The sequence below is a fragment of the Streptomyces sp. NPDC127177 genome, assembly GCF_042672475.1.
In the GTDB taxonomy this organism is placed as follows: Bacteria; Actinomycetota; Actinomycetes; order Streptomycetales; family Streptomycetaceae; genus Streptomyces.
Genome location: NZ_JBHXUW010000008.1, coordinates 99,687 through 155,854 on the forward strand (window position 1 = coordinate 99,687; position 56,168 = coordinate 155,854).

At 70.7% G+C, this 56,168-nt stretch carries 47 protein-coding genes (1 of these 47 only partly in view); 25 read left to right on the forward strand and 22 right to left on the reverse strand.

Going from position 1 to position 56,168, the window contains the following annotated elements; all coding sequences use genetic code 11:
- From ACFVJX_RS08115 to ACFVJX_RS08135, 5 genes are all read right to left on the reverse strand, one after another.
- Positions 1 to 825 carry the 5' portion of a formylglycine-generating enzyme family protein gene (locus ACFVJX_RS08115; protein WP_384127469.1) on the reverse strand. Its footprint begins 138 nt before the window's first position, so the window shows 825 of its 963 coding nt (coding positions 1-825); it begins with the start codon at positions 823 to 825; its stop codon lies off the left edge, out of view.
- A 76-nt stretch (positions 826 to 901) separates the two neighbouring features.
- A complete protein-coding gene (locus ACFVJX_RS08120) occupies positions 902 to 1,885 on the reverse strand; it encodes an aliphatic sulfonate ABC transporter substrate-binding protein (protein WP_384127471.1) in 984 nt (327 codons plus the stop codon).
- Positions 1,886 to 1,960: 75 nt separating this feature from the next.
- Positions 1,961 to 2,740: an ABC transporter ATP-binding protein gene (locus ACFVJX_RS08125; RefSeq protein WP_384127472.1), complete on the reverse strand. Its 780-nt coding sequence runs from the start codon at positions 2,738 to 2,740 to the stop codon at positions 1,961 to 1,963.
- Positions 2,737 to 3,546, reverse strand: a complete 810-nt coding sequence (locus tag ACFVJX_RS08130; protein ID WP_384127473.1) for an ABC transporter permease — start codon at positions 3,544 to 3,546, stop codon at positions 2,737 to 2,739. Before ACFVJX_RS08130 ends, ACFVJX_RS08125 begins: the two co-directional genes overlap by 4 nt.
- Positions 3,547 to 3,565: 19 nt before the next feature.
- On the reverse strand, positions 3,566 to 4,759 hold the full coding sequence (locus ACFVJX_RS08135; RefSeq protein WP_384127475.1) for an ROK family protein: 1,194 nt from the start codon (positions 4,757 to 4,759) through the stop codon (positions 3,566 to 3,568).
- A gap of 406 nt (positions 4,760 to 5,165) precedes the next feature.
- Here ACFVJX_RS08135 and ACFVJX_RS08140 point away from each other — a divergent pair, with 406 nt between their 5' ends.
- The gene (locus tag ACFVJX_RS08140; protein WP_384127541.1) at positions 5,166 to 6,665 is read left to right on the forward strand and encodes a sulfatase-like hydrolase/transferase; all 1,500 of its coding nucleotides are present in this window, start codon (positions 5,166 to 5,168) and stop codon (positions 6,663 to 6,665) included.
- Between the two features lie 53 nt (positions 6,666 to 6,718).
- Positions 6,719 to 8,065, forward strand: a complete 1,347-nt coding sequence (locus ACFVJX_RS08145) for a family 43 glycosylhydrolase (protein WP_384127476.1) — start codon at positions 6,719 to 6,721, stop codon at positions 8,063 to 8,065.
- A 128-nt stretch (positions 8,066 to 8,193) separates the two neighbouring features.
- On the opposite strand, the gene ACFVJX_RS08150 is transcribed toward ACFVJX_RS08145, so the two are convergent.
- From ACFVJX_RS08150 to ACFVJX_RS08170, 5 genes are all read right to left on the reverse strand, one after another.
- Positions 8,194 to 8,634, reverse strand: coding sequence for an ATP-binding protein (locus tag ACFVJX_RS08150; protein WP_384127478.1), 441 nt, complete (start codon positions 8,632 to 8,634; stop codon positions 8,194 to 8,196).
- Positions 8,635 to 8,758: 124 nt separating this feature from the next.
- Positions 8,759 to 12,652: a hypothetical protein gene (locus ACFVJX_RS08155; RefSeq protein ID WP_384127480.1), complete on the reverse strand. Its 3,894-nt coding sequence runs from the start codon at positions 12,650 to 12,652 to the stop codon at positions 8,759 to 8,761.
- On the reverse strand, positions 12,649 to 13,080 hold the full coding sequence (locus tag ACFVJX_RS08160) for a hypothetical protein (RefSeq protein WP_384127482.1): 432 nt from the start codon (positions 13,078 to 13,080) through the stop codon (positions 12,649 to 12,651). The genes ACFVJX_RS08155 and ACFVJX_RS08160 overlap by 4 nt, the downstream gene beginning before the upstream one ends.
- Before the next feature lie 16 nt (positions 13,081 to 13,096).
- Positions 13,097 to 15,322 carry a PQQ-binding-like beta-propeller repeat protein gene (locus ACFVJX_RS08165; protein WP_384127484.1) on the reverse strand — a complete coding sequence of 742 codons (2,226 nt, stop codon included), beginning with the start codon at positions 15,320 to 15,322 and terminating at the stop codon, positions 13,097 to 13,099.
- Positions 15,323 to 15,331: 9 nt separating this feature from the next.
- On the reverse strand, positions 15,332 to 15,952 hold the full coding sequence (locus tag ACFVJX_RS08170) for a toll/interleukin-1 receptor domain-containing protein (RefSeq protein ID WP_384127486.1): 621 nt from the start codon (positions 15,950 to 15,952) through the stop codon (positions 15,332 to 15,334).
- Positions 15,953 to 16,076: 124 nt separating this feature from the next.
- Here ACFVJX_RS08170 and ACFVJX_RS08175 point away from each other — a divergent pair, with 124 nt between their 5' ends.
- From ACFVJX_RS08175 to ACFVJX_RS08190, 4 genes are all read left to right on the forward strand, one after another.
- Positions 16,077 to 17,270 (forward strand): helix-turn-helix domain-containing protein, encoded by a 1,194-nt coding sequence (locus ACFVJX_RS08175; RefSeq protein ID WP_384127487.1) that lies wholly within the window; start codon positions 16,077 to 16,079, stop codon positions 17,268 to 17,270.
- Between the two features lie 466 nt (positions 17,271 to 17,736).
- Complete coding sequence (locus ACFVJX_RS08180) at positions 17,737 to 21,111, forward strand: GH92 family glycosyl hydrolase (protein ID WP_384127488.1); 3,375 nt, start codon at positions 17,737 to 17,739, stop codon at positions 21,109 to 21,111.
- Positions 21,112 to 21,227: 116 nt separating this feature from the next.
- Entirely contained in the window at positions 21,228 to 21,404 is a 177-nt protein-coding gene (locus ACFVJX_RS08185) for a hypothetical protein (RefSeq protein WP_384127490.1), read from the forward strand.
- 56 nt (positions 21,405 to 21,460) lie between these two features.
- The gene (locus ACFVJX_RS08190; RefSeq protein WP_384127491.1) at positions 21,461 to 21,901 is read left to right on the forward strand and encodes a hypothetical protein; all 441 of its coding nucleotides are present in this window, start codon (positions 21,461 to 21,463) and stop codon (positions 21,899 to 21,901) included.
- Positions 21,902 to 22,346: 445 nt separating this feature from the next.
- On the opposite strand, the gene ACFVJX_RS08195 is transcribed toward ACFVJX_RS08190, so the two are convergent.
- Positions 22,347 to 22,958 carry a TetR/AcrR family transcriptional regulator gene (locus ACFVJX_RS08195; RefSeq protein ID WP_384127492.1) on the reverse strand — a complete coding sequence of 204 codons (612 nt, stop codon included), beginning with the start codon at positions 22,956 to 22,958 and terminating at the stop codon, positions 22,347 to 22,349.
- Positions 22,959 to 23,102: 144 nt separating this feature from the next.
- Here ACFVJX_RS08195 and ACFVJX_RS08200 point away from each other — a divergent pair, with 144 nt between their 5' ends.
- Together ACFVJX_RS08200 and ACFVJX_RS08205 are read left to right on the forward strand one after the other, a co-directional pair.
- Positions 23,103 to 23,750: a hypothetical protein gene (locus ACFVJX_RS08200; RefSeq protein WP_384127494.1), complete on the forward strand. Its 648-nt coding sequence runs from the start codon at positions 23,103 to 23,105 to the stop codon at positions 23,748 to 23,750.
- 172 nt (positions 23,751 to 23,922) lie between these two features.
- The gene (locus ACFVJX_RS08205; protein WP_384127495.1) at positions 23,923 to 25,473 is read left to right on the forward strand and encodes an alpha/beta hydrolase; all 1,551 of its coding nucleotides are present in this window, start codon (positions 23,923 to 23,925) and stop codon (positions 25,471 to 25,473) included.
- Between the two features lie 302 nt (positions 25,474 to 25,775).
- On the opposite strand, the gene ACFVJX_RS08210 is transcribed toward ACFVJX_RS08205, so the two are convergent.
- Positions 25,776 to 26,198: a secondary thiamine-phosphate synthase enzyme YjbQ gene (locus ACFVJX_RS08210; RefSeq protein WP_384127497.1), complete on the reverse strand. Its 423-nt coding sequence runs from the start codon at positions 26,196 to 26,198 to the stop codon at positions 25,776 to 25,778.
- A gap of 93 nt (positions 26,199 to 26,291) precedes the next feature.
- Here ACFVJX_RS08210 and ACFVJX_RS08215 point away from each other — a divergent pair, with 93 nt between their 5' ends.
- The 6 genes from ACFVJX_RS08215 to ACFVJX_RS08240 all read left to right on the forward strand — a co-directional run bounded on the left by ACFVJX_RS08215 (position 26,292) and on the right by ACFVJX_RS08240 (position 31,725).
- Positions 26,292 to 26,375, forward strand: a complete 84-nt coding sequence (locus ACFVJX_RS08215; protein WP_311307964.1) for a putative leader peptide — start codon at positions 26,292 to 26,294, stop codon at positions 26,373 to 26,375.
- Between the two features lie 210 nt (positions 26,376 to 26,585).
- Positions 26,586 to 27,488, forward strand: coding sequence for an ABC transporter permease (locus ACFVJX_RS08220; RefSeq protein WP_384127498.1), 903 nt, complete (start codon positions 26,586 to 26,588; stop codon positions 27,486 to 27,488).
- Positions 27,461 to 28,255 (forward strand): ABC transporter ATP-binding protein, encoded by a 795-nt coding sequence (locus ACFVJX_RS08225; protein ID WP_384127500.1) that lies wholly within the window; start codon positions 27,461 to 27,463, stop codon positions 28,253 to 28,255. Before ACFVJX_RS08220 ends, ACFVJX_RS08225 begins: the two co-directional genes overlap by 28 nt.
- Before the next feature lie 33 nt (positions 28,256 to 28,288).
- Complete coding sequence (locus ACFVJX_RS08230; RefSeq protein ID WP_384127501.1) at positions 28,289 to 29,317, forward strand: ABC transporter substrate-binding protein; 1,029 nt, start codon at positions 28,289 to 28,291, stop codon at positions 29,315 to 29,317.
- On the forward strand, positions 29,314 to 30,522 hold the full coding sequence (locus ACFVJX_RS08235) for an LLM class flavin-dependent oxidoreductase (RefSeq protein WP_384127502.1): 1,209 nt from the start codon (positions 29,314 to 29,316) through the stop codon (positions 30,520 to 30,522). Before ACFVJX_RS08230 ends, ACFVJX_RS08235 begins: the two co-directional genes overlap by 4 nt.
- A gap of 114 nt (positions 30,523 to 30,636) precedes the next feature.
- Entirely contained in the window at positions 30,637 to 31,725 is a 1,089-nt protein-coding gene (locus tag ACFVJX_RS08240; protein ID WP_384127504.1) for an NAD(P)-binding domain-containing protein, read from the forward strand.
- 37 nt (positions 31,726 to 31,762) lie between these two features.
- Here ACFVJX_RS08240 and mltG read toward each other — a convergent pair whose 3' ends face one another.
- The 5 genes from mltG to ACFVJX_RS08265 form a co-directional block, all read right to left on the reverse strand.
- Complete coding sequence (gene mltG, locus ACFVJX_RS08245) at positions 31,763 to 32,602, reverse strand: endolytic transglycosylase MltG (RefSeq protein ID WP_384127505.1); 840 nt, start codon at positions 32,600 to 32,602, stop codon at positions 31,763 to 31,765.
- Between the two features lie 180 nt (positions 32,603 to 32,782).
- A complete protein-coding gene (locus tag ACFVJX_RS08250) occupies positions 32,783 to 33,535 on the reverse strand; it encodes an alpha/beta fold hydrolase (RefSeq protein WP_384127507.1) in 753 nt (250 codons plus the stop codon).
- 44 nt (positions 33,536 to 33,579) lie between these two features.
- A complete protein-coding gene (locus ACFVJX_RS08255) occupies positions 33,580 to 34,722 on the reverse strand; it encodes an FAD-dependent oxidoreductase (protein ID WP_384127509.1) in 1,143 nt (380 codons plus the stop codon).
- A gap of 65 nt (positions 34,723 to 34,787) precedes the next feature.
- Entirely contained in the window at positions 34,788 to 35,516 is a 729-nt protein-coding gene (locus ACFVJX_RS08260) for a TetR/AcrR family transcriptional regulator (RefSeq protein ID WP_384127510.1), read from the reverse strand.
- 71 nt (positions 35,517 to 35,587) lie between these two features.
- A complete protein-coding gene (locus tag ACFVJX_RS08265; protein WP_384127512.1) occupies positions 35,588 to 37,393 on the reverse strand; it encodes an ABC transporter ATP-binding protein in 1,806 nt (601 codons plus the stop codon).
- Positions 37,394 to 37,627: 234 nt separating this feature from the next.
- Between ACFVJX_RS08265 and ACFVJX_RS08270 the strand changes: the two genes are divergently transcribed.
- Both ACFVJX_RS08270 and ACFVJX_RS08275 read left to right on the forward strand, forming a co-directional pair.
- Positions 37,628 to 38,074, forward strand: a complete 447-nt coding sequence (locus ACFVJX_RS08270) for a MarR family winged helix-turn-helix transcriptional regulator (protein WP_384127514.1) — start codon at positions 37,628 to 37,630, stop codon at positions 38,072 to 38,074.
- A gap of 43 nt (positions 38,075 to 38,117) precedes the next feature.
- On the forward strand, positions 38,118 to 41,057 hold the full coding sequence (locus tag ACFVJX_RS08275; RefSeq protein WP_384127516.1) for an FAD-binding and (Fe-S)-binding domain-containing protein: 2,940 nt from the start codon (positions 38,118 to 38,120) through the stop codon (positions 41,055 to 41,057).
- Between the two features lie 7 nt (positions 41,058 to 41,064).
- Here ACFVJX_RS08275 and ACFVJX_RS08280 read toward each other — a convergent pair whose 3' ends face one another.
- The gene (locus tag ACFVJX_RS08280; RefSeq protein WP_384127543.1) at positions 41,065 to 41,781 is read right to left on the reverse strand and encodes a hypothetical protein; all 717 of its coding nucleotides are present in this window, start codon (positions 41,779 to 41,781) and stop codon (positions 41,065 to 41,067) included.
- Between the two features lie 269 nt (positions 41,782 to 42,050).
- Between ACFVJX_RS08280 and ACFVJX_RS08285 the strand changes: the two genes are divergently transcribed.
- Positions 42,051 to 43,916: an ABC transporter transmembrane domain-containing protein gene (locus tag ACFVJX_RS08285; RefSeq protein ID WP_384127518.1), complete on the forward strand. Its 1,866-nt coding sequence runs from the start codon at positions 42,051 to 42,053 to the stop codon at positions 43,914 to 43,916.
- Complete coding sequence (locus ACFVJX_RS08290; protein ID WP_384127519.1) at positions 43,913 to 45,694, forward strand: ABC transporter ATP-binding protein; 1,782 nt, start codon at positions 43,913 to 43,915, stop codon at positions 45,692 to 45,694. The genes ACFVJX_RS08285 and ACFVJX_RS08290 overlap by 4 nt, the downstream gene beginning before the upstream one ends.
- Before the next feature lie 52 nt (positions 45,695 to 45,746).
- On the opposite strand, the gene ACFVJX_RS08295 is transcribed toward ACFVJX_RS08290, so the two are convergent.
- Both ACFVJX_RS08295 and ACFVJX_RS08300 read right to left on the reverse strand, forming a co-directional pair.
- Positions 45,747 to 46,619 (reverse strand): methylenetetrahydrofolate reductase, encoded by an 873-nt coding sequence (locus tag ACFVJX_RS08295; protein WP_384127520.1) that lies wholly within the window; start codon positions 46,617 to 46,619, stop codon positions 45,747 to 45,749.
- A 72-nt stretch (positions 46,620 to 46,691) separates the two neighbouring features.
- A complete protein-coding gene (locus ACFVJX_RS08300; protein ID WP_384127522.1) occupies positions 46,692 to 47,483 on the reverse strand; it encodes a metal-dependent hydrolase in 792 nt (263 codons plus the stop codon).
- Positions 47,484 to 47,664: 181 nt separating this feature from the next.
- On the opposite strand from ACFVJX_RS08300, the gene ACFVJX_RS08305 reads away from it, so the two are divergent.
- Together ACFVJX_RS08305 and ACFVJX_RS08310 are read left to right on the forward strand one after the other, a co-directional pair.
- Entirely contained in the window at positions 47,665 to 50,178 is a 2,514-nt protein-coding gene (locus tag ACFVJX_RS08305) for a DEAD/DEAH box helicase (RefSeq protein ID WP_384127524.1), read from the forward strand.
- Between the two features lie 46 nt (positions 50,179 to 50,224).
- On the forward strand, positions 50,225 to 51,106 hold the full coding sequence (locus ACFVJX_RS08310; RefSeq protein WP_384127525.1) for an acyl-CoA thioesterase: 882 nt from the start codon (positions 50,225 to 50,227) through the stop codon (positions 51,104 to 51,106).
- Between the two features lie 4 nt (positions 51,107 to 51,110).
- Here the strand turns inward: ACFVJX_RS08310 and ACFVJX_RS08315 are convergent, their stop codons facing one another.
- Positions 51,111 to 51,341 (reverse strand): DUF6011 domain-containing protein, encoded by a 231-nt coding sequence (locus ACFVJX_RS08315; RefSeq protein WP_384127527.1) that lies wholly within the window; start codon positions 51,339 to 51,341, stop codon positions 51,111 to 51,113.
- Positions 51,342 to 51,522: 181 nt separating this feature from the next.
- On the opposite strand from ACFVJX_RS08315, the gene ACFVJX_RS08320 reads away from it, so the two are divergent.
- From ACFVJX_RS08320 to ACFVJX_RS08340, 5 genes are all read left to right on the forward strand, one after another.
- On the forward strand, positions 51,523 to 53,301 hold the full coding sequence (locus tag ACFVJX_RS08320; protein ID WP_384127529.1) for a cation:proton antiporter: 1,779 nt from the start codon (positions 51,523 to 51,525) through the stop codon (positions 53,299 to 53,301).
- Between the two features lie 78 nt (positions 53,302 to 53,379).
- Positions 53,380 to 53,961: a helix-turn-helix domain-containing protein gene (locus ACFVJX_RS08325; RefSeq protein WP_384127531.1), complete on the forward strand. Its 582-nt coding sequence runs from the start codon at positions 53,380 to 53,382 to the stop codon at positions 53,959 to 53,961.
- A 13-nt stretch (positions 53,962 to 53,974) separates the two neighbouring features.
- Positions 53,975 to 54,541, forward strand: a complete 567-nt coding sequence (locus ACFVJX_RS08330; protein ID WP_384127533.1) for a GNAT family N-acetyltransferase — start codon at positions 53,975 to 53,977, stop codon at positions 54,539 to 54,541.
- 355 nt (positions 54,542 to 54,896) lie between these two features.
- Positions 54,897 to 55,022: a hypothetical protein gene (locus tag ACFVJX_RS08335; protein ID WP_384127535.1), complete on the forward strand. Its 126-nt coding sequence runs from the start codon at positions 54,897 to 54,899 to the stop codon at positions 55,020 to 55,022.
- Between the two features lie 55 nt (positions 55,023 to 55,077).
- Positions 55,078 to 55,566, forward strand: a complete 489-nt coding sequence (locus ACFVJX_RS08340; protein WP_384127544.1) for a glutathione peroxidase — start codon at positions 55,078 to 55,080, stop codon at positions 55,564 to 55,566.
- Positions 55,567 to 55,605: 39 nt separating this feature from the next.
- Here the strand turns inward: ACFVJX_RS08340 and ACFVJX_RS08345 are convergent, their stop codons facing one another.
- Positions 55,606 to 56,004: a hypothetical protein gene (locus tag ACFVJX_RS08345; protein ID WP_384127537.1), complete on the reverse strand. Its 399-nt coding sequence runs from the start codon at positions 56,002 to 56,004 to the stop codon at positions 55,606 to 55,608.
- Positions 56,005 to 56,168: the final 164 nt, after the last annotated feature.

The window sequence follows — 56,168 nt, forward strand, 5'->3', positions numbered from 1 at the left end:
GTCGGGATCCTCGTCCTGCCAAGGGTCGGCGGACCACTCCCAGACGTTTCCGGCGACGTTGTGGAGGCCGAATCCGTTGGGGAGGAAGGCGTGTACGGGAGCGGTGCCGGCGAAGCCATCGGCCTCGGTGTTGCGGAAGGGGAAGGTGCCCTGCCAGATGTTGCAGCGGTGCTCCCCGCCCGGGGTGAGTTCGTCGCCCCATGGGTACCGGGCCTGGTCCAGGCCCCCGCGTGCGGCGTACTCCCATTCCGCCTCGGTGGGCAGCCGCCCCCCTGCCCACCGGCAGAAGGCGGACGCGTCCCGCCATGACACATGGACCACGGGGTGGTCCCAGCGGCCGTCCAGACGGCTGTCCGGCCCCTCCGGCCTGTTCCAGGCGGCTCCTCGGACACCGCACCACCACGGGGTCGCCGGCGGGCGGGGTGACGTCTTGCGCAGGGAGCCCGGCAGGAACTTCGCGAAGACGTAGCTCCAGCCGAACCCCTCCGCCTCCGTGAGGTAGCCGGTCTCCTCTACGAAGGCCGCGAAGCGGGCGTTCGTGACCGCGTAGGCGTCCATGGCGAAGGGCCGGACGGTCACCCCGCGGACGGGCCCCTCACCGTCACCGGGGTTCACGTCCGCGTCCTCGCTGCCCATACGGAAGGTGCCCCCGGGAAGGGTCACCCGGTCGGCGTGCCCGGCGGGAGGGCACGCGGGCGTGGCTGAGCGGTCTCCCTCTCCGGGTGGGTCCGGGATGTCACGGGCCCGCGGCTTCGGGCCCGAGGGGGCGCAGCAGCTCTTGCTCGGCTGCGTGCCACGCCCCGCGGTGTCGGCGGTGCTGCTCATGGCTGTCCTGCGGATGTCGTCGGTCGCCGGGGGGAAGGCCCGGCGTCGGGCGAGGGGATCGTTCCCCGGTCAGGGACTACTTGGCGTAGGCCTGCTCGTAGAGGTCGCCGTCGTAGTAGTCGCCCGGGTCCGGGTTGTCGTCCAGCAGCTTGTTGCGGACGGAGAACTCGCCGAGCTTCTCCAGCCACTTGTTCACCTCTCCCCCCTTGGTCTTCGCGACCAGGTCCGCCGTGGAGAGCGTCTCGACGTGCGAGGCGTCGGCCTTGGCCTGGGCCTCGGTGACCTGGAGCATCTTCGCGGTGAGCGCGAGGGTCTCCTCGGGGTGTTGCTTGCGCCAGTCGTTGGCCTGCTGCAGCACCTTGATCACTTTCTTGTTCTTCGCCTCGGGGACCTTGGTTCCGGCGACGAAGGCGGTGGGGAAGGCGTCTCCGGTGTCCTTGGTACTGGCTATCTCCTCAAGGCCCGGAACCTTCTTCTTGATGGTGTCGATGGCGGGGTAGAAGAAGCCGGCGCCGTCGATCTTCCCCGAGGAGAAGGCGGAGACGATGGTGGAGGGGTCCATGTTGACCTTCTCGATGTCCTTCGCGGTCATCCCGGCCTTCTCCAGGGCGATGTTGAGGACCATGTCACCGGATGTGCCCTCGGGGACGCCGACCCGCTTGCCCTTGAGATCCTTCATGGACTTCGTGCCGGGCTGACCGATGACCCGGTCCGCGTACGTGAGGGTGTCGATGGCGATGACCTTGGCCTTGCCGGAGGCGGGCAGCCACATCGCACCGGGGCCGATGTAGCCGTAGTCGAGGTCACCGGCGCTGAGCGCCTGGACCTGCACGGGACCGTTGTTGAACGACTTGACCTGTGCGCTCAGGCCCGCCTTCTTCCACAGCCCCTGCTTGTCGGCGATCGCCAGCAGGCTGGCCCCGTTGTAGTCGCCGATGTAGCCGAACCGGACCGTGCCGTCGTCCTCGGAAGCGCTGTCGGAGCAGGCGCTGAGGGACAGCGAGAGCATGAACGCGAGGGGCAGCGCCGTGACGGCGTGCCTGATCGACTTTCTGGGCATGCTGGATTTTCCTCTCGCGGTGGTACGCGGGTTGGTTCTGCGAAGTTCCTGGTACGAGGTCCCCGGAGGGACGGGTCAGGCGGCCCGGGGCGGGGCTTCCTGGTGGTACACGGAGTTCCACACCTTGTTGCGGATGTGCAGGAACTCGGGCGAGAGCCGGATCTCCTCGGTGCGGGGGTAGGGCAGGTCCACGTCGATGACACGGTGGACGCGACCGGGCCTGGCGGCCATGACGACGACCCGGCTGGCGAGGTAGACGGCCTCGTCCACGTCATGCGTGATGAACAGCACCGTGCGCTTCTCCTGGCTCCAGGTCCGCAGCAGCTGGTCCTGCAACTGCACCCGGGTCAGGGCGTCGAGCGCCCCGAACGGCTCGTCCATCAGCAGCACCTGGGGATCGACCGCGTACGCACGGGCGATGGCGCAGCGCTGCTTCATTCCTCCGGACAGGGTCTTGGGCAGCGCCTCGGAGAACTCCTCCAGGCCGACGAGGCCGATGGCCAGGTCGGTGCGCCGGCGTCGCTCGGCGGCGGGTACAGAGGCGATCCTGAGTCCGAACTCCACGTTCTGCCGCACGGTCAGCCAGGGGAAGAGCGCGTACTGCTGGAAGATCACCCCCCGGTCGGGGGCGGGTCCCGACACCGGCGTTCCGTCGACGAGGACGCTGCCCGAGTCGGGCTCCTGCAGTCCCGCGGCCATGCTCATGAGGGTGGACTTGCCGCAGCCGGACGGGCCCACGACGGTGACGAACTCCTGGTCCGCGATGTCCAGGCTCACCCCGCCGAGCGCGGTGAAGGAGGCGTCCTTCACGGGGAAGGTCTTCACCACGTCACGGAAACTGATCTTGCTGTTCATCGTCGCTCCTGCCAGCCGGTGAGGCGCCGTTCGGCCAGCAGCAACAGCCGGTCCATGAGGAGCCCGAGCACGCCGATCGTGATCAGGGACACGAAGATCGCGTCCATGTCGAACCAGGTGGACGCCTTCTGCATCCGATAGCCCAGCCCCTCCTGCGCGCCGATGAGTTCGGCGGCGACCACGGTGGCCCAGGACGCGCCGAGGCCGATCCGCATGCCGACCAGGATGAACGGGGTGGATGCCGGTACGACCACCTTGGCGAAGATGGTGCGGTCCGATGCGCCGAGCACCCGGGCCGCGTTGATGAGTGTTCTGTCGACGTCGATGACTCCCTGGAAGGAGGACAGGACGCAGGACATGAACGAGGCCAGGAAGATCACGGCGATCTTCGGCACCTCACCGATCCCCAGCAGTACGACCGCCAGCGGGATGAGCGCCAGCGGAGGAATGGTGCGGAAGAACTGGATGTACGGCTCGATCAGGGCCCGCGCGGTGGGGTACCAGCCCATGAGGAAGCCGACCGGGATGGCCACGGCGACGCCGATGGCGTAGCCGAGGAAGACCCGGCGCAGGCTGGCGGCGGTGTCGGAGGCCAGGGTCCCGTCCGAGATCATGGTGCCGGCCTTCGTCGCCACCGCCGCCGGCGCGGGCAGGTTCTCGACCAGCCCCAGGGCGGCCACGACGCCCCAGACGGCGATGCCTGCCGCCACTGCGACGACGTTGAGGAGCAGGGGCCGGCGCCGGGAGCGGCGCGGTTGCCGCCGTCCCTCGGCGGCTGTTTTCTCCGGAGGAGCGATCACAGCCATGGGTTCCTCGCTGGGGGCTTCACGCGTTCTCCTCGGGGACGGGCTGCGGGTAGTGGGAGAGCAGGGGGGATTCGTGGAGAACGAGGGTGATGCCGCCCAGCGCGCTGCCCGCTTCACCGAGCGTCGCGCGCCGTACGTCCACATGTGGGCGGGCGATCGGCATCAGGTGCTGCCGCAGGGCCCGTTCGACCGGGTCGAGCAGGGCGGGGCCGGCTTCCGCCAGCTCGCCGCCGACGACGACGACGCCCGGACCGACGGCCTGGCAGACCGCGGCCAGCACCCCGCCGATATCGGCGCCCACGTGCTCCAGCACCTTCAGGGCCGGCGGTTCGCCGGCACCGGCGGCGTCGAGGAACCCGGCGATGTCGTCGGCCCGGCCACCGGCTTCGCGGTAGCGGTGCATGACAGCGTCGAGCGAGGCCCGGGTCTCCAGACAGCCGGTCTTGCCGCAGTCGCACGGCCGGCCGGCCGGGTCCACGGTGATGTGCCCGAGCTCCCCGGACAGACCGTTGCGGCCGCGGTGCAGCGCGCCGCCCACGACCATGCCGCCGCCGACGCCGTGCGACAACCGCAGGTAGAGCACGTCGCTGCTGTCCGCCGCCGCACCCCACACCGCCTCGGCCAGCGCGGCGAGCCGGGTGTTGTTGTCCAGGAGCACCGGCACACCGAACTGCTTGCGCAGCAGGTCAGGCAGGCCGTCGATGCCCTGCGCACGGGCGTTCTCACTGCCGGGGTCGGTGATCGGCCCGACCACACCGACACCGATCGCGCTGAGTGCGTCGAGCTGGACGGTGGCCGATTCGGCGAGGAGACGTCCCGCGATATCGATCCGCTCCGGCCAGGACAGGTCCGCGGCGTGCGCCTCGCTCGCCGAACCGATCACCTCGTGGGCGAAGTTGACGGCCGCGACATGCACGGCGCGGCGTGCGAAGTCGATGCCGACCGCCTCGCCGGCGGCCGGGTTGAGACTGAGCTTCTCCACCGGCCGGCCCCGCTTGCGTACTTCGACATGCGGTGTGCCGGTGACCACCGAGCCATTGCCCACCAGCCCGGCGACGATGTCGTGGAGCGTGGTGCGCGAGAGCCCGCTGCGGTCGCCCAACTCGGCGCGGCTCAGCGGGCCGTGCCTGCGCAGCAGTTCGAGGACCACTTGCTCATGGCTGCGGCGGAGGCGAGTCAGCGGACCGTCGTGTTCGTGCATGCAGGACAGCATGTGAGCGCCGCGTATTTTCGTCAATGACCCGAAACAAATTGTTCATATGAACGCCATGTGTCAACAGCTCCCGCATCGACACCGCCCCGATCGGCTTCCGTGTACGGTGCAGATGTGTCGGGTGCCCCGTCCCGCGGCTTTTCGGCGGCGCGCGGCGGCGACCGGACAGCTCGTCGGGGCACCTGCGCAGGATTTGAGTCCATGCTCTTGACTTAAATAATCGCCAGGCCGGAGCATGCGTCGCACGACACCGCCGAGCACGCACCGAAGCCGCACCGGCCGTCCCGGACCGGCTTCCGCCGGGGCGTCATGCCGACGTGCCCGAAACGCCGACGTCCGACGCGTCCGCCCGCCCCGGCCGACGTGCGAGCCGGACCGACCCGAAAGGCCCTCCGTGCGCCGCAACATGCTCTTCCTGATGACCGACCAACACCGGGTGGACACCCTGGGCGCGTACGGCAATCCGCACACGCACACCCCGAACCTCGACCGGCTCGCGGACGAGGGGACCCGGTTCGACAGCTTCTACACCCCTACCGCGATCTGCACCCCGGCGCGCGCCAGCCTGCTCACCGGCGCGGCCCCGTTCCGGCACAGACTGCTCGCCAACTACGAGCGCAACGTCGGCTATCTCGAGGATCTCTCCGACGGCCAGTTCACCTTCTCCGAGCAACTGCGCTCCGAGGGCTACAACCTGGGCTTGCTCGGCAAGTGGCACGGCGGTGTGCGGCGCAACGCCGCCGACTACGGGTTCGAGGGCCCCGACCTGACCGGCTGGCACAACCCCGTGGACCATCCCGACTACCTCGCCTACCTGGCGGAGAACGGGCTGCCCCCGTACCGCATCACCGATCCGGTGCGGGGCACCACGCCCAACGGCAGCCCCGGAAACCTCCTTGCCGCCCGTCTCCACCAGCCGGTCGAAGCCACCTTCGAGTACTACCTCGCCACACGCACCATCGAGATGCTCCGCCGCTTCGCCACGCGGGAGGACCACGGCGACGGTGAGCCGTTCTTCCTGGCCACCCACTTCTTCGGCCCGCACCTGCCGTACATCCTGCCGGACGCCTACTACGACATGTACGACCCCGGGCTGGTGGAACTGCCCGCCTCCGTGAGCGAGACCTTCGCCGCGAAACCGCCCGTCCAGGAGAACTACAGCAAGCTGTGGGCCTTCGACACCATGGCACTGGAGGAGTCGCGGAAGCTGATCGCCGTCTACTGGGGCTATGTCACCCTCATCGACGAACAGATCGGCCGCATCCTCGACGCCATGCGCGAACTGGGGCTCGACGACCGGACCGCGGTCTTCTTCACCGCCGACCACGGTGAGTTCACCGGCTCCCACCGGCTGCACGACAAGGGCCCGGCGATGTACGAGGACATCTACCGCATACCTGGGCTGCTGAAGGTCCCGGGCGCCCCGCAGGGCCAGGTCCGCGAGGAGTTCGTCTCCCTCACCGACTGCACCGCCACCATCCTCGACCTGGCGGGCAGCGCGACGGAGCCGGCCGTGGACAGCCGCAGCCTGCTGCCTCTCGTACGCGGGGAGCACCCACGGTGGGACGAGCACCACCTCGCCGAGTTCCACGGCCACCACTTCCCCTACCCACAGCGGATGTTGCGCACCAGATCCCACAAGCTGGTGATCAATCCCGAGTCGCGCAACGAGCTGTACGACCTCGACGCCGACCCCGACGAGTTGCACAACCGCTACGACCACCCGGAGCTGCTCGGCGTACGCACCGCGCTGACCCGGCAGTTGTACGACCTGCTCCGTGCACGCGGCGACAACTTCTACCACTGGATGACGCCGATGTACGACGTGGAGACGGACTACGACACCACGCTCTCCGCCTTCGAGTCCGAGGGCTCCGACGGCCGCTCCGAGGCCGGACGGCCATGAACCGCGCGGGGACAGCACACCGCGTCACCCCTGACGACGAAGGAGACAGACCGATGACGAGATCCGAGAACGGAAAGCACCCCGGCCGGCGGTCCGTGCTGGCCGGCATAGCCGGATCCGTGGGAGTGGCCGCGCTGCCCACGGCCACAGCCCAGGCGCTTCCCGCGCACACGCAGCAGCAAGGCCGGCCGCACCCGCCGACGCGCTATCCGTCGAACTGGCCCGAGCCCGAGCCGTACGGACTCGCGGACGCCCGCCAGGACCTGTGGCCACGCGAGGACAACTCCTTTGTACTGCCCCTCGAACTCCGCCCCCAGGACGAGGAGTCGGGGCGCGTCTGGATGCGTGACACCTACGTCAACTGCTTCGTCGTCGACGGCCGTCCGCTCTACGTCGCCACCGGTACCACCCGCGTACCCGGCCTCACGGCGGCCGGACCCTGGAACGACGGCATCTACGTGTGGACGGCACGGTCCCTGCACGGCCCCTGGCGACTGGCCGACACCACGGGCATCCGGCCGGGCGCCGAGCGCGGAAAGGTGTGGTCACCCGAGTTCGTCGGGGAGAACCGTCCCGGCCGCACGGTCGTGGCCCCCTGGCAGGAGTACTGGTACGACGACCAGTTCGGCAAGCGCGGCCAGGCCTGGGCGCCCGAACTGCACTACTTCCGCGGCAAGTGGTACATCGTCGCGTGCATGGGCGACCACTCCCGGAAGGTCGGTTCCTTCCTGCTGGTGAGCGAGGGCGGGGTCGCGGGCCCGTACCGCATCGCCGAGGGCAACCTCGAGAAGCCCTTCGGCGACTCGTACATCGGCGGGCCCTCGTTCATCGAGCCCGGCGCGTACCACCACATCGACGGCGGCCTCTACTCGGAGGGAGGCGACGCGTGGCTGGTGCTGCACAACAACCTCTACGCCAGGTTCCGCGACGACATGGAGGACATCGTCACGACGACGGACCTCCCGGTGTTCCAGCAGAAGCCGTACGCGCCGGAGCCGTACCTCGAAGGCGCATACGTCTTCAAGCACGGCGGCAAGTACTACCTGGTGCACGCCGCGTGGGACCGCACCTCGATCGATGCCTACGGCAGCCCGCGCCACGCCTACGAAGTGGCGGCCACCGGCCGGACGCAGTACCAGTACGACGCGGTCGTCGCCGTGGCGGACCACTTCGAAGGACCGTACTCCGAGCGCTGGACCGCGGGAGTGGGCGCAGGGCACAACAACTTCTTCACGGACCGCGACGGAGACCTGTGGGCGACCTTCTTCCGTAATCCGGCCGCCGGATACTGGGCCGACCCGTCCCGCACCGGCGATGCCGCGGTGGCCGGCGTCGTACGCCTGGAGTGGACCGGTCCGAAGGGCAACCGCCTGTACGTACGACGCCGCGGCGAGAGCTAGCGAACCGGCGGCGGTGCGGAGCCCCGCGGCGCGAACCCTCACGTCGGGCCGGGCCGGCCCCGCCGCCGTCGGCACCGCGGGCGGCCGGGCCGGGGTTCCCGCCGATCAGGGCCGCTGCCGCCGCGGGCTCAGCTGACGTTCCCGTCGTGCCGGGGTTTCGGTGCACCCGGTGGTACGAAGCAGGCGGTGATGGTCTTGCCCGACTCCTGCGGATGCGTGGTCCAGCCGTCGGCGAGCGCGTCGACGATGGCCAGTCCGCGCCCCCCGGTCGTCGTCAGGTCTTCGGGCTGCTTGGCGGGGGGCAGGGGGTCGGAGTCGTGGACGCTCACGTGCAGGCAGTGGCTGTCCCAGGTGAGGACGAGCTGCGCGTCACTGTGGGCGTGCACGTGCGCGTTGGTGATCAGCTCGGAGACGCTGAGCAGTATCGCGTCCACCGTCTCCGAGGCTCCTTCGGTCCACTCCAGGGACGCCAGGTGCCCCCGCGTCCACCGACGACCGGCCCGTACCCCCTGCGACACCGGAAAAGACTGCGCCCATCCCACCGCCCGCAGGGACGTGTCCTTCGCCATCGGCCCTCCCGCACTCGGCTGTCCTCATCCTCCTGCCCCCGCTTTCGAGGCCCACCCCCCTGTCGCATGCGGCGACACCATCGGTCACCCCAGCGTGCCGGGGCCCCGGCAACCCGACCGGGCTCTACTCGCTGGTCGCACAGGGCGGGTCGTACGGCAGGTCGAGAACGTATCGTCTCCACTCCTGCCGGCTCAGGGCGCCCGAGCTCGCGGCGCAGATACGGCTGATGGCGGACTCCACGTTCAGGTCCCAGAGCGTGGCCACACCGTCGTCGGTGGTGGCGGCCAGGGTGTGCCCGTCCGGGCTGAACGCCAGCACCGCGACGATGCCGGTCTCCACGGTCAACGGCCGGCCGATGGCGGTGGGGTGGTCGGGATCGGCGACGTTCCACAGGTTGATGGCGCCGTTGTCGGTGTCGCCGGCCGCTGCGAGGGTGTGCCCGTCCGGGCTGAACGCCACCGACCACAGGCTGCCGCCCGGCACGGTCAGGGGACTGCCCCTGCGCGTGAGGTGGTTGGGGTCGGTGGCGTTCCACAGGGTGACGGTGCCGCGGCTGTTCCCGGTGGCGAGCGTGCGGCCGTCCGGGCTGAACGCCACCCAGGTGCTGGTGCCGGCCGGCTGGTCGATCGGCTCCCCGATGCGGGCCCCCGGGGTCGCCGTACTCCACAGTCCGACTTCGCCGTTGCTGCTGTCGCCGCCGGCCGCCAGCACCGTGCCGTCGCGGCTGAATGCCAGGGATGCGACGGACGACGTGCGTGAGTTGGAGATGCCGGGCTGGGAGACGGGGTGTGCGGGGTCACTGACGTCCCAAAGGGCGATGCTGCCGCGCGCGTCGTCGCCTGCCGCGGCCAGGGTGTGCCCGTCGGGGCTGAACGCCAGCGCGAGAATGAGCCCGTCCGCCCCGGTGAGGGTCTCGGGAAGCGGCACGGGGTGACTGGGGTCGGCGGTGTTCCACAACGTGACGTTGCCGTCGCCGTCGCCGGCGGCGAGGGTGTGACCGTCCTGGCTGAAGGCCACGGACCCCACCGCGCCCTTGGGGCCGGTGAGCGGAGCACCTCGGGGGGCGGGGTTGTTGGGGTCGGCGGTGTTCCACAGTGAGACGGTCTTGTTCTGGTTTCCTCCGGCCAGGGTGCGCCCGTCGGGGCTGAACGCCACGGATGCCACGTTGCCACCGGCGCCGATGATCCGGGTCGGCGGCAGACTCCACAGATCGACGTTGCCGTCGTCGTTCCCGGCGGCGAGGGTGCGGCTGTCCGGGCTGAACACCAGGTCGGTCACCGCGTCGCCGGCACCGGTCAGCGGCCGGCCCAGGAGGCCGATGTTCGCGGATCGGGTGACGTTCCACAGATGGATGGTGCGGTCGGCGCTGCCGGCCGCCAGGGTGTGTCCGTCGGGGCTGAACGAGACCGACATGACGGGCTGGGCGGGACCCGTCAGCGGCTCGCCCAGGGGGGCGGGGTGGCCGGGGCCGTCAACCTTCCACAGGTGGACCTTGCTGTCGCTGGATCCAGCGGCCAGAGTGCCGCCGCCGGGGCTGAACGCCAGGGAGTTGACACGACGCCCGGTCTTCAGGGAGCGGCCACTGTCCGGGCGTGCCGGGTCGGTGGTGTCCAGCAGTCTGATGGTGCCGGCGTCGTCGTCGCATGCGGCGGCCAAGGTGTGTCCGGTGGGGCTGAACGCGACTCGTCCGGAGAAGACGCCGGGGCAGTCGAGTGTCAGGGGCGCTCCCGCGGAGCTGACGTCGTCGGGGCGGGTGACGTCCCACAGACTGACGAGTCCGGCACCCCATGCGGCGGCCAGGGTCCGGCCGTCGGGGCTGAACGCCAGGGATTCGATGGAGGTCGCGGCGTCGAACCCCTGAACGGCGGGACTCTTCGGCCGGCCGAGCAGCACCGGGTGGCTGGGGCTGGTCAGGCTCCACAGGTCGACGATTCCGCCGGAACCGGCGTCGCCGTTGTGGCTGGTGTGGCCGCCGACGGCGAGCACCCGGCCGTTCGGGCTGAACGCGAGCGACCGGATCGAATTGACGGAACGGTCCATGGGCACGGGCCGGCCCAGCGCCACCGGACGGCCGGGGTCGGAGACGTCCCACAGCCGGACGAGGTTCTGGTGGAGGTTCCCGGCCGCCAGCATGTGCCCGTCGGGGCTGTAGGCCACGGTGTGTACATAACCGCGCGGGCCGGAAAGCCGGGTGTCCAGCGGGGTGTTCTCGGTCGTGATGAGCCGGGACGCCGCATCCGGGGTCGGGTCCATGCGGTATGAGGTCAGGGCGAGTTGAGCGGACAGTGAGGGATCGGTCGGTGCCAGCTGCACGGACGCTGAGGTGACGGCGGCGTTGATGGCCTGGTCACGGGAGCGCAGGGCCGCGGCGGCGGCTTCCCGGGCGTGGGACTCCTGCCGGAAGGCGAACACCGCGGCCAGCGAGGCGACCAGGGCCAGGGCGGTGATGACGGCGACGGCGGCGCGCCGGAGACGTTGCCCGCGCCGCTGGTGGTGGCGGGCTGCCGCCAGAAAGGCCCGGGCGGTGCCGCTGAGTTCCGGCCCGTGCGTTTCGGCCCAGGCGAGGGCCGTTTCCAGGCGGTTGCCCCGGAACAGCGCGGCCGCCTCCCGGCCGGCCTGTTCCCAGAGCGTGGCCGCCTCTTCCAGATCCTGTCGTACGAGGTTCCCGGTGCGGTCGTGCTCGATCCAGTCCCGCAGCCGGGGCCAGGCGCGGATGAGCACCTCATGTGTCATCACCACCGTGTCCTGGTCCCGGGTCAGCAGCCGGCCACGGGTGAAGTCGTCCAGGACCCTGCCGGCCGCTTCCGGGTCCGGCGCGTGACGCAGCAGTTCGTCGTACCGGACGCGCCGTCGGCTGTCGTCGGCGTCACGTCCCACGATGACGAGCCGCAGGAACACCCACCGTGCGGCGTCGTGGCAGGGCGGCGGCAGGGTGTCGTAGAGCCTGTTCGCCGTGGTGGCGACGGCGCCCTGGATGCCACCGGTGACGCGGTATCCGTCCACGGTGAGCGTGTGGCCGTGCCGCTGCTGCCAGGTGGACCGCAACGCGTGTGCGAGCAGCGGCAGCCGGCCCGCCGATCTCGCACCGACCGGTCCCCCGGCCGCACCCAGGTCCGCCAGCAACACCTCGACCAGGCCGTCTTCGACGTCCAGTCCCACATTGCCGGCCGGGCGGCGGATCGCCTCCTTCAGCTCGCCCTCCGTCATCGGCTCCAGCAGAACGGGTCCGGCCCGGAGTGCCTCCCGCAGCTGTGGATGAGCCGTGCACGCGGCATAGAAGTCCGCGCGTACGCCCAGCACCACGACCGCACCGCCCGTGGGCCGGGCCAGACGGTCGAGTACGTCGATGAGCCACTGCCGGTCGCTCTCGTCGCCGCAGGCCGTGAAGATCTCCTCGAACTGGTCGACCACGACGACCAGTCCCACGACGGCGGGCTCCCCGGTCGGCGCCGGATCGCCCGCTCCGGTGATCTCACGCAGCCCGGCGAGGCACCGTGCGGGATCGGACCGCCACATCGCCGCCGTCCGCCGGGCCGTCTCGCCGTCGAGCCCGGCGGCGGCCGCCAGTGCCAGGGCCGGGGATGCCGTCGGGGTCAGCAGCAGCCGCGGCCAGGTGCTCGAGCCCGCCACCGGAAGCCGGCCGTCGTCCAGGGCCGGCAGTACCCCGGCCGCGAGCAGGGACGACTTCCCGGCCCCGGAGGGGCCGATCAGCACCAGGGGGCCGCCCTCACGCATCCGGGCGTCCATCCGCTCGCACACGAGGTGAACCATGCGCTCACGGCCGTAGTACCACTGCTTGTGCGGCGCGCCGAACGGGGCCAGGCCCGGGTACGGGCACAGCACTTGGTCGGAACCGGGGCCGGGCACGGTCCTGCGCCCCTCGTCGCCGTGCCGAACGTGGATGTCGCGGCCGGCCTGGTAGACGCTGCCACCGCCGGTCGCGCTCGCCTCCTGCCGTTTCGGCTGCCAGCGGGGCGGCCGGTCGTGGGGCGATGCGCCGGTGCTGCGTTCCGTCACGCCTGTCCGCCCCTGGTGACGTTCATGTCCCGGCCGGCCAGGAACGCGTCGCCGCCCGAGACATGTGCCTCCAGCGTCATCGAACCGGTGATCTGTTGTTCCGGGCCCCCCGCCGTTCGCGGTTCCTCCCCGAACAGCGCGCGCAGCTCGTCGACGGCGTCCGGCCGTACGGCCATGAGCCGGATGATGCGGGCCTGCCACTCGGCGACCAGCAGCCCTTGGAGCTCCTCCCCACCGCCCGTCTGCTGCGCCTGAAGCAACTCGTCGCGTGCGTCGGCCAGTTCGTCCTCGACGCGTTCCGGGTGCGCGGACCGCCACAGCGCCAGGACCGAGGACTTGACCGCGCCCCAGCCGTCCGTCGCCAGCAGGTCGATCAGGCGCGCCGCGGCCGCCGATGCCAGTCCGGCGAGTTCCACACTCGTCTCCATGTCTGCTCCCTGTCCCTTACCGCCCGTGGGCCGCGATCGCGGTCATGGTCAGGTGGGAGGCGATGATCACGCGGTCGCCGCCCACCGTCCAGAGGAATCCCACGTCCGGCTGTCCGGGGTCCCTGTATTTCCACCGGGCCCTGCCGGTGGCCGCGTCGATGGCCCACAGCGTCTTGGCACTGTCGGTGGCGAAGACGGTGTCGGCCGAACACTGGGCGCTCCTGCCGGAGATCCGGCTGGAGGCGTTGAACAGGTTGGAGCCGCCCAGTTCGTTGGCGCCGTCGAGCGTGGCGACCCATCGGGGCGCGCCGTCCTTCGTGTCCAGGGCGACCAGATCGCTGCCGACAGCCACGTAGACCGTCGCGCCGTCCGGGCTGGAGAGCGGGGTGCCGATCTGGACCTGGTCCCCGTTCTTCGCATCGAAGCGCTGATGCCACTTCTCGGTGCCGGTGGCCGCGTCGACGGCGAACAGTGTGTTGCCGTTCCCGCCGGCGAACAGGAACAGCCCGGCGGCGTAGCACGTCAGCGGCCAGCCGCTGGTGAAGTAGAACGCCGCGTGCGGGACGGGTACCTTCCAGCCGCGGGCGCCTTTCCGGCCGGCGTCGAACATCTGGACGCGGCCGGGTTTCTTGCCCGGAACGGCCGATGTGGCCAGCAGGTGGGATCCGGTGGGCGGCACGAGCACGTTGTTGATGTCCGTGCCCTTGACCCGCCACAGCCTCTTGCCAGTCGCGGCGTTGAACGCACGGATGTAGCCGGTGCTCGGGGACTTGTACGAGTGCGACCCGGATGTCTCGACCAAGTGCCCGCATTCGTAGACGGTGTCCCCCGCGACCGCCACGTAGTCGCTGATGTGGATCGGCGCACGCGTGCCGCCGCCGGGTTCGACGTCGGCAGGCTTGGTCGCCCATTTCACCTTGCCGCTGGCGGCGTCGAACGCCGCCAGCAATCCGGACTTTTCCGGCGTTTCGCAGAGCAGGTAGAACACTCCGTCCGCGTAGGCGGTCGGGTACTTGAAGGTGGTCCTACCGAAATCGTTGGCCGTGTTCAGCTGGGGAAAAACGGATTTTCCGGTCGTGGTGTCCAGGAAGGACGTGGCGGTGTCCGTGACCACCATGACCACCTTGTCGGATGCTTCCAGGCAGGTGGGGGCGTGCTTTCCGGCGCCCGACCATGCCTTGGTGGCGTCGGGTCCGGCCAGAACGACCGGCTCCGGCCCGTCCGTCGAGGACGGTGACGCGGAGGAGGCCGACGGGGACCGCACGCCTGACGGGGGGCCCGGCCGTGCGGTGGGGCCGGCCCCACCGGCCTTGGTGCCGGGTGCCGGTGACGAGTCGGTGGAGAGGGCGATGGCCGTCGCGGCTCCGCCGAGCACGGCCGCGCCACCGGCCAGACCGATGATCAGCTTCCGGCGGCTGACGCCCGCACCGGCACGGGGAACCGGCGGCGGCTGAAACGTACCCGGGACGCCGCCCCCGGCAGGCACCGATCCCAGCGCCGCGGTCGCGGCGGCCATGTCCGCGCTCACCGCCGGCGGCAGCCAACTACCCGTTAAGGAGGGCAGGTTCTGATGCCTCAGGTAGTCGACGAGTTGCTCCGCGGTGGGACGGTCCTGCGGTTGCGGGTACAGGCATCCGCCGATCACCTCGCGCAGCGAAACCGGAAGAGCAGCCGTGTCCGGCTCACCTCCGGATGCTGCGAACAGCACGGTCGTCCCCAGGTCGAACATGTCGTCCGTCGGTGAGGGTGCCGGGCTTCCGGTGGCTCCCGCCACCCCGAGGGCGGTGATGCGGGGCCCGTCCATGGTCAGCAGCACCGAGTCCGGTCCGACCTCGCCGTGGACCCTGCCGGCCGCGTGGAGTGTGGCCAGCGCCTGGGCGAGGCCGTCGGCGAGCACCCGCAGGGCCGGTTCGGACAGTGCACCGTGCCGGTCCACCGCCCGCCGGAGCGGCAGTCCACCGGTGAACCGGGTCGCCAGCCAGGGAACCGGCGCGTCGGCGTCGGCAGCCACCACCGGTACGAGGAAGGCACCGGAGAGCGTCCGGGCCGCCTCGACGGCGGCCCGGAACCGGTCCCGGAAGTCCGGGGCCGCGACGAGTCCGGGTCCCACTACCGTGACCGTGGCAAGGAGCCCCTCGTCGGTACGGGCGGCGAAGACCTCGCACCCGCCGACGGTGCTCTCTCTTGCGAGCAGTGCATACGGTCCGATCCGATGAGCACCGTCAACTCCGGGATGATCCATCGTCGCCCCTCACGCATGCCTGATCGTCTGGTCACGGGCCGCCTGGTAGGCGCTGCCGCCGCCGGACACATGCGCCGTCATGGTCATCGACGGCTCCGGATCGGCGGCCGGCGCCGTGCCGTGCCCGGGGTCGGCAGCGGCATCGGTGCCGTCATCGGCATCGGTACCGGGTAGGAGAGCGGCCATCGCGTCGCCCAAGCGCACCAGCCCGTCCGGCAGATGGGTCTCGGGAACGCGGAGGAACTGCAGGCGCGCAAGCTCCGCGATCTCGGCAGGCAGCACCGAGGCGTCGGGCAGTGTCGTCGCGTCGCCCAGAAGGACCGGAACGACGCGGTTTCCCGCGCGCAGAGCTGTCGCGATCTCCAGACGGACCCAGTCATGAGGCCGATCGAGGAGCCGCACACCGTCCTCGCCACGGGCGTCGAGCCACCCGGGCCCGATCAGTACGCACATGAGCTCGCACTCGGCGGCCTGCCGCCGCAGGATCTCGGCGAAATCGGCCCCCGGCGGTATCGACTGTCCCGACTTGAAGATCTCGTCGGAACCCAACCGGCCGGACAGTGCGCGGTAGACGCGGTCCCGGATCCACCGGGAGTCCCGTTTACGGAAGCTGAGAAAGACGCGCGGCACAATTGCCCCCTCTCTGGCAAGCCTTGACGTCAGGGATCGTGCTCACTCCGGGTGTGACGTACACGCTCGGCGGCTATTCGCCGGGGATTGAATAGCGACCGCAAGGCTCCGTACGCTGGCGGGTATGGATCCGGCGGACAGTGCGGCAGGGACGGCCCCGGCGGGGAGAACGGCCGGCCCACGTCTGCCGCCGGGCGACTTCGGTGTCGTCCTGGCCACGCTCCGGGCCCGTCGGGGGTGGAGCGTGCGCGAGTGCGCCCGTCGTGCGAACGTCTCCGAAGGGCAGATCTGCAATCTGGAGAGCGGGGTGCGCAATCCGTCGCCCGCGGTGGCGGCGGCCTGCGACGCGGCCTTCGGCACCGGCGGAGAACTCGTCGAGCTGGCCGGGGCCGGCCGCCGTGGTGCCGGGGCCGGCGACGTCGTCGAGGCCGGCCCCGTGGCCGCCGGATACGAGCGGGTCCTCCGGGAGCTGAAGGACATCGGCAGATCCACCGGACCGAGGTTCGTCAGCGCTTCGATGAAGTCGATCACCCGGATCCTGACGGACGCCGGACCGCTCGCCGTCGGCGAGCAGCGTGCCGAGATCTGGCTGCTGGCGTCGAGGTTCGCCGAATACACGGGATGGATGGCGCAGGAGGCGGGAAATCCCGCGGAGGCGTTGCGCTGGACCGGTCTCGCCGTCCGCTGGGGCGCGAACGGCGGGGACGAAACGGTGGCCGCTTATGCCCTGGTCCGCAAGGCGTTCATCGCCCAGCAGCGCGGTGACAGCTGTGCGGCGATCGGATTCGCCGACCAGGCGGCCGGGCACCCGGCGGCCGACCCGGTGATCCGCGCGCACGCCGCGCGACGCGCGGCCCAGGGGCATGCGCGCCGTGGCGACGCGGTGGCGTGCCTGGAGGCCCTGGAGCGGTTCAAAAGCCATGCCGCCGAGATCGTCGTCGACCGAACCCCTCACTGGGGCCCGCGCATCGAGAACGGCAACCCTCGGCTCGTCGAGGCGTCCTGCATGCTCAGCCTCCGTCGCTTCGAGCCGGCCGCCGACCTTTTCGCCGCCGAGCACCGGCGCCGGCCGGTCGCTCCGGCGGACAGCAACTCCCTTGCCCGCTTCACGGTCCGTCGCGCGACGGCCCTGGCCGGCGCCGGCCGCATCGACGACGCCTGTCAGATCGTCGAGCCCACGCTGCCCGTGATCAGGCGCATCGACTCCGCCACCGTCCGCGCGGAGCTCGGCCGTTTCGTGGCACAGGCCAGGACCAGGAGAGCGAGCCCGGGTCAGCTCGCCCTCATCGACGCATCGGCCGCCCTCGCGACCGGCTGAGGGGTTCCGCGGTCGGACGCTCGAAGCGCCCGGCCGTCCGGGAGAGGGCCGAAGACGTCGGCACCGTTGTCGTTCGCGCCCCGACGCGACGTACGCCGGCGCACCCGTACCTCCGGCACGGGGCCGCGGCCCGCTCCCCTTTGAACGCCGGCCCGTCGGCGCCGCAGCCGGTTCGCACGGTCGGCCAGGACGGCGCTCCCGGTCGGCCGCTCAGACGTGCCATCACCAGGAGTCGAGCCATGACCCGACGCTCAGGCGGCTGACGCAACGGTCGCCGCCTCAGCCAAGTGACGCAGCCGTAACCCCTTGCAGGGGTGGAGGGGACGATCTAGCGTCGCGTGCGGTACATGACAACGATGTCTACCTGACAACGATGTCTAGGGGTTCGCACGACGGGAGTGGTATGCAATCGACGCGATACACACGGACCCGGACCGGGTCGGCGGCACGGTGTCTGAGGAACCGGTTGGGGACGGCTGCGCTCTGTATCGCCCTCGCTGCCGCGGGATCTGTCACCGGCAGCGCGGCCGGCGCGGACGCCGCCACGCAGCCGGCAGCGGCGGCGTCCGACGCTGCGCCGGGAGCGGACACCGATCTGACGAAGCTGGTCAATCCGTTCATCGGGACCGAGAACGAGGGGCTGACCTTCCCTGCCGCGGGCGCACCGTTCGGACTGGTGCAGGAGAGTCCGTTGATGAAGACGGGCGGTGGCACGGGGTGTGACAAGGAGTCATCCGACACGGTCATCGGGTTCAGCCAGACGACGATCAACGGGTGTCGGTTCAATTACCTGCCGATGATGCCCACCACCGGTGCGGTGACTTCGACCGATCCGGCACAGTACGCGTCGGCCTTCAGCCATGAGAACGAGACGACGGGTCCTGACTACTACCGGACGAAGCTCGACAGGTACGGCGTGACCGCCGCGTTGACGGCGACCGCACGGACCGGGTGGCAGCAGTACACCTTCCCGCGGACGAGTCAGGCGAACGTGCTGTTCAACGCCGGTGCGGGAGTGAACGACTCCGAGATCCACGTCGTCGGCAACCGGACGATCGAGGGGTGGGTCGAGGATTCCAAGAAGACCTACTTCGTCGCACAGCTCAGCAGGCCGTTCGCGTCGTACGGCACCTGGAAGGGCACGGACCGCAGCCCGGGGTCCCGTGTGTCGGCCGCCAAGGGGGCCAACGGAGCATGGGTGTCGTTCGACACGAGGAAGGACGATGCTCCCGTGGTCGCGAAGGTGGGGCTCTCCTTCACCGGACTCGACGGCGCCCACAAGAACCTCTCGGCGGAGACGGGGAAGTTCGGATTCGACTTCGACGCCGTGCACGAGGCGTTGAACGACGAGTGGAACACGACGCTGCACAAGGCCGCGATCGGTGGTGGTTCACACGACCAGCAGGTCGCGTACTACACGGCGCTCTACCACTCCATGGTCGACCCGAACATCATCGGTGACGTCGACGGCCGTTACGTCGGAGCCGACAAGAAGATCCACACCGCCAGGGAGTACACCCCCTACAGCAACCTCTCGCTGTGGGACACGTACCGGACGCAGAACAAGCTCCTCGAGATGCTCGTTCCCGAGGTCGCGCACGACATCGACATGTCGATCCTGGCGATCGCGCGGGAGGGCGGCGCGCTTCCGCGCTGGTACCTGGAGGACGAGGAAGGCAACATCATGACCGGTGACCCGGTCACGCCGTTCCTGGTCGAGGGCTGGTCGAAGGGGCTGCTCACCGGAGCGGACGCCCAGGAGGCGTACAAGTACCTCCGGGCGAACGCGACCGAGGTGCCGCCCGCGAGCGTCCGTGAGAACGGCCGTGCCGGCGCCGCGTACTACGCGGAACGCGGATACGTCCCCTACGGCCTCAACATCAAGTCGAACGCCGACTGCGACGGTGGCACGAGCGGCAACTGCTGCCCGACCAAGTCGAACGACAACGACTGCTACTACGGCACGTCGGCCACGTTGGAGTACGCGGCGGCCGACGCGTCGCTGGCCCTGATGGCGAAGGGCCTGGGCCACGCGGCCGACGCCACGATGTTCGCCCAGCGCGGCCAGTCGTACAAGAACGTCTTCGACACGCAGACCGGCCAGTTCCGACCCCGCACCGCGGCCGACGGCACCTGGCTGACACCTTACGACCCGGTCACGAGCGACCACGCCCTGCACGAGCAGAACGCGAGCCAGTACCAGTGGCTGGTGCCCCAGGATCCGGCGGGACTCATCGGCATGCTGGGTGGCAAGGACGCGACGAACAAGCGGTTGAACGACTTCTTCGCCTACGACGACCTCCTCACCGACCCGGCAGGTACCGCGCGCACGGCCTGGGTGAGCGACCCGTACGACTACTACGGCTCCACGAAGTACAACCCGAACAACGAGCCGAACCTCATCGCGCCGTTCCTCTACGCGTGGACCGGGCAGCCCGGCAACACCGCGACCGTGCTCAAGGCACAGGAGACCCTGTTCACGAACAGTCCCGGCGGCATCCCCGGCAACGACGACATGGGTGAGATGTCCTCCTGGTACGTGATGTCGTCACTGGGGCTCTACCCCACGACCAGTGGCGGCAACTTCGACGTGATCACCACTCCGCAGTTCCCGAACGCGCGGGTGGAGATCGGCCACTACGGGAAGACGCAGGGCGGGACCCTGACGATCTCCGCGCCCCGCACCAGCATGGCCAACCGTTACATCGCCTCCGCGACGGTGAACGGCAGGGCCTGGAACAAGGCGTGGGTCGACCAGTCGGACATCGCCCACGGCGGGCGCATCGACTACGCCCTGAGCACCGAGCCCACGGCGTGGGCGACGGCGGCGAAGGACGCCCCGCCGTCGATCGGCACGACGCCGGATCCGCAGCACCGGCTCAGCGCTGACGTCACGCCTGACCAGGTCACCATGGAGGCTGAGGCCGGTCAGCCGTCGCGACAGCAGGTCGGCCTGACACTGCTGGCCACGTCCCCGCACACCGCGCGGGTCGCCGTGACCGCGACGGCGCCGAAGGGATGGTCGGTGTCCCCGTCCAGCGCGACGGCGAAGGCCGACTCGGACGGGCTCCCTGCCCAGATGAACGACCGGCTGCGGATCACCGCTCCTGCCGGAACCAAAGCGGGCACCTACAGGGTGTCGGTGACCGCCGAACTCCCGGGAGCCGCTCCGGTCAGGAAGACCGTCACCGTCGTCGTGCAGAAGGCCGGGAACTGCGCCATCAAGACGGACACCTCGTGCGCCGTCGATCTGAACACCGCCTACAACAACGACGGCGTCGCCACACTCGCTGCGCCGGGCCAGGGGAACTTCGACGGCACGGGCCTGAGCTTCGCCGCCGACCAACTGCCCGAGCCCGGACCGGCCGTCCTCGGCGGGGTGACCTACCAGGCACCCCCGACCTCCGGGAGCAGGAAGAACTTCGTCAGGTCCACCGGGCAGGCGATCGCCCTGCCCTCCGGCGACTACCACAGCCTGCACATCGTGGGCGCTTCCGACAACGGCAGTACCGGCGCCGCGTCGGCCACCGCCGTCGTCACCTACACCGACGGCAGCACCGCGACGGTTCCGCTCGAACTCACCGGCTGGGAGAACGGTGCTCCGGACTTCGGGAACGCCGTCGCGCTGACGACCGCGTACCAGCTCAAGGCCGGAACCGGGAAGACCACGACCAAGGCATCACTCTACGAAACGACCGTCCCGCTGAGGTCCGGGAAGAAGGTCCGGTCCCTCTCCCTGGCAACACCGTCCGTACCGGCATGGGTCGCACCCGGGTCCGGAGGACTCGACTGGCAACGCAACAGCGACCTCGAGATCTACGCGATGACCCTGGAGCACTGACCGTCGCAACCACCCCTGCGACACGGGTTCGCAGCGATCGACGGGAGGCCCGGTGCCCGTGAGCACCGGGCCTCCCGCCATGGAACACGGGCCTGCGCCGCGGTTCCTCGGCGACCGTGACCGGGCCCACGGCGTACCTCGCCCCGGACCGCGCCCTGGTCGCGCAGGCCGTGCGTTTCCCGACCGCGATCGGCCACACCGCCACCCGCGGGAGGGCCCCGGAGGACGGCTGCACCAGAACGCCGCCCGGCAGGCGCTCCGCGGACGACGAGGTCCGCTGCGTGCAGCTGTGAGGACTCCGCCGGAGCCCTGGTGCTCAGGGGGCTTCCGAGCACGCTAGTTTGCTCGGATGAGTCTCCTTGATGATGTGGCCGAGCGCGACGGCTGGCGCTGCTGGGTGTGTGACGAAGCGGTCGACCCCGACGAGTCGGTGAACGACCCGCGGGGGCCCAGTGTCGACAGCCGGACCGCCGACCGGAAGGCCAAGGTCGCCGAGCGGCTCGCACACCGCGGATGCAACACCCGCAAGGGCGCGGTCAAAGTGGTCATCGCCTGGCCGGACCGCCTCTACGTGGTCGAACCCGCGCCACTGATCACCGTGGCCGGCAGGCTGGAGCGCAAGGGGGGCCGCGAGATGGTGGGCCGCTGTCCGACCAGGCGGGACGCCCAGGAAGCGGCGGACTGGCTGGTGGACCGGTTCTCCCGACTGGTGCCGGGGCTGCCGGTGACCGCCGGCATCGAGCCGGGCGGCGGCCAGTTCCTCGTCACGCTGTCCACCGGCCGCCGCTGACCAACCCCGGCACACACCCTCGTCGAGCTGAACCGGATTCAGGAGCCCTCGGCCGCCCGTTCACGGTCGGCGCGGCCGGGCTTCCCCCTGCTTCACGACCCCGCCCGGCGCGACCCACTAGCCGAGGAAGCTCAGCCGCACCTGACGGTCGGCGTTGTCCTTTTTCGTGTCCACCGAACTCCGTTAAGGCACCCCGAGGATGGCTGGCGCCCGGGCACCTGTAGCCGTCCGTCCGAGGTGTACGAGGAGTACGAGGTGCCGCTGCACGCCGCGCCGCCCCTACTGCTCGAAGCTGCTGCCTGGAGCGTAGGACTGGGGCGGGGTCCCTTCCTTGCCGCCGACCATGCCGGTCCGTCCGCGCCGGTCCGTCCGCGCCGGTCCGTCCACGCCGGTGCCAGTCGCACCGTGGTCTCGCGCCTCGGCGCGGAGGGGTGGCTGGTCCGGTTCACGGCCGAGTCGGCCCGGCGGATGGTGCGGGGCCGGTGGAGAGGACGTGGTCGACGGCGGCGTTGAGGGTCTCGGTTTCGGCGATGAGGACGGATTCGCGGGTGGGCAGGGCGCGTTCGACCGAGAGTCCGTTGAGGACGGTGAGAAGGAACCTGACGTTGCGGGTGTGGTCTCCCGGGGGCAGTGCGCCTTCGTCGGCGAGCGCAGCCAGCCAGTGTTCGACCAGACGCTCCGCCTCCCGCTCATGGGCAAGGTACGCGGCGCGTACCGGTCCGGTCGGCTCGGGTTCGATGAAGTTCCGATAGATCGTGCTCCATGCGGTTCGCGCGTCCTCGTTGGTGCCGAGCGGTGCGAGAACCTGTCGCAGACAGTTCAGCAGCCGTTCGCGGGGCGGCAGCGTCCGGTCCCGGATCGGGTCGCCGGGCAGCAGATCTGCGTAGATCCGTGCGAGCAGGCTGTCCTGCAGGGCGCGCTGAGTGGGGAAGTGAAACCGCAACGAGCCGGTACTCACTCCCGCACGCGCGGCGACCGCGCGCACGCTCAGCTTGGCCGTCATGTCCTCGGCGATCATCTCCGCAGCGGCCCGGAGGATCTTCTCCCGCGTTTCCATGCTCCGCTCTCCTTCAGTTCTCCCACCTTTCTCAACTGTACTAGCACGCCGTACTAGCACGCCGTACTAGTACAGCGTGCTAGCGTTCCACTGACACGCTGTACTAGTGAGGGTGCGGCCGAGGTGCTGAGGAGTGCGCGGAGCATGGGGTGGAAACAGTGGGCGGCATCGAGGCGCCTGAAGCCGGGAGACGGCAGGGAACTGCAGCGGTTCCGCTGGTGGCACCTCCCCTTGCGTTCCCTGTTCTGGCTACAGCTCCCCGGTGCCGGCAGCCACGCCCGCCTGTACGCCGTCGACGTACGGCACGGGGCGCGATGGGACACCAGCAGGATCCGGGCGCATCTGTTCCTGGACGGCAGGCACGTGGCCGAGTCGAAGTTGCCCGCGGCCTTCCCGGCCGAGGAGGGCGTCATCGAGGTGGCGATGAGCAACTACGGCATCAGGCGCTGCAACTACCGCCCCCTGGGCGGACCGCCGCGTCAGCTCACGCCCGACCCGGCCTCGGCAGAGGGATGGCGGGCACGCTTCGGTGCCCGCCATCCGGGACTGAGCCGGGCGATCGCCGCCGGATCGGTGTTGCTGCTGGTCATCGGTGTGGGCCTGAACCTTTTGCAGCTCGCTGAACCGATCTCACACATCCCTCCCGTCACACAGCAGGTCGGAACATTCGATTCCCCGATACACCTGCCGATCTGGCTGAACCTCGCACTGGGGGGCGGAGCCGTTCTGGCGAGCATGGAACGCGCGCTCCGCCTGCGGCACTCCCCCCTGCTCGACACGGCCGGTCACTGATTCCCCGGAGCAAGGAAGGCGCGACCTCGCCGGCCCCCTCGGCCGGCTTCCCGCGCTACCGGCACAGCCCGGCCGCACGCAATGACACAAGCGGGACGAAAGGAAGATGATCATGATCCATTCGAGGCCCCGGACCGCCACCCGGTACGGGGCGGCGTTCGCCGCAGCCTTCATGGTCCTGACCGGATGTTCGTCCGGCACCTCAGAGCCGCGCAACACGTCCGCGGCGGGCGCGTCGGCCTCCGCGCCGTCCCCGAACCCGCTCACGTGGAGCGCATGCGGGAAGGATTTCGAATGCGCCACGATCAAGGTGCCGCAGGAATACACCGAGCCCGAGGGCGCGCAGATCCCGCTCGCGGTCATGCGGCACCGGGCCACCGATCCCGCCCAGCGCATCGGCAGTCTGGTCTTCAACCCGGGCGGGCCCGGAGTTTCCGCCACCGAAACCCTGCGTAACCTGCCCAAGACGGCCGGCACTCCCGGCGCCTTCTCGCCCGCTGCGCTCGCACGATTCGACATCATCGCGATGGACCCTCGCGGCGTCGGCCAATCGCGCGCCGTTCGCTGCCTGACCGACAAGCAGCGAGCTGACGCCACCGGCACCGCCTTCGACCCGGCGATCCCCGGGGGGAAACCTCTGCCGCGACTGCTGGCCGATGCCGCCGCGTTCACCGACGGCTGCGTCAAGCACCAGAGCAAGAAGTTCCTGGCCAGCCTGTCCACCGACAACGTAGCCCGCGACATCGACCAGATCCGTTCCGCGCTCGGCGAGAACAAGATCACGTATTACGGTTTGTCCTACGGGACCGTGGTCGGCCCGATGTACGCCACCCTCTTCCCTCACCGCGTCCGCCAGATGGTGCTCGACGCGCCCGTCGACACCACCCAGTGGTTCGACAACCCCCTCCCCTTTCAGAACGACGTCGCCGCGGCAAGCGAACGAACCCTCAACGCCTGGTTCAAGACCTGCCGCACCGAAGGGACCGCCGTGTGCCCGTTCGGGGCAGGCGACCCACAGGCCGCGTTCGACACCCTGATCGACACGCTGGAAGCGAAGCCGCTGAAGATCGCACCCGGCAAGGGGACCGCCCCCGGCGGCGAACTCGACGGCGCCATGGCCCTGGAAGCTACCCGAGCCCTGGCCGGCGACCAGAACACCTGGCCCTTGCTGACCTCGGCACTGCTGGCCGCGCAGAAGGGCAACGGCGCGCCCCTCCACACCCTTTGGAGCAGCGTCACGGTATCCCCCTTCCCTGTCCCCACCGCGATGTTCGAAGCCCACACCGCGGTGCGCTGCGCCGACTGGCACACCCCGGTCGGCGTCGCCGCACACAAGGCCGCAGCCACCAAGGCTGTTCATGAGGCCAGGCGGATCGGGACCCGGGCCGCCTACTCCGCCCTGAACTGCGCTCGGTGGCCCGCGCCGAACAAGGACCGCGTCACCAAGCCGCCCACAGGCGCCGGTGCGCCCCCGGCACTGGTGGTCGCAGGCCGACTGGACCCCGTCACCCCCCACCACTGGGCCGAGAACGTGACCCGAACCCTGGACTCCGCCGTCCTGCTCACACGTGAAGGGGTCGGACACGGCTCCTACGGCATCAACTCGTGTGTCAACAAAGCAGTGGACGCCGCACTCCTCCACGGCACCCACCCCGCCGACGGCACCGTGTGCAAGACGGACACGCCCGCAACCACCCGCCCCTTTGTCCCTGCGAAGCGTTGAATCACAGCCGACCGTCACCCGCATACGCATAGCGTGAACTCAGAAAAGTGGAAGGACGTACTCGCAGGCTGACTGATGTTCAAGGCCACAGCTAAGGGCCGGCCCGCATTTCCCGTCGGGTGCCCGACGACAGCTAAGGCACCTCGTCACCTTGCCGGAGCGTCCCCGTACATCCAGTATGCGGACGCTCCTTCGCCTTGCGATGCGCCGCGCCCGGACGCCATGCGCTCGATCCACCGGGAATCGCCGGAAGGTCCTCACGCAACCTACTTCAGGGCCCCGCCCCCTGGGAGCGATCTTGGTCAGCCCAGGAAGCTCAGCCGCACCTGACGGTCGGCGTTGTCCTTGTTCGTATCCACCAGGCACACCGACTGCCAAGTACCCAGCTCCAGCCGCCCCGCGATCACCGGCAGTGTCGCGTGCGGCGGCACCAGGGCCGGGAGTACGTGGTCGCGGCCGTGGCCGGGGGTGCCGTGGCGGTGCTGCCAGCGGTCGTCGGCGGGGAGCAGCGTGTGCAGGGCGGAGAGCAGGTCGTCGTCGCTTCCCGCGCCGGTCTCCAGGATCGCGATACCGGCGGTCGCGTGCGGGACGAAGATGTTGAGCAGGCCGTCACGGCCCGGGGCCGTCCGGGTGAGGAACTGCTCGCAGTCGGGGGTCAGGTCGGTGACGGTCTCCGTCGTTCCCGTGGTGATGTGCAGGACCGTGGTGCTGAAGGCAGTGGACATGGCTCTCATTCTGCTGCCCGTACCGCAAGATCGCGCGTCCACGTGCCGAGACGCCATTGACCGCTTCCTCAACGGATCGCTACGTTCAGCGCCATGTTCCGATCAGCTCTGCTCACTTCGCGCGGTCACATCGACCTGCTGCGGGTGGCCTCCGCCGCGTGTTGTCGCGGCTGCTGACGTCCTCTCAGCGCATGTCCCGTCAGTGACCGGGCGCGATTCGCCCATCCGCTCCTGACGTCGTAAGCGTCCTGCCTCTCTTCTCCCGTGACGCGCCACCCCGCCGAACGCCCGCGATGGATCCCCAGCGGTCCCCACCGGTACGGCGCGGCTGTCGCGCGCCCGGGTGCCGGGGCACTGCCCTGCCCATGAACCGCTCGTGGAGCCCCCATGACCCTCGACCATGCTCTCGCCCCACCCGACATATCAGCTGAATCCGCGAAATCAGGTGACCTGGAGGATTCGGACCGGGCTCGTCCGCTCGAACTGGTACCCGTGACCCCCGCGACGGCCCGCGGGGTGCGGCTGCGGAACGTGCCGCGGTGGCTCCGGCGCACCGTCGGGCCACTGCTGCTGCTGGCCCTGTGGCAGATCCTCAGTGCCACGGGCGTACTGCATCCGGACGTGCTGGCCTCACCCGGCACCATCGCCCGTGCGGGGTCGGACCTGATCGCCGACGGGACGCTGACCTCGGCGATGGCGATCTCGCTCCAGCGGGTCGCGGTGGGGCTGCTGCTCGGGGGCGCGGTCGGGACCGCGCTCGCGCTGGTGTCCGGGCTCTCCCGGCTCGGCGAGGACCTGGTGGACGCGAGTGTGCAGATGCTGCGCACGGTTCCCTGGGTCGGGCTGATCCCCCTCTTCATCATCTGGCTGGGGATCGGCGAGGCCCCGAAGGTGGCGTTGATCGCGCTCGGGGTGGCCTTTCATCTCTATCTCAACGTGTACGCGGGCATTCGCGGTGTGGATCCTCAACTCATCGAGGCCGGCGAGTCCCTGGGGCTCGGGCGCTGGGGTCTGGTGCGGCACGTGGTGCTTCCCGGGGCGCTGCCCGGGGCCATGACCGGGCTGCGCTACTCGCTGGCGACCGCCTGGCTGGCGCTCGTGTTCGGCGAGTCCGTCAACGCCGACGCCGGGATCGGCTTCCTCATGAACCAGGCCCGCGAGTTCTTCCGTACGGACGTCATCGTCGTCTGCCTGGTCGTCTACGCCTTCCTCGGCCTCACCGCCGATGTCATCGTCCGCATTCTCGAAAGGCTGCTGCTGCAATGGCGACCGACCTTCACGGGCCAGTGACCGCACCCTCCCCCGCACCGGCCGGCGGACTGCCGGAGGCGGCCGTACGCGTCGAGGGGCTGACCCGTTCCTTCGACGGCCGGGCCGTGGTCGACGGGCTCGATCTCACCCTGCGCGCCGGGGAGTTCACCGTGCTGCTCGGACGCAGCGGATGCGGGAAGTCGACCCTGCTGCGGGTGCTCGCGGGCCTGGACCGGGAGATACGGGGGACGGTTCTGGTCCCCAAGCGGCGGGCGGTCGCCTTTCAGGCGCCGCGGCTGATGCCATGGAAGCGGGTCTGGCGCAACGTTCTGCTCGGACTGCCGGGGAAGCCCGAACGCGCCGTGGCCGAGAAGGCGTTGGCGGAGGTGGGGCTCGCCGAACGGTCCGGGGCCTGGCCGCGGACGCTCTCCGGCGGTGAGGCGCAGCGCGCCTCGCTGGCCCGGGCGCTGGTCCGTGAGCCCGATCTGCTGCTGCTCGACGAGCCGTTCGGCGCACTCGACGCGTTGACGAGGATCAAGGCCCAGCAGTTGGTGGCCGAGCTCTGGCAGCGCCGCGGCTGTGCGGTGCTGCTCGTCACGCACGACGTGGACGAGGCCCTCCTGCTCGCCGACCGTGCGCTGGTGATGCGCGACGGCGTGATCGCGTACGAGACGCCGGTCGGCCTGGACCGGCCGCGCAGCCCCGGCACCCCCGAGTTCGCCGCGCTGCGCACCCGGCTGCTCGCGGAACTCGGCGTGGAGGCAGCCCCCTCGCCCGCGGAACCCGCTCCCGCGGAAACCTCCTGAACACCCATCTGCCCGGACCGGAGAGAGACCGATATGAACCGCCGTACATTGCCCGCCCTGCTGCTGCCCTTCACCCTGCTGCTCACCGCCTGCGGTGGAGCGACCTCCGCCTCGACGGCGGCCAATACCGACGGCAAGGGCAGTGTCACGCTCAACATCGGTGACCAGAAGGGTGGTTACGAAGCCATCCTGCGCGCATCCGGAGAGCTCGACGACCTCGACTACCGCATCAAATGGTCCACCTTCACCTCCGGACCACCTCTGCTGGAAGCGGTCAACGCCGGTGCCGTGGACATCGGTGGGGTCGGCAACACCCCGCCGGTCTTCGCCGCAGGCGCCGGCTCCAAGATCGCCGTGGTCGGCGCCACGCACGGCTCGTCGGCCGGTGAGGCGATCGTGGTGCCCAAGGACTCACCGCTGCGGAACCCGGCCCAGCTCAAGGGCAAGTCGATCGCCGTCGCCCAGGGCAGCTCCGCCCACTTCCAGCTGATCAGTTCGCTGAAGAAGGCCGGGCTCGGCATCTCCGACGTGAAGCTGAACTACCTCCAGCCGGCGGACGCCCTGGCCGCGTTCAGCCGGGGCAAGGTCGATGCCTGGGCGATCTGGGACCCGTACACCTCTCAGGTGCTCCAGGGCGGCAAGGCGCGGGTGCTGACCACGGGTGAGGGCGTCGTCAACGGGCTCGGTTTCCAGGTCGCCTCGCCCGCCGCGCTCAAGGAGTCCGGGAAGTCCAAGGCCATCGGCGATCTGCTGGTCCGTCTGAACCGGGCACAGGCATGGGTGTTCAAGCACCCCGAGGCATGGGCGAAGGTCTGGGCGAAGGAGACCGGGCTGCCCTACGAGGTCGCGCTGGACGCGGTGAAGCTGACGGCAGGCACCCGGGTACCCGTCGCCATCGATCCCGCGGCGATCGCCTCCGAGCAGGAGATCGCGGACACCTTCGCCGATCTGAAGCTCATTCCGCACCGCTTCTCCTTCAAGGACTACGTCGACACCCGTTTCAACCGCGACCTGCCGGCCTCCTCGGCAGCTCCCCGCTCGTACGGAAAGGCCTCCTCATGAACGTCCACCTGCACTGGTTCCTCCCCACGGGCGGCGACGGACGCACCCTCGTCGACCGGCACGCGTACACCGACGGCGGGATCAAGCGGGACCGGATCACTCCGGTCAGCGGGGTGCGCGCACCCGATATCGAGTACCTGGCGCAGATCGCCAAGGCCGCGGAGCAGCTCGGGTTCGAGGCCGTGCTGACGCCGACCGGCACCTGGTGCGAGGACGCCTGGCTGACGACGGTGGCGCTGGCCCAGCACACCGAGCGGCTGAAGTTCCTGGTGGCGTTCCGGCCCGGCGTCATCTCGCCGGTGCTCGCCGCGCAGATGGCCGCGACGTACCAGCGGATCACCCGGGGGCGGCTGCTGCTCAACGTGGTGACGGGCGGTGACTCCACGGAGCAGCGGAGGTTCGGCGACCATCTGGACCACGACCGGCGTTACGCGAGGACCGCGGAGTTCCTGTCGGTGGTGCGGGGCGCGTGGAGCGGGCAGCCCTACGACTTCGACGGTGAGCACTACCAGGTGGAGGGCGGGCTGACGGCGCTGCCGCCGGACCCGCTGCCGGAGATCTTCTTCGGCGGCTCGTCGGCCGCCGCCGGGCCGGTCGCGGCCGCGCACGCCGATGTCTATCTGACCTGGGGCGAGCCGCCGGCCGAAGTGAAGAAGAAGATCGACTGGATCCGGGGTCTCGCCGAGGAGCAGGGCCGTACGGTCCGCTTCGGCATCCGGCTGCACACCATCTCGCGCGACTCCTCGCGCGAGGCGTGGGCGACCGCCGACCGGCTGCTCGGCGACCTCGACGCCGACACGATCGCCGCGGCGCAGCAGGCACTGGGGCGCAGCGAGTCCGTGGGGCAGCAGCGGATGCTGGCGTTGCACGGCGGCTCGCGCGACAAGCTGGAGATCGCACCGAACCTGTGGGCGGGTGTCGGCCTGGTGCGGGGCGGCGCGGGTACCGCGCTGGTCGGCAGCCACGCGGAGGTGGCGGACCGGATCGAGGAGTACCACGACCTGGGGGTGGAGCACTTCGTGCTCTCCGGGTACCCGCATCTGGAGGAGGCGTACTGGTTCGGCGAGGGCGTCACGCCAGAGCTGGCGTCCCGGGGGCTGCTGTCGACCGTACCGGCGTCCCCACTGCTGGGGGTGCCGGCGGCGAACGGCCGTCCGGCATCCGCGCCGGGCGGGGCTCCGCTGCTGGTCGCCGGGGGGCGCTGAACCCTTGGGCCGGCGAGGGCGGTCGGCCGGCGGGAGTGGTCGGTCGTCGCGGTCGGCCGGCGCGGGAAGATCCACGGCACCGGCGCTGTTGGTAGAAGCGTGAACAATGCCGGGGTGCAGTCAGTGGATGTCGTGGTGACAGGCGCCGGACAGGCAGGTCTGTCCGGCGCCTATCACCTGCGCCGTACGGGTCTTGAGCCGGACCGCGATTTCGTGGTGCTCGACCACGCTCCGCGCCCCGGCGGGGCGTGGCAGTTCCGCTGGCCGTCACTGACGTACGGCAAGGTGCACGGCATGCACGCGCTGCCCGGTATGGAGCTGACCGGCGCCGATGACACCAGGCCGTCGTCCGAGGTGATCGGCGAGTACTTCGAGGCGTACGAACGCGCCTTCGATCTGCGGGTGCACAGGCCGGTCGAGGTGAGCGCCGTGCGCGAGGGCGAGGGCCGGCGGCTGCTCGTGGAGACGTCCGAGGGCACCTACGCGGCACGGGCCCTGATCAGCGCGACGGGGACCTGGGACCGGCCGTTCTGGCCGCGCTATCCGGGCCAGGAAACCTTCCGGGGCCGCCAGCTGCACACGGCGAACTATCCGGGGCCCGCCGGTTTCACCGGGCAGCGGGTGGTCGTGGTGGGCGGCGGCGCCTCCGGGACCCAGCATCTGATGGAGATCGCCGAGGTGGCCGCGGACACCTTCTGGGTGACCCGCCGTCCGCCGGTCTTCCGGGAGGGCCCCTTCGACGCGGACCGGGGACGGGCCGCCGTCGCCATGGTCGAGGAGCGGGTACGCCGCGGACTGCCGCCGCAGAGCGTGGTGAGCGTGACCGGGCTTCCGATCACCGATGCCGTCCGGCACGCCCGCGAGTCGGGGGTGCTCGACCGGCTGCCGATGTTCGACCGGATCACGCCGGCCGGAGTCGCCTGGGACGACGGCCGCGAGGTCGAAGCCGATGTCATCCTCTGGGCCACCGGCTTCCGGCCCGCCATCGACCATCTCGCCCCGCTGAGGCTCCGCGAACCCGGTGGTGGCATACGGATCGAGGGCACACAGGCGGTACGCGACGAGCGCGTCCATCTCGTCGGGTACGGGCCTTCCGCCAGCACGATCGGCGCCAACCGGGCGGGACGGGCGGCGGTGCACGCGATCGGGCAGCTGCTGGAGCGGCCCGAGCCGATTGTGGAACAGGCGGCTCCCGCGGCCTGAACACGTGGCTGCCCGACGGCGGAGACGGTGCCTTCGCTCAGCCGGCGCGCCGGTTGCGGTTGAACTCCGCGACGTTTCGCTGCTGCTCGGCGTAGTCGCTCGTGAAGCGGGTGTCTCCCGGTCCGACGGTGACGAAGTAGAGCCAGGGCCCGGCCGTGGGGCTGGTCGCCGCCGCCATCGCCTGCTCCCCCGGATTGCCGATGGGCGTGGGCGGCAGTCCCTTGCGTTCGTAGCTGTTGTACGGACTGTCGATCTTCGTGTCGCCCGTGGTGGTGTCCAGGGTGCTGCGGTTCATCGCGTAGTTGAGCGTGGAGTCCATCTGGAGCGGCATGTCGTGCGCGAGCCGGTTGTGGACCACCCGGGACACCTTGCCCATGTCGGTGGCGGTGTCCGCCTCGGCCTGGACGATGCCGGCGATCGTCACCGTCTCGTAGACCGTCACCCCGTTGCGCCGCGCCCCGGCCTTGATGCGGTCCGCGCCGAACCGTTCGACCGCCGTGTCCACCATGTAGCGCAGCAGGCTCGCGGGGGTCGCACGGGACGTCACCGGGTACGTGGCCGGGAAGAGGTAGCCCTCGGGGTTGCCCTTCGCCTCGGCCGGAAGGGGCAGGTCGGCCGTCGCGACCGCCTTCCGTGTGGTGCCGGAGGGTTCACCCAGGACCTTGTCCACGGCCGTGTACACCTGGGAGGCCCGCCACCCCTCGGGAATCACCAGGGAACGGGTCGGTTCGGTCGTCTGTTCCCTCGTCAGCAGCGGCACGATCACGGCGGCCGCCGCCACTAGGACGATCAGGGCGCCGACGAGCAGAACCAGCCGGCCCCGCCGGGTCGGGCGGATCCTGCGACGGGGTGGGGTGTCCGGGGACGCGTTCACCATGCGGGCACGCTATCTCGCACCGATCGCCCCGTCCGGTACCCCGCCTCCGGCGACACGCGCCCCGGAGGCACTGATCACCGGCGTCGTCCACTTCCTGGGCCGGCTCGTCCGGCCGGTGCCCGCCTCCGCCGCCGCTCCCGCGGGACGGGGAGCGGCGGCGCCGTCGTGTGCGCCGTCCGGTCAGTCGAGAAAACCGTCGAGGACCGCGAACGTGGCGGCGGGCTGCTCACGGACGGGCAGATGGCCCGCGCCTGCGATGAGTTCGAACCGCGCGTCGCCGAACGCGGCCGCGTAGGCGCGACCGAAATCGGGGCTGGCGACCCGGTCGTTCTCGCCCCAGACGACCAGCACCGGGCAGGTGACGGCCCGCAGGCGTCCGAGGAGACCCGGGTCCCGCATGTCCGCACCCGCGTACGCGCGCAGCGCCGCCATCGCGGCAGGCTGCGGGCCAACGCCCGGTGGCGGACCGGACGGCGCGCCACCGGGTGCCTGCGGGGGAATCGGCCCGCCTGGTCCCCCACCGGGCACGGCTATCGGGTGCCCGGGGACGAGGGGGCCGATGGCATCCATCAGGACCAGCCGTTCGATGCGCCTGTCCCGGTCGCGCAGGACCGTCTCGGCGGCGATCCAGCCCCCGAAGGACGTACCGACCAAGGCCACCGGGCCGGTGCCGAGCTCGTCCAGCAGGGCCAGACAGATCTCGGCGAGGCCGCCGACGGAGTCGAGACCGGCGGGGCGCTCGGTGCCGTCCCAGCCGGGATGGGTGGGGGCGATCACCCGGTGGCGGCCGGCCAGGTGATCGGCGACGGGCTGGACGCTGTCGGGGCCGGGCGCACCGTGCAGCAGGAGGACGGGCGGGCCGTCGCCCGTGACGCGCACGTCCAGTTCTGCGCCGGAGACCTTCAGGGTGTGGCGGGTGTGGGAAGGCGGCATGGCGGATCGGCCCTTCTTCCGTGCGGGATCGGACGTTCGGGGGGTCACTGCGCGGCGAAGGAGGCGAACATGTCCACGAGCGGCTGCGGTGCCCGGTCGTTGAAGATCATCTCCTGGCTGTCGGCGGAATCCTGGGCGGTCTGCTGGCTCCGCGTGAAGAGGGGCGCCTCGTATCCGGCCAGCGCGGCTTCGGTGTCACCCGGGTGCGCGGCTAGCGCCCGGCCCAGGTCGGCTCCGTCGATCATGGCGAGGTTGGCGCCCTCGCCCGCGAAGGGCGACATCAGATGTGCGGCGTCGCCGAGCAGGGTGACGCCCGGGGTTCGCTTCCAGTGGTGCCCGACGGGCAGCGCGTGGATGAGCCGCGGCACGAGCGGGCCGTCGGCGTCCGTGATGAGCCGTCGCAGGCCCGGAGCCCAGTCCTCGAAGTGCGCGGCCAGCGCCGTCTTGGCGGCCTCGGTGTCGGTGAAGTCGATCGTCGACAGCCAGTCCTCGGCGGCCCGCAGCGCGGCGTAGACGTGCAGGCTGCCGTCGGACTCCCGGTGTGCGAGGAATCCCCGGTGGTCGCCGAGGGCGAACAGCATCCCGCCGCCGATGAGTTCGGCGGACTCGGGGTGGCGGTCGTCGGCGTCGAAGAGGTCCATCTCCACGAAGGAGATCCCGGTGTAGGCGGGCAGGGCGTCGGAGAGCAGCGGACGGACACGGGACCACGCGCCGTCGGCCCCGACGAGCAGACCGGCCGTGAAGACGGTGCCGTCGGCAAGCGTGACCTCGTGCCCCGCGGCTCCGGCCGCCCTCGCGTCGGTGATCTTGCTGCCCCAGCGCACGGTGCCTTCGGGCAGCGAGTCGAGCAGCAGGTCGCGCAGGTCTCCCCGGTCGATCTCGGGACGGCCGCCGTCGCCGTCGTCCGCCTCGTCCATCAGTACCGTGGCGTGCCGGTCGAGGACCCGCGTGGCTTCGCCGCCCGGGTGGACCTTCTCGCGGAACAGGTCGTAGAGCCCGGCGGCGCGCAGGGCGGCCTGGCCGGTCTCCTCGTGAATGTCGAGCATGCCGCCCTGGGTGCGGGCGTCGCGGCCGTCCTCGAGGTCGAAGACCGCGGCCTGGATCCCGTTCACATGCAGTACACGGGCGAGGGTCAGTCCGCCGAGGCCGGCGCCGATGATCGCGATGGGGTGGTGTGTGGTGGTCATGGTGGTGCCTCCGTCTTGTACGGGAATGCCGGCCGCGGGGTTCGGTCCGCCGCGCGCCGGGGCGTTCAGTCCGTGGTGACCGGCGTGCTCCGCGCACCGTTGATGACGGTGCGGAAGGTCCAGGCCAGGCGCTGTTCGGGGGATCCGGAGACCAGCTCGGTGCCGAGCGCGGCGATCCGCGGGTATGTCGTGGCGCTGACGTCATGCAGTGCGGCGACTAGCGCGTCGTACTCCTCTTCCGCGTCGGACGACCGGTCACGCGTGGACTGCTCGGCAGCGGTGGCGGTGGCCACCAGCAGCAGTACGTCCACCCCCCAGGCGGCCTGCGCCCCGGGCACTCCCCCTTCGTGCAGGAGGGCGAGGATCGCCTCGACCAGGGCCAGGTAGTTCGGCCCCACGGGACGTGCCACCAGGGCGGACTGGGCCAGGCTGGGGTGCGCGAAGAGAATGCGCGTGTAGGAACCGAGCACCTCCGCGAGCCGCTCGCGCCAGTCCTCGTCGGGGACGGTGTCCGAAGCGGCGGCGTCCGGAGTGGCGGTCTCCGCCGGGCTCAGGTCGACTTCCCCCAGCAACTCTTCCAGGATCGCCGCGTGCAGTTCGGCGGTGTTCGCCACGTACACGTACAGCGACGCCGGTCCGGTGTCGAGTTCCTGCGCCAGGCGGCGCATGGTGACGCGATGCAGGCCCTCGGCGCGCATGAGCGCCACCGCGGTGGCGACGATGCCCTCGTAAGTGAGGGCCGACTTCGCCGGCCGTTCACGGCGACTGCGGGACGCGGGGGGTCGAGAGGTCATACGCCCACCATAACGAACATGTTCGTAACGAACAAGTTCGTTCAATATTTCGACGAACGGCTCCGGCCGCCTCAGCCCGCCGCGGGGGTGAGGCGGCCGTCTCTGCGGACCAGTGCGGCGTAGCGCCCGTCCTGTTCGAGCAACTCCTCGTGGCTGCCGCGTTCCGCGGTCCGTCCGCCGTCCAGGACGACGATCTGGTCCGCGTCCCGCACGGTGGACAGCCGGTGGGCGATGGTGAGCGTGGTGCGTCCGGCGGAGAGCGCGTCGATGGCTTCCTGCACGGCGGCTTCGGTACGGGTGTCCAGGGCGCTCGTCGCCTCGTCGAGGATCAGCACCGGCGGGTCGCGCAGGATCGTACGGGCGATGGCCAGACGCTGTTTCTCGCCACCCGAGAACCGGTAGCCGCGCTCCCCGACCAGGGTGTCGTATCCGTCGGGCAGTGAGGCGATGTGGTCGTGGATCTGGGCCGCGCGGGCCGCCGCCTCGATCTCCGCTTCAGTGGCCTCGGGCTTGGCGAAGCGCAGGTTCTCGGCGACGGAGGCGTGGAAGAGGTACGTCTCCTGGGAGACCACCCCGATGGCTCTGGCGAGGGTGTCGAAATCCAGATCGCGCACATCGACGCCGTCGAGCGTGACCCGCCCCCCGGTGACGTCGTACAGCCGCGGCACCAGATAGCTGAGGGTGGACTTCCCGGAACCGGTGGGGCCCACGACGGCCAGGCTGCTGCCGGCGGGCACGGCCACGTCGACACCACTGAGGGTGGGGCCGCTCTTCTCGTCGTAGCTGAAGTCGACGTTCTCGAAGCGGACCTCGCCGCTGATCTTCTCCAGCCGGACCGGGTTCTCCGGCTCGGTGATGTCCACCCTGAGGTCCAGGTACTCGAAGATCCGCTGGAAGAGCGCGAGGGACGTCTGCATCTGCACCCCGGTGGAGAGCAGGCTCACGGCGGGCCGGAAGAGGCCCTGCTGGAGCGAGACGAAGGCGACGAGCGTCCCGATGGAGACGGCGGGCCCGCTGGACTGCAGGGTGATGCCCGCGGCCCAGTAGATGACGGCCGGCATGGCGGCCATGACGATGCCGATCGTCGACATCCGCCAGCGTCCGGCCATGCTGGAGCGGACCTCGAGGTCGACCAGCCGCTCGGACTCCTCGGCGAAGCCCTTGGTGAGCGAGTCCGACCGGCCCATGGTGCGGCCCAGCAGGATGCCGCTCACGGAGAGCGATTCGGTGATCGTCGCGGCCATGGCGGCCATCTGCTTCTGGCGCTGCGTGGTGATCTTCTTGCGCTCGCGGCCGACCCTCCGGCTGATCCAGACGAAGACCGGCAGCAGGAGCAGCGAGACGACCGTGAGCCGCCAGTCGAGCGCCAGCATGGCGACGACGGTGGCGATGACCGCGGTGAGGTTGGAGACCAGCGAGGTCGCCGTCGAGGTGACGGTGGCCTGCATGCCTCCGATGTCGTTGGCGATCCGGGACTGGACCTCGCCGGTACGGGTCTTGGTGAAGAAGGCGAGCGGCATCCGCTGGAGCTGCGCGTAGACGGCGGTCCGCAGGTCGTGCATCACACGCTGGCCGACGGTGGTGGAGATGAGGGTCTGGAGCACGCCGAAGACGCTGTTCATCACCGCGGTGAGGATCATGCCGAGAGCGAGCAGCGAGAGGAGTCCGGTCCGCCCCTGGGGGATGGCGGTGTCGAGGATCTCGCGCAGCAGGAACGGTGAGGCGACCGACACCAGCGACGAGGCGCCGACGAGCAGTCCGACCAGCGCGAGGCGGCCGCGGTACGGACGGAAGAGGCGGAGGATGCGGCGCACCTCGGCGGGCGGCTGGCCGGCATCCCGGGGCGGGGGTGTCCACGTGGGTTCGTCGGGTTTCATGGGCTCCTTCGTCAGGCGTGCGACAACAGGGAAGAACGGGTGCGACCGTCTGCGGCGGTATGCGCGCAGCGGTCGACGACCGCCGTGACCGGCGGCCCGGTCGGGATTCGCGGGCCGCGCGTGTGCGGGTCTGCGGATCCGCGGTTCACGGGGCTTGCGACGATCGGGCAGATAGGAGCATAGCTCATTGTTACCTCTACTCACAATGACCCAGGTCCTGATATTGTTCCCGGTATGGATTCCCCCGACCCCGACGGCCTGCTCGCCGAACAGCTGCTGCGGCTGACCCGCCGGCTCCAGCGCATTCAGGGGCGTCAGCTGGAGCCGGCCGGCATCACACCCGCGCAGTTCCGGCTGCTGCGCACCGTCGCCCAGTACGACGGTGCGCCACGGATGGCGGATCTCGCCCAGCGGCTCGACGTGGTCCCGCGCGCCGTCACCACCCTGGTGGACGGTCTGGAGGCCAGCGGCCGGGTGCGCCGCGCCCCCGATCCGGACAGCCGCCGGGTGGTCCGGATCGAGATCACGGACGAGGGCATCGCCACGCTCCGGTCGCTGCGCAACGGGCGCCGGGCGGCCGCAGAGGAGATCCTGGCTCCATTGACCGCCGATCAGCGCGAGGTGCTCGGCGGGCTGCTGACCGCTCTGGTCGACGGAATGCCGGAGCGCCGCCGCTGCTGACCGGGTGCGCAAGGCCGCACCGAGCCGCCGAGGGGACCTCGACATGCCGTTGCTGGAGCCGAAGCCGGAAGCCCTGAGCCCCGGTGCGATGCGCAGCCCCGCCCACGACCGGGTGCCCGACGAGCAGGCTCCGGGCACCCCCGAGCCGCTGCGGGCGGAGCTGACCGCTCTGCTGGGGCCGAGGAAGGTCCTTTGGAAGGTCTCCGACCTGGTGCGGTACGCCTCCGATGCCAGCCCCTACCGGTTCGTGCCCCAGGTCGTGCTCGTGCCCGAGGACATCGACGACGTCTCCGCGATCCTCTCGTACGCGCACGGCAAGGGCCGCAACGTCGTCTTCCGGGCCGCGGGCACCAGCCTGAACGGCCAGGCGCAGGGCGAGGACATCCTCGTCGACGTTCGGCAGCACTGGTCCGGGATCGAGGTCCTGGACGGCGGCGCGCGGGCCCGCATCAGGCCGGGGACGACGGTCATGCGGGCCAACGCCACCCTCGCCCGGCACGGCAGGCTGCTGGGCCCCGACCCGGCCAGCGCGATCGCCTGCACGATCGGCGGGGTCGTCGCCAACAACGCCTCCGGGATGACGGCGGGCACCAGCCGCAATTCGTACCGGACCGTCTCCTCGCTCACCTTCGTGCTGCCCGGCGGCACGGTGGTGGACACCGGTGATCCCTCGGCGGACGTGGACCTGGCGCACGCGGAGCCGCGGTTGTGCGCCGGACTGCTCGCACTGAAGGCCGAGATCGAGGCCGATGCCGGGCTCACCGCCCGGATCCGGGCCAAGTACGAGATCAAGAACACCAACGGATACCGGCTGGACGCCTTTCTGGACGGCTCGACGCCCGTGGAGATCCTGCGCGGGCTCATGATCGGGTCGGAGGGGACCTTCGGCTTCATCTCCGAGGTCGTCTTCGACACACTGCCGCTGGACCGCAGCGTCTCCACGGCCCTGCTCTTCTTCCCCTCGCTGACCGCGGCGGCGGCCGCCGTACCGCTGTTCAACGAAGCGGGCGCCATCGCCGTCGAGCTGATGGACGGGAACACCCTGCGGGCCTCCGTCAGCGTCCAGGGGGTACCGGCCGACTGGGCCGGGCTGCCGAAGACGACGGCGGCGCTGCTGGTGGAGTTCCGCGCCCCGGACGAGGCGGCACAGGACGCGTACGAAAGCGCGGCGGCCGGTGTCGTGCGCCGACTGGAACTGGTCAGGCCCGTCACCTCGGTGACCAACGAGTTCACCCGCGACGCGGGCACCATCTCCGGTTACTGGAAGGCCCGAAAGGCCTTCGTCACCGCGGTCGGTGGCTCCCGGCCGTCCGGTACGACGCTGATCACGGAGGACTTCGCCGTACCGCCCTCCCGGCTTGCCGACGCCTGCGAGGCGCTGCTCGCGCTCCAGGCCGAGCACGGTTTCGACGCCGCCGTCGCGGGCCACGCGGCGCACGGCAATCTGCACTTCCTGCTCGCCTTCGACGCGGCGAAGCCGTCCGACGTCGACCGGTACGCCGCCTTCATGGCGGACTTCTGCGCGTTGACGGTGGAACGGTTCGACGGATCCCTCAAGGCGGAACACGCCACCGGCCGCAATATCGCGCCCTTCCTGGAGCTGGAATGGGGCCCCCGGGCGACGGAACTGATGTGGCGGACCAAGCAGCTCATCGACCCCGACGGGGTGCTGGCGCCCCGGATCGTCCTGGACCGCGACCCGAAGGCCCATCTGCGCGGCCTGAAGACCATCCCCCGCGTCGAGCCGGTGGCCGACCCCTGCATCGAGTGCGGATTCTGCGAACCGACGTGCCCCAGCCACGACCTGACCACATCGCCTCGTCAACGCATCGTGCTGCGCCGGGAGATGATGCGGCAGCCGGACGGTTCGCCGGTGGAGACCGGACTGCTGGACGCCTACGGGTACGACGCCGTCGACACCTGTGCGGGTGACTCCACCTGCAAGCTCGCCTGCCCGGTCGGGATCGACACGGGCGTCATGATGAAGAACTTCCGCCATCAGCGGCACTCGCCGCGCGAGGAACGGATCGCCGCGCTCACGGCGAAGCACTTCCGTGCCGTGGAGGCGGCGGCCCGGCTCGCGGTCGCGGCTGCCGGCCGGATCGACGACCGGCTGCTCGAAGGCGTCACCGGTCTCGCCCGCAGGGCGGTGCGCCCCGATCTGATGCCCGCGTGGCTCCCGGAGATCCCCCGGGTCGCGGCCCGTGCGCTTCCCCGTACGTCACGGGCCGGTGCCGTCGCGGTCTATTATCCGGCCTGCGTGAACCGCATCTTCGGCGGGCCCGAGGGGCATCGTGTCCCGTCCCTGCCGCAGGCCGTGGTCGCCGTGTCCGCGCGCGCGGGGAAGCCGGTCTGGATCCCCGAGGACGTCGCCGGGACGTGCTGCGCCACGATCTGGCACTCCAAGGGGTACGACACGGCGAACGCCGTGATGGCCAACCGGATCGTGGAGGCCGCCTGGGGCTGGACGGCGGGCGGGAGGCTGCCGCTTGTGGTCGACGCCTCCTCGTGCACGCTGGGCATCGCCCACGAGGTGGAGCCGTACCTGACCGATGAGAACCGGGAGTTGCACCGTGAGCTGACCGTCGTCGACTCCCTGGTCTGGGCAGCCGACGAACTCCTGCCGGAGCTGACGGTGCTGCGCACGGCGGGTTCCGCGGTCCTGCATCCGACGTGCTCGATGGAACATCTCGGCGATGTGGGCCAGTTGCGGGCGGTCGCGCAGGCGTGCGCGCGGGAGGTCGTGATCCCGGACGACGCGGCGTGCTGCGGGTTCGCGGGCGACCGCGGCATGCTGCACGAGGAGCTGACGGCCTCGGCGACAGCGAAGGAGGCCGCCGAGGTGAACACCCGGGAGTACGACGCGTATCTGTCGGCCAACCGGATGTGCGAGATCGGCATGGACCGGGCGACGGGCCGTTCGTACTATTCGGCGCTGCTGGAGCTGGAGCGCGCGACCCGGCCCGGTTCCGGTCCGGCCTGAAGTCCGCTCAGGCCCGCAGGCCGGCGCGGTCCCCCATGACCACGACCGGGTGCTGCTTCGGGTCCAGGGTGCGCAGCAGCTTCTCCATGCCGGCCTTCGGCAGGCTCACACAGGCCGATGTGCCGCTGCCGTGGTCCATGTGCAGCCAGATGCTGCCGCCCTTGGTCTGTCCCTGGGGGCGCGTCGGGTCGTTGGGAGCGGTGCCCTTGACGCGGTTGTAGTCGATGGCGATGACGTAGTCGAAGTCGTGCCAGTGGGACTTGGCCCAGTAGTGCGGGGCCTGGATGGACGCGGACTCCGTGTACGGGAGCCGGGCGCCCGGGTCGGGCAGTACGCCGCCCGCGTCGCTGAGGGTGAAGACACCGACCGGGCTGCGCTTGTCGTCCTCGTGGTGGTCGGCGGTCCAGCCCTTCTTGCCGTTGTGGGCCTTCCAGCCGGCGACCTTGTCCCAGGTGGAACCGGTCCTGGTGTAGAGCACGACGGTGGAGTCGGCGGAGTTCTTGCCCGCGCCGTAGACGGTGACGACCTGGCGGGAGTCGGCCGGTATCTGCGACTGCAGCCGGTCGCCGACGTCCGGAATGCGCTTCAGGTCGACGGTCTTCGCCTCGTCCTTGTCCTTGCGGGCTTCGGCCGACCGCGCGTCGCCCTTCTTCGCGTCCTGTCCGTCTCCGCACGACGTCAGGGTCGTGAGCAGAACACCGCAGGCGGCCGCCGAGACCACCACTCGTACCGCACCGGCTATAAGCATCCGTCCATGGTCGCACTCCGTGGCGGCCGGCCTGACCCATCCGTGCGGGCGGCAGCGGATGCGTGCCGAATCTTTACCCCCCGCGGCCCCGGACCCGTCGGCGCCCGCCGCACTCCGTGCGCGTAAAAGGGTTTGCCGCGCCCCCGGCGGGACGCGAGGATTGCACGGTTTGGTCCCCCCACCTGTTCAGCCGTGTATCTGGAGGCCCTCGTGGGCCTCAGTTCCTTCCGAATCTTTGGGACGTCATGCAAATTCGCGATCTTCCGTACTCGGATCCCGGCGATCCCGATGTCCGGTCGGGCCCTCGCTTTCTGATCTGGCTCGCCCGTAACCAGATCCGCGGACAGCTCAAGTCCCTGTCCTGGGGTCTGCTCCACCAGTGCGCCATCGCCGGGCTGCCGCTCGCCGTCGGGTTCGCCGTCCAGGCGGTCGTCGACCGGTCGGGCGGCAGGCTCGCGCTGGCCGGTGGGCTGATCGCCGTACTCGGCGTACTGATCGCCGTGGGCGACACCATGCTCCACCGGACCGCCGTCACCAACTGGATCACCGCGGCCGCCCGGGTCCAGCAGCTGCTGGCCCGCAAGACCGCGGAGCTCGGTTCGGCGCTGACCCGCCGGGTCGCCGCGGGCGAGGTCGTCGCCGTGTCCACGGGTGATGTGGAGAAGATCGGCTGGTTCGTCGAGGCGCTCTCCCGTTTCGCCGCCGCCGCTGCCGCTCTCGTCATCATCTGTGTCGGGCTCGTCCTCTACCTGCCCTCGCTGGGCGTGCTCGTGGCACTCGCCATGCCGGTACTCGCCCTGGGCGTGCTGCCGCTGCTCCCCCGGGCCACCCGCCGCGCCGACTTCCAGCGCGAGAAAGCCGGGAAGGCCACCGAACTGGCCTCGGACACCGTGGCCGGGCTGCGGGTGCTGCGTGGCATCGGCGGCGAGGAGCTGTTCCTGGGACGCTACCGGCGCGCTTCGCAGGAGGTCCGCAAGGCTGCCGTGCGCAGCGCGCGGATGTGGTCGCTGATCTCGGCGATCCAGGTCCTGCTGCCGGGCGTGCTGCTGATCTCCCTGGTCACCTACGGGGCTTCGCTGGCCCGTGACGGGAAGATCGACGTCGGTCAGCTGGTGACCGTGTACAGCGCGGCGACGCTGCTGCTCTTCCCGCTGCGGCACTTCGAGGAGATCGCCATGGCGTACTCCTTCTCGCGGCCGTCCGCGCAGCGCGCGGTCCGGGTGCTCTCGCTGAGCCGGGTCGCCCGTCCCTCGACGGTCGACGCGTCACCGGCCGGGGATCTGTACGACCCGGTCACCGGACTGATGGCGCCCGAGGGCCTGTTCACCGCGGTGGTCTGCGGCGATCCGGACGAGGCCGGGCGCCTGGCGGACCGGCTGGGCGGCCACGCACAGCCGTCGGTGGCGCAGGACGGGGCGTCCGGCGAGGAGCCGGCGGACCACGAGGTGCCGTCCGTGCTGCTCGGCGGCGTCCCCCTGGACGAACTGGAACTGGACGCCGCGCGGACCGCCGTTCTGGTCCAGGACAAGGATCCCGTGCTGCTCTCGGGCACCCTGCGCGAACTGCTGGACGTGCCGTCGTCGGGCCGGGTGGGGGCCGAGGACGCGCTGTCAGCCGCGCAGTGCGACGACGTGCTGAACGCGCTGGCGCAGGCGTCCGTCGATTCCGGCGGCGATCCGATGAACACCCGGATCACCGAACGCGGCCGGTCGCTCTCCGGCGGCCAGCGTCAGCGCCTCGCGCTGGCCCGGTCGCTGATGACCGATCCGGAGGCGCTGGTGCTCGACGAACCGACGTCCGCCGTCGACTCGCACACCGAGGCACGGGTGGCCGCGGGCATCAAGGCGCTGCGCAAGGACCGTACGACGGTGGCGTTCGCCTCGTCGCCGCTGCTGCTGGACCTGGCGGACCGGGTGGCGCTCGTCCGCGGCGGCACGGTGGTGGCTGTCGGTACCCACCGTGAACTGCTGCTCGGCGAACCGCATTACCGGGCCGTCGTCACCCGCGAGACCGATGACGAGATCGCGGTCCCGGCCGCGCTCGACACGGACCGGACGATCGACGCGGTCACCGCGATCGGCACCATCGAGGAAATCGAGGAGAGGGCATGATCGGCGTCGCGCCACCTGCCTACGACCCGGCCGCACCGGAGTCGGCTACGACTCTTCCGGTCGGTACCCCCACGACCGTACGAACGTATGCGAGGGAGCTGATACGGCGTCACCGGCGGCCGTTCGCCGTGGTCACCCTGCTCAACACGGTGGCCGTGGTCGCCTCGATCGCCGGTCCTTACCTGCTGGGCGGGCTGGTCGAGGACCTGTCCGACGGGGTCACCGACCTCCATCTGGAGCGCACCGCCGTGATCTTCGCGATCGCACTGGTCATCCAGACCGTGGTCACCCGCATGATGCGGTTGCGCAGTGCGATGCTCGGTGAGGAGATGCTGGCCGATCTGCGCGAGGACTTCCTCGTACGGTCGGTCCGGCTGCCGCCCGGTGTGCTGGAACGGGCGGGGACGGGCGATCTGCTCTCCCGGATCACCACGGACATCGACCGGCTCGCCAACGCCATGCGGGAGGCCGTGCCGCAGCTGGCCATCGGTGTGGTGTGGGCGGGGCTGCTGATCGCCGCGCTCACCGTCACCGCTCCCCCGCTGGCGCTGTCGGTGCTCATCGCGCTGCCGGTGCTGATCGTCGGCTGCCGCTGGTACTTCCGCCGGGCGCCGTCCGCGTACCGCTCGGAGGCCGCCGGTTACGCGGCGGTCGCGGCGATGCTGGCTGAGACGGTGGATGCCGGGCGGACCGTGGAGGCGCACCGGCTGGGTGCCCGCCGCGTGGCCCTGTCGGACCAGCGGGTCAGGGAGTGGACGGCGTGGGAGCGCTACACGCTGTTCCTGCGCTCCGTGCTCTTCCCCGTCATCAACGCCACGTACGTGACGATCCTCGGCGCGGTCCTGATGCTCGGGGGCTGGTTCGTGATCGAGGGCTGGCTGACCGTCGGGCAGCTGACGACGGGTGCGCTGCTCGCGCAGATGATGGTCGACCCGATCGGGCTGATCCTGCGCTGGTACGACGAGTTGCAGGTCGCCCAGGTGTCGCTGGCCCGGCTCGTGGGTGTGCGCGAGATCGAGCCCGACGCCGGCGACGCCGCGGTGGCGCCCGACGGCCGTGATGTGCGCGCCGCCGAGGTGCGCTTCGGTTACCGGGCAGGTCTCGACGTGCTGCACAAGGTGTCGTTGGACGTGGCTCCGGGCACCCGGCTGGCGCTGGTCGGCCCGTCGGGCGCGGGCAAGTCCACCTTGGGCCGGCTGCTGGCCGGCATCTACGCCCCCCGTACCGGCGAGGTCTCGCTGGGGGGTGCGCAGTTGTCGCGGATGACCGCGGAGCGGGTGCGTACGCATGTGGCGCTGGTCAACCAGGAGCACCACGTGTTCGTGGGTTCGCTGCGGGACAACCTGCTGCTGGCCCGTACCGACGCCGAGGACGCACAGCTGTGGGCTTCGCTGGCGGCGGTCGACGCCGACGGCTGGGCCAGGGCCCTGGACGAGGGGCTGGACAGCGAGGTCGGCTCGGGCGGTCTGGCTCTCACCCCGGCACAGGCCCAGCAGATCGCGCTGGCCCGGCTGGTGCTGGCCGACCCGCACACACTGGTGCTGGACGAGGCGACGTCGTTGCTCGATCCGCGCGCGGCCCGTCATCTGGAACGCTCGCTGGCCCGGGTGCTGGACGGCCGTACGGTCGTGGCCATCGCCCACCGGCTGCACACGGCGCACGACGCGGATGTGATCGCGGTCGTCGAGCAGGGCCGGATCAGTGAGCTGGGCAGCCATGACGAGCTGGTGGCGGCGGACGGCGCGTACGCGGCGCTCTGGCGGTCCTGGCACGGCTGAGCGGCCTGCGTCCCCTCCTGAACCGGGCTCCGGGGCTGGTGCGGACGGGGCGTCAGGCTCCGTGCATGGTACGGAAGTCGGTGACCCACTGTGCGGTGGCCCCGATCCCGCCGAAGGTGTAGAAGTGCAGCTTGAGCACACCGTGGCGGCGGGCGTCATAGCCTTCGGCCAGGGCGCTGACGAAGCGGTCGGGGCCGGCCGTGCCCATCAGGTTGGTGAGCGAGAACCCGTACTTCTTCGCGATGGACGTGCTCGTGCCGACACCGAAGCGGGCGGCGTACGTCAGCAGCCGCTTGATCCCGGCCGGGCCCGGCACCCCGACGCGCACCGGTGCGGCGATGCCCCGTTCCCGTAGCGCTTCGACCCAGGTGAGGACCGGGCCCGCGTCGAAGCCGAACTGGGTGATCACATCGCCGGCCAGCCCCCGCCGGGCGAGGGCGGCGGTCTTGTCCTCGATCGCCGACCAGAGCGCGGGGCCGGCGATGGACGGATGCCCCTCGGGGTAACCGCTGATACCGACGTGCCGCACCCCGTACGGCTCGAGGAGCCCGGACCGGATGAGCGCGAGGGAGTCGTCGTAGGGGCCGTGGGGTGTGGCGGGGTCGCCGCCCACGACGAGGACGTTGCCGGCCGTGCCGTCCGAGCGGAGCGCGGCGAGGAGTTCCTCCAGCTCCCGCCGGGAGCGCAGCCGGCGGGCCGAAATGTGCGGTACGGGGGTGTACCCGTACCGCCGGACGGCGCGGGCCGCGGCCAGTCGCGTGGCCCGGTCCTCGTGGCCGAGGAAGGTGACGTTGATCCGGGTGCCGGCCGGAATGCCGTCCCGGGCCTCCTCGAGCCGGGGCACGTCCCTGCCCGTCATCTCCAGGGAGAAGTCCTCAAGCAGAGAGGTGACGGCCGAGGCGGCGGCCGTGGAGAGGCGGTCCATGGTGCCGGTGCTCCTTGTCCGTTCGGTTCTCCCTCGGCCCAGTCTGCCGGAGCCCCTGCGGCGCGGGAGGGCTCAGATGAAGTTCATCGCCGCCGCGGCGCCCACTCCCCCGAGCACCATGAACACCGGCATGAGGATCTTCAGCTCCACCCAGCTGCCGGCCCGGAAGCGCATGGCCTTCGGCGGGCCGATCGGGTACCAGCGCTTGCGGCCCACCGGGATCGGCCACAGGATCGGGCAGCCGGAGACGGTCAGCGCGTCGCCGATGTCGTGGACGAGGGCGCCCAGCACGATCGGCAGCCCGAGCCAGAGGTATTCCTGGCCGGGGGCTTCGAAGAGCCACCCCGCACCGTTGCCCGGCTGGTCCAGGACGCCGGCCAGGATCCATGCGCTGGTCGCGCCCAGCAGCCACACCAGCACATCGCTGGAGACCCGGGCGGCCCGCCACAGCAGCCCTTCGACGGCGAGCACCAGGTGGACGAAGAGGATCGCCAGCACCGCCCACCGGCCGCCGGTGATCGCGGCGGCGGACGCTCCGGCACCGATCAGGACCGCCCACGCCCAGGTGTGGGTGAGGGTCCGGTGGCCGCCGTTGCGATTCGAGTCGCCCCGCAGCTTGGTGGCCTTGTAGACGGCGTGCGAGAGGGTGTCGACGATTTCGCAGAGGCCCCGGGATATCGGGCCGAAGGCCCGCGAGATGGTCGCCGACTTGTGGTCCAGGTCGGGTGCCAGCGCGGCGCCCGCGGTGATCAGCGCGCCTACGACGAGTACGGGCCACGGCATGGTGTGTCCCGCGGCTGCCGCAGCCGCGCCCACCCCCAGCCAGGCCGCCGCCCCTGACAGAGAGTGTGCCGGTCCCATCATGACTGTTCCGCCCCCGTAGATCTTGACCAGGTATTGACAAAATGTTGAAAGGTGTTCCCGTATCCGGGCTCGGTCCAGCGTCGTTACGGTGCGGCCGAGTTGAGAGGGAAGCGTATCGTCCGTGATCTTCGTGCGGTCGTCCGGTTCCCTCATCCGGGCGGAAGGCAGGCAAGATGGGGGCGTGACCCTAATCGATCAGCTGCCCCCGACCGACGACCCCGACGCCCTCTTCGAGGCTTTCTCGTCCTGGACCGAGACGCAGGGCATCACCCTCTATCCCGCTCAGGAGGAGGCGCTGATCGAGGTGGTCTCCGGGGCCAACGTGATCCTTTCCACCCCCACCGGCTCGGGCAAGAGCCTGGTCGCGGCCGGTGCGCACTTCACGGCTCTGGCCCAGGACAAGGTCACCTTCTACACGGCCCCGATCAAGGCGCTGGTCTCGGAGAAGTTCTTCGACCTGTGCAAGCTGTTCGGCACGGAGAACGTCGGCATGCTCACCGGCGACGCCTCGGTCAACGCCGACGCCCCGGTGATCTGCTGCACGGCCGAGGTCCTGGCCTCCATCGCGCTGCGTGACGGGAAGTACGCGGACATCGGCCAGGTCGTGATGGACGAGTTCCACTTCTACGCGGAGCAGGACCGCGGCTGGGCCTGGCAGATCCCGATCCTGGAGCTGCCGCAGGCCCAGTTCGTCCTGATGTCGGCCACCCTGGGCGACGTCCGGATGTTCGAGGAGGACCTGACCCGCCGCACCGGCCGGCCCACGTCCGTGGTGCGCTCGGCCACGCGTCCGGTCCCGCTGAGTTACGAGTACCGGCTGACGCCGATCACCGAGACGCTCACCGAGCTCCTGGACACCCGGCAGTCGCCCGTCTACATCGTGCACTTCACGCAGGCGTCGGCCGTCGAGCGGGCACAGTCGCTGATGAGCATCAACATGTGCACCAAGGAGGAGAAGGAGAAGATCGCCGATCTCATCGGCAACTTCCGCTTCACCACCAAGTTCGGCCAGAACCTCTCCCGTTATGTGCGGCACGGCATCGGTGTGCACCACGCGGGCATGCTGCCGAAGTACCGACGCCTCGTGGAGAAGCTCGCCCAGGCCGGTCTGCTGAAGGTGATCTGCGGTACGGACACGCTCGGTGTGGGCGTCAACGTCCCCATCCGCACGGTGCTGTTCACGGCGCTCACCAAGTACGACGGCACCCGGGTGCGTACGCTGCGCGCGCGTGAGTTCCACCAGATCGCCGGCCGGGCCGGACGCGCGGGCTTCGACACGGCGGGCTTCGTCGTCGCACAGGCCCCCGAGCACGTCGTCGAGAACGAGAAGCTGGTCAAGAAGGCCGGCGACGACCCGAAGAAGAAGCGCAAGGTCGTGCGCAAGAAGGCACCCGAAGGCTTCGTGGCCTGGTCGGAGACGACGTTCGACAAGCTGATCCAGTCCGATCCGGAGCCGCTGACCTCGCGTTTCCGGGTCACCCACACCATGCTGCTGTCGGTCATCGCGCGTCCCGGCAACGCCTTCGAGGCGATGCGGCACCTGCTGGAGGACAACCACGAGCCGCGCAGGGCGCAGCTGCGCCACATCCGCCAGGCGATCGCCATCTACCGCTCGCTGCTGGACGGCGGCGTGGTGGAGCAGCTCGACACGCCGGACGCGGAGGGCCGTATCGTGCGGCTCACCGTCGACCTCCAGCAGAACTTCGCGCTGAACCAACCGCTGTCCACGTTCGCACTCGCCGCGTTCGACCTGCTGGACGCCGACTCGCCGTCGTACGCGCTGGACATGGTCTCGGTGGTGGAGTCGACGCTGGACGACCCCCGTCAGATCCTCGCCGCCCAGCAGAACAAGGCGCGCGGTGCGGCGGTCGGGCAGATGAAGGCCGACGGCATCGAGTACGAGGAGCGGATGGAGCTCCTGCAGGAGGTCACGTACCCGAAGCCGCTGAGCGAGCTGCTGTGGCACGCGTACGACGTCTACCGGCAGAGCCACCCGTGGGTGGGCGACCACCCGGTGTCGCCGAAGTCGGTGATCCGCGACATGTACGAACGCGCCATGACGTTCACGGAGTTCACCTCGAACTACGAGCTGGCCCGGACCGAGGGCATCGTGCTGCGCTACCTCGCCGGCGCGTACAAGGCGCTGGAGCACACCATCCCGGACGACATCAAGTCCGAGGACCTGGAGGACCTCATCGCCTGGCTCGGCGAGATGGTCCGCCAGGTCGACTCCAGTCTTCTCGACGAGTGGGAGCAGCTCGCCAACCCCGAGGTGGAGACGGCGGAGCAGGCGCAGGAGCGGGCCGACGAGGTCAAGCCGGTCACGGCCAACGCCCGCGCCTTCCGGGTGCTGGTGCGCAACGCGATGTTCCGCCGGGTCGAGCTCGCCGCGCTGGACCGGGTCCGCGATCTCGGCGAGCTGGACGGCGGCTCGGGCTGGGACGAGGACGCGTGGGGCGAGGCGATGGACGCGTACTGGGACGAGTACGAGGAGCTGGGCACCGGCCCGGACGCCCGCGGGCCGAAGCTGCTGAAGATCGACGAGGACGCCGCGCACGGTCTGTGGCGGGTCAGGCAGACGTTCGCCGACCCGAACGGCGACCATGACTGGGGCATCAGCGCCGAGGTCGACCTGGCCGCGTCCGACGAGGAGGGCCGGGCGGTAGTCCGGGTCGCCTCCGTGGGCCAGTTGTGAGCGCGCCCGTACCGACGGCGCCGCCGCGAGAGTGGAGACGAACAGCATGACGAACCCCGCCGAGCGCCTGGTCGACCTGCTCGACCTGGAGCGGATCGAGGTCAACATCTTCCGCGGCCGCAGCCCGCAGGAGTCCCTGCAACGGGTCTTCGGCGGGCAGGTCGCAGGGCAGGCCCTGGTGGCGGCCGGCCGCACCACCGACGGGGACCGGCCGGTCCATTCGCTGCACGCCTACTTCCTGCGGCCGGGCCGTCCGGGGGTGCCGATCGTCTACGACGTCGAGCGGGTCAGGGACGGCAGGTCGTTCACCACCCGCCGGGTGACGGCCGTCCAGCAGGGCCGGACCATCTTCAATCTGACGGCGTCCTTCCACCGGCCGGAGGAGGCGGGCATCGAGCACCAGCTGCCGCCGGCACGCGTGGTTCCGGACCCGGAGGAGCTGCCGACGGTCGCCGAGGAGGTGCGCGACCATCTCGGCGCGCTTCCCGAGGCACTGGAGCGGATGGCGCGGCGCCAGCCGTTCGACATCCGCTACGTCGACCGGCTGCGCTGGACGCGGGAGGAGATCAAGGACGCCGACCCGCGCAGCGCGGTGTGGATGCGTGCGGTCGGCCCGCTCGGCGACGACCCGCTCGTGCACACCTGCGCCCTGACGTACGCGAGCGACATGACGCTGCTGGACGCGGTGCGGATCCCGGTGGAGCCGCTGTGGGGGCCGCGCGGCTTCGACATGGCGTCCCTGGACCACGCGATGTGGTTCCACCGTCCGTTCCGGGCCGACGAGTGGTTCCTGTACGACCAGGAGTCACCGGTGGCGACGGGCGGGCGTGGTCTGGCGCGCGGCCGGATCTACGACCGGGGCGGGAATCTGCTGGTGTCCGTGGTGCAGGAGGGGCTGTTCCGCCGGCTGGACGGGCAGTCCTCCTGACGGTTCAGGTGCCGGGCAGCGTGTCCTGCTCGACCTCGTGCCGGCGGGTGCGGATGTCGGGCGGCGCCGGGTGCAGTTTGGCGTCGCACGCCGGGCCGAGACCGGTGCGGCGCGATGCGGTGCCGGTGAGCGGGCGTCCGCACAGCCGGCACCGCACCTGGCGGCGGCCGGTGGCTGCGGCGGTGCCGGGCAGCGGTTCGGCGTCGGTCGCGGGCAACGCTTCGAAGGACTCCACGGGTCGATCCTCTCAAGAGCCCGGCCTTTCGCGCCGTTAGCCCATGGGGTGGATACCTCCGGGTCCTGCGGCCGGCCGGCGCGAGCCCTGCGCGGCGTACCGCGCACCGCCGCGGAAGGTGGTCGCGCGGTGTTCCGCGGGCCGTGACCACCGCCCGGGTGCCGCCCGAGGAGGCACGCCCATGACGGCCGATCAGGTGTTCGCCGGTCTGGGGCTGATCGTGGTGCTCGCGGTCGGTTCGCAGCTGCTGGCCGGCCGACTGCGCGTACCGGCGCTGCTCGTCCTGCTGCCGGTCGGCTTCACCGCGGGAGCGCTGACGGACGAGGTCGACCCGGAGCGGCTACTGGGCGCCGCCTTCTCGCCGCTGGTGTCGCTGGCGGTGGCGGTGATCCTCTACGACGCCGGTCTCGGGCTGGATCCCCGCAGGCTCACGGGCCATACGCGTCGCTTCGTCATCCGGCTGCTCTGGATCGGTACCGTCCTCACCGTGGTTTCCGCGGCGCCTTTCGCGGTACCGGTACTGGACATGTCGGCGCCCGCGGCCGTGATGCTGGCGTCGATCCTGGTCGTCTCCGGTCCGACGGTCGTCGGGCCGCTGCTCAATTTCGTCCGGCCCACCGAACGACTGCAGCGTGTGCTGATCTGGGAGGGCTCACTGATCGATCCGGTCGGCGGGATCCTGGGCGCGCTGGTCTTCCACGGCGTGCTCGCGGGCGACCGGCCGGGGTTCGGCCGTCAGGTGGGGCAGTTCGCCGTCAGCGCGGGCGTGGGCGTGGCCGGAGGCGCGGTCGGGGCGTGTCTGCTGTGGGTGGTGCTGAGCCGGGTGCGGCTCACCGAGGAGCTGGGAACGTCGGTGCAGCTCGCCACGGTGGTCGGAGTGGCGGCGGCCTGCGACGCACTGCGCGACGACACGGGTCTGATCTCCGCCGTCGTGACGGGGATGGCCCTGGCCCGTCTGCCGGGTACGGGCATCGCGGCCCGGCGGCCGTTCTTCGACACCCTGGTCTCGCTCACGATCGGGCTGCTCTTCGTCTCGATCTCCGCGACGGTCACTCCCGCCTCGCTGCGGCATGTGGTGCTGCCCTCGCTGGCCCTGGTGGCGCTGCTCGTCCTGGTGACCAGGCCGCTGGTGGCCCATCTCGCGGCGCTGCGGACCGATGTGCCGCTCGGGGAGCGGTGGTTCACCGGCTGGATGGCCCCGCGCGGCATCGTGGCCGCGGCCACCGCCGCCACGTTCTCGGCCACCCTGGTCGACCGGGGCGTCGAGGGTGCCGAACGCATCCTGCCCGCCACGTTCGTGGTGATCGTCGCCACCGTCATGCTGTACGGCCTGACGGCGTTCCCGGTGGCCCGACGGCTCGGCGTGCTGCGCCCCGCACGTTCCAGGCCACTGCTGGTGGGCGGCGCTCCCTGGGCGGTCGGCCTGGCGTGTGCGCTGCGTTCGGCGGGGCTGGACGTGCTCATGTGGGCGGGGGCCGGCCCCGAGCGGAAGCGGATCGAGGAGGCCGGGCTGAAACAGGCACCCGGTGAGCTCCTCGCATCGGCCACCGGCACCGGGGCGGAACTCGAGGGAATCACGGAAGTCCTGCTGCTGACCGGTGAGGACGACTTCAACGCGCTCGCTTCGACGACGCTGCGGGAGAGCGTCGGGGGGCCTGTCCACCGGCTCCGCGCCCCGTCGGCGAGTCACGGGGTGGTGGCCCCGTACACGGGTGGCGAGCCACTGTTCGGTACCGGGCTCACGCGGCCCGAGCTGACCCGCAGGTACGAGGCCGGGGCGCGGGTGGTGACGCGGCTGTTCGACGGGGTCGACGGGGCGGTCCCGGCCGGACACGAGCTGCTGTTCGTGGTGAGCCCCGATGGGCGGCTCGCGCCGGTCACCGGCAGCCGTACGCCCGCTCCGGAGCAGGGAGACACCCTCGTCCTGCTGGGCCCGGCCGCCGTGGCCCGCTCCCATTGAGACCTGTGAGACCTGTGAGACCTGCGCGACCTGCGCGACCTGCGCGAGTATTCTCGAAACAGAGATAACATCTCTTCCGTGAGAGAGACGGAGAGCGTCGAGCCCGGCTCAGTCGATGCCAGGCTGGCGGCACGGCTGGCCGAACTGCGCACCGGGCGCGGCTGGTCGCTGGAGGAACTGGCACGGCGCACCGGGGCGAGCCGCTCCACGCTCTCCCGGCTCGAGCGCGGCGAGCTGAGCCCGACCGCCGCCCTGCTCGGCAGGCTCTGCACCGTCCACGGGCGCACCATGTCGCAGCTGCTGCTGGAGGTGGAGGCGGAGCCGCCACAGCTGGTACCCGCCGAACGCCAGACGGTGTGGCGGGACGAGGCGTCCGGCTTTGTCCGCCGGTCGGTCTCGCCGCCGCATGCCGGGCTGCGCGCCGAGGTGGTCGAGGGGGTACTCGACGCCGGTGCCTCGATCGCGTACGAGAACCCGCCCGTTCCCGGCCTGGAGCAGCACGTCTGGGTTCTGGAGGGGATGGTCGAGATCACCGTCGACGACACGGTGCACACGGTGCGCACCGGCGACTGTCTACGGTTCCGGCTCCGCGGCCCGTCGCGTTTCCGCTGTCCGGGCCCGGCAAGGGTCCGTTACGCACTGATGATCGTATCGCCGTGAAAGGACCTGTCGCATGACCGAGATCGTCCCGGTGTCCGGACCCGAACTGGTCACGTACGCCGATGAGCTGGCCGCGCTCCTGGTGGAGACCGTCGAGGAGGGGTCGTCCGTGGGGTTCCTCGCACCGCTGGACCGGGGCGAGGCCGCCTGCTGGTGGCGGGAGCGGGCAGGCACCGTCGCGTCCGGGCACCATCAGGTCTGGATCGCCCGGGACGGCGAGCGGATCGCCGGGACCATCGGGCTGATCCGGGCGCCGCTGCCGAACGCCCGCCATCGCGCCGAGGTCACCAAGCTGATCGTCCGTCCTTCGGCGCGCGGCCGTGGGCTCGGGCGTGCGTTGCTGGACGCCGTCGAGCAGTCGGCGGCGGAGGACGGCGTGACGCTGCTGGTCCTGGACACCGAGAGCGGCAGCCCCGCCGAGCGGCTCTACCGCTCGGCGGGCTGGACGGAGTGCGGGTCCGTGCCGGACTACGCGGGTGACCCGGCCGGTGTGCTGAGGCCGACCACCTTCTACTACAAGGCGGTCGGCCGGGGCGGGCCCGCACCGGCTCGGCCGGTGAGCCCTTCGGTGTCCTTGTAGGCGACGCCGCCCTTCATGACGAGCCGGATGTTCCCGGGGTCGCCGAGGGCGTGGACGCCGTCGGGGGGTGCCGCGGGCGATGACGACGTCGGCGCGCCTGCCGGGCTCCAGGGCGTCGGTCTCGTGGGCGAGGCCGAGGAGTCCGGCGGCCGCTGTCGGCACGGTCCCGCCTGCCAAGGCGACCCCGGCGCATCCGGTCACCCGCAGTCGCACCGCGGTCAGCGCCTGGTGGCTGACGAGCCGAACCGCTCCCAGCGGGAAGCGCCGGCCGCGTCCCGCCGGCCGGCGCCGGGCGAATTTCCGGCAACTGCCCGAGCGGGCCCGGCCGGTCACAGCGATCGGCGAGAACGCGCGGATGCCCCTGAGTGAAGCCGCCGCGACACCGGGCGTGCCGGTGAACACCTCCAGCCACCGGCTGAACCGGCTGCTGGATCCGGACGGGCGTGCGGTCGGATTCGTCCCGGTGGACCTGTGGGCATAGGGCCGGACCCATGAGCGTAAGAATGGCTGTGGAAGCCACTTACGAGGAGACCCTCATGACGCTGTACGACATCCCGCTCCACACCCTGACCGGTGAGCCGACCACGCTGGGCGCCTACCGGGGCCAGGCCGTCCTGCTGGTGAACGTTGCCTCCAAGTGCGGTCTCACCCCGCAGTACGCCGGCCTGGAGCGGTTGCAGAAGACGTACGGGGACCGGGGGTTCACCGTGCTCGGCGTGCCGTGCAACCAGTTCGCCGGCCAGGAGCCGGGGAGTTCGGAGGAGATCCAGGCGTTCTGCTCCGCGACGTACGGGGTCACGTTCCCGCTGCTGGAGAAGACCGACGTCAACGGTGCCGGCCGGCACCCGCTCTACACGGAACTGACGCAACTGGCGGACGCCGACGGCGAGGCCGGTGACGTCAAGTGGAACTTCGAGAAGTTCCTGATCTCCCCGGCGGGCGTGCCGGTCGCCCGGATCCGTCCCGGTACCGAGCCGGAGGCCCCCGAGGTCGTCGCGGCCATCGAGGCCCAACTCACCGCCTGAGCGCGGGCTGCCGGGCGGCCACGGGCCGTCCGGCGGTGCTCAGGCGTGGCTGAGCAGGAGCGATCCCTTGGGGTAGGTGACGCCGCCGTCGACGTTCGCCACCTGGATGCTCACGGGCGTGCCTTCCTTGATGTTGCCGCTCTTCCACGGGCTGCAGTACTTCGCGTTGTGACCGCGGGTGGTGGCGATCCGGTCCCACGTCCCGTCGCGACCGATGTCGAGCTTCACCTCGATACCCCAGCCGTCGGAGGACGTGTCACAGGCGCGGATGGAGTCGCCGGGGGTGTTGCCGTAAGGGTCCGCGTTCCATTCGCCTCGCCCGCCGAAGGTCGCGTCGATCGACACCGGCGCAGCGGACGCGGTGCCCTGAGCCGCGACCACGAGCCCGAACGCGGCGGTCGCAGCGGCCAGCACGCGCCCCGTGGTGCATCTCGGCATGCTCTGTTCCCCCTCCATCAACCGGTCACGATCTTCACGGGGAATCTACAGGGACATGCCAGGTACACACCATCCGACTCGGGCAACGTCCCTGGCCCCTGTCCCCCCGCCGGGTACCGCGGGGGGGCAGGGGGCAGGGGCGTGCGTTCGAGACGGGGTCAGCC

Bases quoted from the DNA above. Each gene is read 5' to 3' on its own strand.
- ACFVJX_RS08120 (WP_384127471.1), bottom strand. From the start codon at position 1,885: ATGCCCAGAAAGTCGATCAGGCACGCCGTCACGGCGCTGCCCCTCGCG.
- ACFVJX_RS08125 (WP_384127472.1), bottom strand. From the start codon at position 2,740: ATGAACAGCAAGATCAGTTTCCGTGACGTGGTGAAGACCTTCCCCGTG.
- ACFVJX_RS08130 (WP_384127473.1), bottom strand. From the start codon at position 3,546: ATGGCTGTGATCGCTCCTCCGGAGAAAACAGCCGCCGAGGGACGGCGG.
- ACFVJX_RS08135 (WP_384127475.1), bottom strand. From the start codon at position 4,759: ATGCTGTCCTGCATGCACGAACACGACGGTCCGCTGACTCGCCTCCGC.
- ACFVJX_RS08140 (WP_384127541.1), top strand. From the start codon at position 5,166: ATGCTCTTCCTGATGACCGACCAACACCGGGTGGACACCCTGGGCGCG.
- ACFVJX_RS08145 (WP_384127476.1), top strand. From the start codon at position 6,719: ATGACGAGATCCGAGAACGGAAAGCACCCCGGCCGGCGGTCCGTGCTG.
- ACFVJX_RS08150 (WP_384127478.1), bottom strand. From the start codon at position 8,634: ATGGCGAAGGACACGTCCCTGCGGGCGGTGGGATGGGCGCAGTCTTTT.
- ACFVJX_RS08160 (WP_384127482.1), bottom strand. From the start codon at position 13,080: ATGGAGACGAGTGTGGAACTCGCCGGACTGGCATCGGCGGCCGCGGCG.
- ACFVJX_RS08165 (WP_384127484.1), bottom strand. From the start codon at position 15,322: ATGGATCATCCCGGAGTTGACGGTGCTCATCGGATCGGACCGTATGCA.
- ACFVJX_RS08175 (WP_384127487.1), top strand. From the start codon at position 16,077: ATGGATCCGGCGGACAGTGCGGCAGGGACGGCCCCGGCGGGGAGAACG.
- ACFVJX_RS08190 (WP_384127491.1), top strand. From the start codon at position 21,461: ATGAGTCTCCTTGATGATGTGGCCGAGCGCGACGGCTGGCGCTGCTGG.
- ACFVJX_RS08195 (WP_384127492.1), bottom strand. From the start codon at position 22,958: ATGGAAACGCGGGAGAAGATCCTCCGGGCCGCTGCGGAGATGATCGCC.
- ACFVJX_RS08200 (WP_384127494.1), top strand. From the start codon at position 23,103: ATGGGGTGGAAACAGTGGGCGGCATCGAGGCGCCTGAAGCCGGGAGAC.
- ACFVJX_RS08205 (WP_384127495.1), top strand. From the start codon at position 23,923: ATGGTCCTGACCGGATGTTCGTCCGGCACCTCAGAGCCGCGCAACACG.
- ACFVJX_RS08210 (WP_384127497.1), bottom strand. From the start codon at position 26,198: ATGTCCACTGCCTTCAGCACCACGGTCCTGCACATCACCACGGGAACG.
- ACFVJX_RS08215 (WP_311307964.1), top strand. From the start codon at position 26,292: ATGTTCCGATCAGCTCTGCTCACTTCGCGCGGTCACATCGACCTGCTG.
- ACFVJX_RS08220 (WP_384127498.1), top strand. From the start codon at position 26,586: ATGACCCTCGACCATGCTCTCGCCCCACCCGACATATCAGCTGAATCC.
- ACFVJX_RS08225 (WP_384127500.1), top strand. From the start codon at position 27,461: ATGGCGACCGACCTTCACGGGCCAGTGACCGCACCCTCCCCCGCACCG.
- ACFVJX_RS08230 (WP_384127501.1), top strand. From the start codon at position 28,289: ATGAACCGCCGTACATTGCCCGCCCTGCTGCTGCCCTTCACCCTGCTG.
- ACFVJX_RS08235 (WP_384127502.1), top strand. From the start codon at position 29,314: ATGAACGTCCACCTGCACTGGTTCCTCCCCACGGGCGGCGACGGACGC.
- mltG (WP_384127505.1), bottom strand. From the start codon at position 32,602: ATGGTGAACGCGTCCCCGGACACCCCACCCCGTCGCAGGATCCGCCCG.
- ACFVJX_RS08250 (WP_384127507.1), bottom strand. From the start codon at position 33,535: ATGCCGCCTTCCCACACCCGCCACACCCTGAAGGTCTCCGGCGCAGAA.
- ACFVJX_RS08255 (WP_384127509.1), bottom strand. From the start codon at position 34,722: ATGACCACCACACACCACCCCATCGCGATCATCGGCGCCGGCCTCGGC.
- ACFVJX_RS08260 (WP_384127510.1), bottom strand. From the start codon at position 35,516: ATGACCTCTCGACCCCCCGCGTCCCGCAGTCGCCGTGAACGGCCGGCG.
- ACFVJX_RS08265 (WP_384127512.1), bottom strand. From the start codon at position 37,393: ATGAAACCCGACGAACCCACGTGGACACCCCCGCCCCGGGATGCCGGC.
- ACFVJX_RS08270 (WP_384127514.1), top strand. From the start codon at position 37,628: ATGGATTCCCCCGACCCCGACGGCCTGCTCGCCGAACAGCTGCTGCGG.
- ACFVJX_RS08275 (WP_384127516.1), top strand. From the start codon at position 38,118: ATGCCGTTGCTGGAGCCGAAGCCGGAAGCCCTGAGCCCCGGTGCGATG.
- ACFVJX_RS08285 (WP_384127518.1), top strand. From the start codon at position 42,051: ATGCAAATTCGCGATCTTCCGTACTCGGATCCCGGCGATCCCGATGTC.
- ACFVJX_RS08290 (WP_384127519.1), top strand. From the start codon at position 43,913: ATGATCGGCGTCGCGCCACCTGCCTACGACCCGGCCGCACCGGAGTCG.
- ACFVJX_RS08295 (WP_384127520.1), bottom strand. From the start codon at position 46,619: ATGGACCGCCTCTCCACGGCCGCCGCCTCGGCCGTCACCTCTCTGCTT.
- ACFVJX_RS08300 (WP_384127522.1), bottom strand. From the start codon at position 47,483: ATGATGGGACCGGCACACTCTCTGTCAGGGGCGGCGGCCTGGCTGGGG.
- ACFVJX_RS08310 (WP_384127525.1), top strand. From the start codon at position 50,225: ATGACGAACCCCGCCGAGCGCCTGGTCGACCTGCTCGACCTGGAGCGG.
- ACFVJX_RS08320 (WP_384127529.1), top strand. From the start codon at position 51,523: ATGACGGCCGATCAGGTGTTCGCCGGTCTGGGGCTGATCGTGGTGCTC.
- ACFVJX_RS08330 (WP_384127533.1), top strand. From the start codon at position 53,975: ATGACCGAGATCGTCCCGGTGTCCGGACCCGAACTGGTCACGTACGCC.
- ACFVJX_RS08335 (WP_384127535.1), top strand. From the start codon at position 54,897: ATGCCCCTGAGTGAAGCCGCCGCGACACCGGGCGTGCCGGTGAACACC.
- ACFVJX_RS08340 (WP_384127544.1), top strand. From the start codon at position 55,078: ATGACGCTGTACGACATCCCGCTCCACACCCTGACCGGTGAGCCGACC.
- ACFVJX_RS08345 (WP_384127537.1), bottom strand. From the start codon at position 56,004: ATGCCGAGATGCACCACGGGGCGCGTGCTGGCCGCTGCGACCGCCGCG.